The 57,671-nt window shown below is 45.5% G+C and carries 46 protein-coding genes and 1 pseudogene; 25 read left to right on the forward strand and 22 right to left on the reverse strand.

Translation table 11 applies throughout. The annotated features are described in order from the left end of the window. Nucleotides 1-86: 86 nt before the first annotated feature. A pseudogene (locus QUB44_RS16860) lies at nt 87-953 on the forward strand (CHAT domain-containing protein); the annotation flags it as partial. A 381-nt stretch (nt 954-1,334) separates the two neighbouring features. On the opposite strand, the gene acsF reads toward QUB44_RS16860, so the two are convergent. Beyond that, complete coding sequence (acsF, locus tag QUB44_RS16865; RefSeq protein WP_333369540.1) at nt 1,335-2,411, reverse strand: magnesium-protoporphyrin IX monomethyl ester (oxidative) cyclase; 1,077 nt, start codon at nt 2,409-2,411, stop codon at nt 1,335-1,337. A 417-nt stretch (nt 2,412-2,828) separates the two neighbouring features. On the opposite strand from acsF, the gene QUB44_RS16870 reads away from it, so the two are divergent. Then, complete coding sequence (locus QUB44_RS16870) at nt 2,829-3,305, forward strand: TM2 domain-containing protein (RefSeq protein WP_333218866.1); 477 nt, start codon at nt 2,829-2,831, stop codon at nt 3,303-3,305. A gap of 180 nt (nt 3,306-3,485) precedes the next feature. Next, complete coding sequence (rpmF, locus tag QUB44_RS16875) at nt 3,486-3,659, forward strand: 50S ribosomal protein L32 (protein WP_006632406.1); 174 nt, start codon at nt 3,486-3,488, stop codon at nt 3,657-3,659. A 42-nt stretch (nt 3,660-3,701) separates the two neighbouring features. Here rpmF and queA read toward each other — a convergent pair whose 3' ends face one another. Further along, nucleotides 3,702-4,841, reverse strand: coding sequence for a tRNA preQ1(34) S-adenosylmethionine ribosyltransferase-isomerase QueA (gene queA / locus QUB44_RS16880; protein ID WP_333369466.1), 1,140 nt, complete (start codon nt 4,839-4,841; stop codon nt 3,702-3,704). Nucleotides 4,842-4,989: 148 nt separating this feature from the next. Between queA and QUB44_RS16885 the strand changes: the two genes are divergently transcribed. After that, nucleotides 4,990-5,379, forward strand: a complete 390-nt coding sequence (locus QUB44_RS16885; RefSeq protein ID WP_006632408.1) for a hypothetical protein — start codon at nt 4,990-4,992, stop codon at nt 5,377-5,379. Nucleotides 5,380-5,577: 198 nt separating this feature from the next. Here QUB44_RS16885 and QUB44_RS16890 read toward each other — a convergent pair whose 3' ends face one another. Continuing rightward, nucleotides 5,578-6,186 carry a YraN family protein gene (locus QUB44_RS16890; protein ID WP_333369469.1) on the reverse strand — a complete coding sequence of 203 codons (609 nt, stop codon included), beginning with the start codon at nt 6,184-6,186 and terminating at the stop codon, nt 5,578-5,580. Between the two features lie 14 nt (nt 6,187-6,200). Between QUB44_RS16890 and QUB44_RS16895 the strand changes: the two genes are divergently transcribed. From QUB44_RS16895 to QUB44_RS16905, 3 genes are all read left to right on the forward strand, one after another. After that, nucleotides 6,201-6,716 (forward strand): pentapeptide repeat-containing protein, encoded by a 516-nt coding sequence (locus QUB44_RS16895; protein WP_333042425.1) that lies wholly within the window; start codon nt 6,201-6,203, stop codon nt 6,714-6,716. Between the two features lie 323 nt (nt 6,717-7,039). Beyond that, a complete protein-coding gene (locus QUB44_RS16900; RefSeq protein ID WP_333369471.1) occupies nt 7,040-7,489 on the forward strand; it encodes an SET domain-containing protein-lysine N-methyltransferase in 450 nt (149 codons plus the stop codon). Nucleotides 7,490-7,776: 287 nt separating this feature from the next. Continuing rightward, nucleotides 7,777-8,103, forward strand: coding sequence for a YnfA family protein (locus QUB44_RS16905; RefSeq protein ID WP_333369473.1), 327 nt, complete (start codon nt 7,777-7,779; stop codon nt 8,101-8,103). Nucleotides 8,104-8,190: 87 nt separating this feature from the next. Here QUB44_RS16905 and dnaG read toward each other — a convergent pair whose 3' ends face one another. Continuing rightward, nucleotides 8,191-10,218, reverse strand: coding sequence for a DNA primase (dnaG, locus tag QUB44_RS16910; protein WP_333369475.1), 2,028 nt, complete (start codon nt 10,216-10,218; stop codon nt 8,191-8,193). Between the two features lie 224 nt (nt 10,219-10,442). Here dnaG and QUB44_RS16915 point away from each other — a divergent pair, with 224 nt between their 5' ends. The 3 genes from QUB44_RS16915 to QUB44_RS16925 all read left to right on the forward strand — a co-directional run bounded on the left by QUB44_RS16915 (nt 10,443) and on the right by QUB44_RS16925 (nt 14,581). Further along, nucleotides 10,443-11,378 (forward strand): NAD-dependent epimerase/dehydratase family protein, encoded by a 936-nt coding sequence (locus tag QUB44_RS16915; protein ID WP_333369477.1) that lies wholly within the window; start codon nt 10,443-10,445, stop codon nt 11,376-11,378. Nucleotides 11,379-11,533: 155 nt separating this feature from the next. Then, nucleotides 11,534-12,466, forward strand: a complete 933-nt coding sequence (locus tag QUB44_RS16920; protein WP_333369479.1) for an Rpn family recombination-promoting nuclease/putative transposase — start codon at nt 11,534-11,536, stop codon at nt 12,464-12,466. A gap of 18 nt (nt 12,467-12,484) precedes the next feature. Beyond that, the gene (locus QUB44_RS16925) at nt 12,485-14,581 is read left to right on the forward strand and encodes a tetratricopeptide repeat protein (RefSeq protein WP_333369481.1); all 2,097 of its coding nucleotides are present in this window, start codon (nt 12,485-12,487) and stop codon (nt 14,579-14,581) included. A 64-nt stretch (nt 14,582-14,645) separates the two neighbouring features. Here the strand turns inward: QUB44_RS16925 and QUB44_RS16930 are convergent, their stop codons facing one another. Next, nucleotides 14,646-15,383, reverse strand: a complete 738-nt coding sequence (locus QUB44_RS16930; RefSeq protein WP_333369483.1) for a hypothetical protein — start codon at nt 15,381-15,383, stop codon at nt 14,646-14,648. Further along, nucleotides 15,380-15,706 (reverse strand): MgPME-cyclase complex family protein, encoded by a 327-nt coding sequence (locus QUB44_RS16935; RefSeq protein WP_333369485.1) that lies wholly within the window; start codon nt 15,704-15,706, stop codon nt 15,380-15,382. The genes QUB44_RS16930 and QUB44_RS16935 overlap by 4 nt, the downstream gene beginning before the upstream one ends. Nucleotides 15,707-15,820: 114 nt before the next feature. On the opposite strand from QUB44_RS16935, the gene QUB44_RS16940 reads away from it, so the two are divergent. Together QUB44_RS16940 and QUB44_RS16945 are read left to right on the forward strand one after the other, a co-directional pair. Continuing rightward, on the forward strand, nt 15,821-16,027 hold the full coding sequence (locus QUB44_RS16940; RefSeq protein ID WP_333369487.1) for a hypothetical protein: 207 nt from the start codon (nt 15,821-15,823) through the stop codon (nt 16,025-16,027). 390 nt (nt 16,028-16,417) lie between these two features. Further along, complete coding sequence (locus tag QUB44_RS16945; protein WP_333369489.1) at nt 16,418-17,617, forward strand: glycosyltransferase; 1,200 nt, start codon at nt 16,418-16,420, stop codon at nt 17,615-17,617. Nucleotides 17,618-17,782: 165 nt separating this feature from the next. On the opposite strand, the gene QUB44_RS16950 is transcribed toward QUB44_RS16945, so the two are convergent. The 3 genes from QUB44_RS16950 to QUB44_RS16960 all read right to left on the reverse strand — a co-directional run bounded on the left by QUB44_RS16950 (nt 17,783) and on the right by QUB44_RS16960 (nt 21,378). Then, nucleotides 17,783-18,691: a MoxR family ATPase gene (locus QUB44_RS16950; protein ID WP_333209248.1), complete on the reverse strand. Its 909-nt coding sequence runs from the start codon at nt 18,689-18,691 to the stop codon at nt 17,783-17,785. 178 nt (nt 18,692-18,869) lie between these two features. Further along, nucleotides 18,870-20,084: a bifunctional riboflavin kinase/FAD synthetase gene (locus tag QUB44_RS16955; protein ID WP_333369491.1), complete on the reverse strand. Its 1,215-nt coding sequence runs from the start codon at nt 20,082-20,084 to the stop codon at nt 18,870-18,872. 391 nt (nt 20,085-20,475) lie between these two features. Continuing rightward, a complete protein-coding gene (locus tag QUB44_RS16960; RefSeq protein WP_333168443.1) occupies nt 20,476-21,378 on the reverse strand; it encodes an MBL fold metallo-hydrolase in 903 nt (300 codons plus the stop codon). A gap of 1,115 nt (nt 21,379-22,493) precedes the next feature. On the opposite strand from QUB44_RS16960, the gene QUB44_RS16965 reads away from it, so the two are divergent. Continuing rightward, the gene (locus tag QUB44_RS16965) at nt 22,494-23,447 is read left to right on the forward strand and encodes a hypothetical protein (protein ID WP_333369493.1); all 954 of its coding nucleotides are present in this window, start codon (nt 22,494-22,496) and stop codon (nt 23,445-23,447) included. Here the strand turns inward: QUB44_RS16965 and QUB44_RS16970 are convergent. Next, nucleotides 23,415-24,029 carry a hypothetical protein gene (locus QUB44_RS16970; RefSeq protein ID WP_333369495.1) on the reverse strand — a complete coding sequence of 205 codons (615 nt, stop codon included), beginning with the start codon at nt 24,027-24,029 and terminating at the stop codon, nt 23,415-23,417. The two genes, QUB44_RS16965 and QUB44_RS16970, sit on opposite strands and share 33 nt — an antisense overlap. Nucleotides 24,030-24,558: 529 nt before the next feature. On the opposite strand from QUB44_RS16970, the gene QUB44_RS16975 reads away from it, so the two are divergent. Beyond that, nucleotides 24,559-25,464, forward strand: coding sequence for an alpha/beta hydrolase (locus QUB44_RS16975; RefSeq protein WP_333165400.1), 906 nt, complete (start codon nt 24,559-24,561; stop codon nt 25,462-25,464). A gap of 160 nt (nt 25,465-25,624) precedes the next feature. On the opposite strand, the gene QUB44_RS16980 is transcribed toward QUB44_RS16975, so the two are convergent. Beyond that, on the reverse strand, nt 25,625-26,149 hold the full coding sequence (locus QUB44_RS16980; RefSeq protein WP_333369497.1) for a DUF4330 domain-containing protein: 525 nt from the start codon (nt 26,147-26,149) through the stop codon (nt 25,625-25,627). Between the two features lie 382 nt (nt 26,150-26,531). Between QUB44_RS16980 and QUB44_RS16985 the strand changes: the two genes are divergently transcribed. Beyond that, nucleotides 26,532-27,383, forward strand: a complete 852-nt coding sequence (locus QUB44_RS16985; protein WP_333369499.1) for a M48 family metallopeptidase — start codon at nt 26,532-26,534, stop codon at nt 27,381-27,383. Between the two features lie 200 nt (nt 27,384-27,583). On the opposite strand, the gene QUB44_RS16990 is transcribed toward QUB44_RS16985, so the two are convergent. The 5 genes from QUB44_RS16990 to rfbF form a co-directional block, all read right to left on the reverse strand. Then, nucleotides 27,584-28,354 carry a metallophosphoesterase family protein gene (locus QUB44_RS16990; protein WP_333369501.1) on the reverse strand — a complete coding sequence of 257 codons (771 nt, stop codon included), beginning with the start codon at nt 28,352-28,354 and terminating at the stop codon, nt 27,584-27,586. Between the two features lie 326 nt (nt 28,355-28,680). Continuing rightward, entirely contained in the window at nt 28,681-29,427 is a 747-nt protein-coding gene (locus tag QUB44_RS16995) for a DUF1995 family protein (protein WP_333369503.1), read from the reverse strand. A gap of 109 nt (nt 29,428-29,536) precedes the next feature. Then, nucleotides 29,537-30,268 carry a cyclase family protein gene (locus QUB44_RS17000; RefSeq protein WP_333369505.1) on the reverse strand — a complete coding sequence of 244 codons (732 nt, stop codon included), beginning with the start codon at nt 30,266-30,268 and terminating at the stop codon, nt 29,537-29,539. A gap of 84 nt (nt 30,269-30,352) precedes the next feature. After that, entirely contained in the window at nt 30,353-31,417 is a 1,065-nt protein-coding gene (locus QUB44_RS17005) for an acyl-CoA dehydrogenase family protein (protein ID WP_333369507.1), read from the reverse strand. Nucleotides 31,418-31,620: 203 nt separating this feature from the next. After that, nucleotides 31,621-32,397 (reverse strand): glucose-1-phosphate cytidylyltransferase, encoded by a 777-nt coding sequence (gene rfbF, locus QUB44_RS17010; RefSeq protein WP_333165384.1) that lies wholly within the window; start codon nt 32,395-32,397, stop codon nt 31,621-31,623. A gap of 356 nt (nt 32,398-32,753) precedes the next feature. On the opposite strand from rfbF, the gene QUB44_RS17015 reads away from it, so the two are divergent. After that, nucleotides 32,754-33,293 (forward strand): RNase A-like domain-containing protein, encoded by a 540-nt coding sequence (locus tag QUB44_RS17015; protein ID WP_333369509.1) that lies wholly within the window; start codon nt 32,754-32,756, stop codon nt 33,291-33,293. Then, on the forward strand, nt 33,290-33,589 hold the full coding sequence (locus QUB44_RS17020; protein ID WP_333244663.1) for a contact-dependent growth inhibition system immunity protein: 300 nt from the start codon (nt 33,290-33,292) through the stop codon (nt 33,587-33,589). The genes QUB44_RS17015 and QUB44_RS17020 overlap by 4 nt, the downstream gene beginning before the upstream one ends. Nucleotides 33,590-33,659: 70 nt before the next feature. Here QUB44_RS17020 and QUB44_RS17025 read toward each other — a convergent pair whose 3' ends face one another. The 3 genes from QUB44_RS17025 to QUB44_RS17035 all read right to left on the reverse strand — a co-directional run bounded on the left by QUB44_RS17025 (nt 33,660) and on the right by QUB44_RS17035 (nt 41,241). After that, nucleotides 33,660-34,988, reverse strand: coding sequence for a GH39 family glycosyl hydrolase (locus QUB44_RS17025; RefSeq protein WP_333369511.1), 1,329 nt, complete (start codon nt 34,986-34,988; stop codon nt 33,660-33,662). Between the two features lie 72 nt (nt 34,989-35,060). Next, the gene (locus QUB44_RS17030) at nt 35,061-38,567 is read right to left on the reverse strand and encodes a glycosyltransferase (RefSeq protein ID WP_333369513.1); all 3,507 of its coding nucleotides are present in this window, start codon (nt 38,565-38,567) and stop codon (nt 35,061-35,063) included. Between the two features lie 127 nt (nt 38,568-38,694). After that, nucleotides 38,695-41,241 carry a glycosyltransferase gene (locus QUB44_RS17035; RefSeq protein WP_333369515.1) on the reverse strand — a complete coding sequence of 849 codons (2,547 nt, stop codon included), beginning with the start codon at nt 41,239-41,241 and terminating at the stop codon, nt 38,695-38,697. Between the two features lie 160 nt (nt 41,242-41,401). On the opposite strand from QUB44_RS17035, the gene QUB44_RS17040 reads away from it, so the two are divergent. The 3 genes from QUB44_RS17040 to QUB44_RS17050 all read left to right on the forward strand — a co-directional run bounded on the left by QUB44_RS17040 (nt 41,402) and on the right by QUB44_RS17050 (nt 50,794). Further along, nucleotides 41,402-43,720, forward strand: a complete 2,319-nt coding sequence (locus QUB44_RS17040) for a tetratricopeptide repeat protein (RefSeq protein WP_333369517.1) — start codon at nt 41,402-41,404, stop codon at nt 43,718-43,720. Between the two features lie 183 nt (nt 43,721-43,903). Next, complete coding sequence (locus tag QUB44_RS17045; protein ID WP_333369518.1) at nt 43,904-45,196, forward strand: ATP-binding protein; 1,293 nt, start codon at nt 43,904-43,906, stop codon at nt 45,194-45,196. Between the two features lie 402 nt (nt 45,197-45,598). Further along, nucleotides 45,599-50,794 carry a PAS domain S-box protein gene (locus QUB44_RS17050; protein WP_333369520.1) on the forward strand — a complete coding sequence of 1,732 codons (5,196 nt, stop codon included), beginning with the start codon at nt 45,599-45,601 and terminating at the stop codon, nt 50,792-50,794. Nucleotides 50,795-50,843: 49 nt separating this feature from the next. Here QUB44_RS17050 and QUB44_RS17055 read toward each other — a convergent pair whose 3' ends face one another. Continuing rightward, complete coding sequence (locus QUB44_RS17055; protein WP_333369522.1) at nt 50,844-51,407, reverse strand: Uma2 family endonuclease; 564 nt, start codon at nt 51,405-51,407, stop codon at nt 50,844-50,846. Between the two features lie 263 nt (nt 51,408-51,670). On the opposite strand from QUB44_RS17055, the gene QUB44_RS17060 reads away from it, so the two are divergent. Continuing rightward, on the forward strand, nt 51,671-53,056 hold the full coding sequence (locus QUB44_RS17060; protein WP_333369524.1) for a lipid-A-disaccharide synthase-related protein: 1,386 nt from the start codon (nt 51,671-51,673) through the stop codon (nt 53,054-53,056). Nucleotides 53,057-53,192: 136 nt separating this feature from the next. On the opposite strand, the gene QUB44_RS17065 is transcribed toward QUB44_RS17060, so the two are convergent. After that, on the reverse strand, nt 53,193-53,984 hold the full coding sequence (locus tag QUB44_RS17065; RefSeq protein WP_333369527.1) for a 2-phosphosulfolactate phosphatase family protein: 792 nt from the start codon (nt 53,982-53,984) through the stop codon (nt 53,193-53,195). Nucleotides 53,985-54,073: 89 nt separating this feature from the next. Here QUB44_RS17065 and QUB44_RS17070 point away from each other — a divergent pair, with 89 nt between their 5' ends. After that, entirely contained in the window at nt 54,074-54,967 is an 894-nt protein-coding gene (locus QUB44_RS17070; protein ID WP_333369529.1) for an EI24 domain-containing protein, read from the forward strand. Nucleotides 54,968-54,970: 3 nt separating this feature from the next. Here the strand turns inward: QUB44_RS17070 and QUB44_RS17075 are convergent, their stop codons facing one another. Further along, nucleotides 54,971-55,222 (reverse strand): hypothetical protein, encoded by a 252-nt coding sequence (locus QUB44_RS17075; RefSeq protein ID WP_333369531.1) that lies wholly within the window; start codon nt 55,220-55,222, stop codon nt 54,971-54,973. A 345-nt stretch (nt 55,223-55,567) separates the two neighbouring features. Here QUB44_RS17075 and QUB44_RS17080 point away from each other — a divergent pair, with 345 nt between their 5' ends. The 3 genes from QUB44_RS17080 (at nt 55,568) to QUB44_RS17090 (ending at nt 57,441) form a co-directional block, all read left to right on the forward strand. Further along, nucleotides 55,568-55,849: a hypothetical protein gene (locus QUB44_RS17080; protein ID WP_333369533.1), complete on the forward strand. Its 282-nt coding sequence runs from the start codon at nt 55,568-55,570 to the stop codon at nt 55,847-55,849. 72 nt (nt 55,850-55,921) lie between these two features. Continuing rightward, on the forward strand, nt 55,922-57,196 hold the full coding sequence (locus QUB44_RS17085; RefSeq protein ID WP_333369535.1) for a glycosyltransferase family 4 protein: 1,275 nt from the start codon (nt 55,922-55,924) through the stop codon (nt 57,194-57,196). 47 nt (nt 57,197-57,243) lie between these two features. After that, nucleotides 57,244-57,441 carry a hypothetical protein gene (locus QUB44_RS17090; protein WP_333369537.1) on the forward strand — a complete coding sequence of 66 codons (198 nt, stop codon included), beginning with the start codon at nt 57,244-57,246 and terminating at the stop codon, nt 57,439-57,441. Nucleotides 57,442-57,671: the final 230 nt, after the last annotated feature.

Consider the following 57,671-nt stretch of genomic DNA (forward strand, 5'->3'; position numbering starts at 1 on the left):
TATGGCACAGGCACAACGGCTCGCGGGCTATGGTCTAGACGTTTTGAAGAAGCTGTTTAGAATGAAATAGCCCTGTTCTCAATTACCTCCCCTTTGCCGCCCTATCGCTCCCAGAAACACCCGGTAAAAATCGGAATTCGCCTTTAATAGTAGACCATGAAATTGTGCTGCTGCCTTCCGCTTCCACCTTGGGAATCTTAAGACAAAACTACAATGACAGACAACCCCCAACTCGGACTTTAGCAATGCTCGCCGATCCAGTTTTTAGCGCTGACGATGAACGAGTCAGAACCCAGTCTAATAGCGCCAATCCCCAAGCAATAGAATCAGTAAATCTCGGTTTAAGTCGCTCCCAAGGGGACAATAACGTACAGTTTGACCGTTTAAAATTCACTCGCCAAGAAGCTCAAATCATTCAAGCGTTAGTACCAGCTAATTCTCGCACTCAATCCTTGGATTTTGCAGCCAGCCGCGCCGCAGCAACCAGTCAGAACTTAAGCCAATATAAAATCATTCATTTTGCCACTCACGGTTTAGCGAATAGCACTAACCCGGAACTATCGGGAATCATCTTGTCACTGGTAGATGAAAAGGGCAATCCCTTAAACGGATTTCTGCGACTTACTGATATTTTCAATCTGAAGTTAGCAGCAAATTTAGTAGTGTTAAGTGCGTGTCAAACCGGATTAGGGCAGAACATTCAAGGCGAGGGTATGGTAGGATTAACGCGGGGATTTATGTATGCTGGCGCTCAGCGAGTTGTGGTGAGTTTATGGAATGTGGATGATGAAGGAACGGCTACATTAATGTCGAGTTTCTATCAGGGAATGCTGCAAAAAGGGTTAACCCCAGCGGCAGCATTGAGGGCGGCACAACTGGAAATGTGGAAGCAGGAAGAGTGGCGTTCTCCTTATTATTGGGCGGCTTTTACGCTTCAGGGGGAATGGCGATAAATTTTAGGGAAAAAACCAGCATTAATTCCCATTCCGGGCGAGTGTAAGTCTGGCGAGAACCATTGGTAACAAGTTAAGCTAAGAAAGCATTTGTCAATCAGCAATTCTGCTCAACATTTACTCGGATTTTGGGCATAAAACTGAGATTTGGGCGATCGAGGAATCATGCCGAGGGTGATATTTATACCTACTCCCTCTCAAATCGTAAATTTTCCACTCCTAAAAAAGCAGTTTTTTTGAGTAATATTACTGATTGACAAATGCAATTAAGTCTTAACTTGTCACCAATGGGTGAGAACTTTTTGCGGTGAATCTGGATACCAAAAAAAAGCGGCTCCGCTTGTCGCAGAACCGCCCTCACAGAGGATGAAAAATCAAAACTTAACGCACAGCGCCCTGTACTGAAGGTGATTCAATTGTTTTCATGAAGTACAGCTTCACTAATTGCCAGCCGTTCGACAGATACAAAGGCAATTTTTGGAAGAACTGCAAGAATTTCGGAGTATTAGAAGCAACAATTGCTGTCAACTGCTGATTGTTCTTGAGGCAAATATCCAGCCGTTCGTAAAACTCTGGGTTGTTCACGTCCAGCATCACGGGGAATACGCGGCCTGCAGTTTCGTTGGTCTTTTTAATCACTTCAATGTCGTATTCGCGAGCATCAAGACCGAGCGATCGATAAAAACCACCGCGCTGGATATCATTGAGATACATTGTCGCGAACACCGACAGCAAGAAGAAACGGCACCAAAGCTTAGCGCGCCAATCATTCAACATCTGAGGCTGAGATCTCATCACCGCATCGAAGAAATCTCCGTGGCGGTTTTCATCCTGGCACCAATTTTCAAAGAATCGGAAAATCGGATAAATCTGGTCTTCAGGATGGGCTTTTAAGTGCTGATAAATCGTGATGTAGCGCCAATAACCGATCTTTTCCGACAAGTAAGTCGCGTAGAAAATAAACTTCGGCTTAAAGAATGTGTAACTGCGGCTCTTTGTCAAGAAACCCAAATCCAGGGACAAATTAAAGTCCGAGAGAGCTTTGTTGAGGAAACCGGCGTGCCGCGCTTCGTCGCGGGACATCAGGTTGAAACCCTCGGCCAGCACGGGATTTTTTCCTTTGAGCCTGCGTCCCAATTCTTTGTAAAGCAAGAACCCAGAAAACTCAGCGGTGCAGGAACGTTCCAGGAATTCAATGAACAACTGGCGCTTTTCGCCGTCGATGTGTTCCCAAGATTGATCGAACTCGGCATCCCGCACGAAGTGGTTTTTGTTGTAGTCAACGCGGAACTCTTGGATAATTGCTTCTAGTTCGGCTTCATTTACCGAGATGTCCATTTTGGCCATCTCGTCAAAATCTGTTGTGTAAAATCTCGGCGTGAGAATAGTTTCTTTGGCTGGGGCTTTCACTCCCGGCCGCAGTTCTTCAAAAGTGGGTTTTTTGAGGGAATCTACCATATTTTTATTGGATTTCTGCTTATAACTACTCGCTTGTTTCAATTGTCGGGTACTGCGGGCGATCGCGCTCGTGTATGTCCGGCCAGCGCTGGCGGCGCGCTTGGTTTGGCGCTCCGTGTGGAATCCAGGTCTAAGCTGCTGTAATTTCCACGCCCTCCAGTTTACCAAGCTCTCGCCCGCCGAAATATGTTGCTGGCGTTAAGAATTGCTACGCAAAATTACTCACTGGGCATGGGCATGGGGCATGGGGCATTGGGCATTGGGCATGGGGCATTGGGGAATTGGTAGTAAATAACCAATAACTTCGGACAATTCACAAATATCTGCTGGTGTCAAGCTGTTTAAACACCCGATAGAAAGTACAAAATGTATAGAGGGACTCCAATTCTTAGAATAATCAGGCAGGACGGTCAGAAAATGAGCAATTTAGGTGTTAGTTACCTTTTATGGGCAGCTTGTTTTTTCGGCCCCTTCGGACTCCACCGCCTCTACAACGGCAAGATTGGTACGGGTTTGCTGTGGCTGTTTACCTTTGGTTTGTTTGGGTTTGGGCAATTGTTTGACTTGCTGCTGCTGCCGAACATGGTGGACGAACACAATGCCAGTCTCAGGGGCAAACTCGGCGTATCTCGCGAAGGTATACCACTATATCCCAGCAGCGGGGCGATCGCCGCGACATATCCCAAGCCAACTCCAGACCAGTTAGGGGTTAAACTCCTGAAGGCAGCTTATACCAAGAACGGAAGATTATCTGTCACCCAAGGGGTGATGGCAACCGGCGCTACTTTTGCCGAAGTGGAAGAGGCTTTCACGGCAATGCTCAAAACGGGTTATGTGAGTATCGAGAACGATGCCGTAACTGGCGTCGTGATCTACCACTTTCACGAACTTTAGCTGCTGCGGGTGCGTTACCTAGGGGATTTTGTCTATTTTTCCAGAAGCTAATCGCTGACGCACCCTACTACTTGATATTGCTGACCGAGCAGTTGTTGCGGTTTTTCGAGTAAGCATTGCCGGCAAAATCGGCTAGAATGTTTGTTTGTCTATATAAGCAAGCAGAAAGTATTTAGCGTCATGGCAGTCCCTAAGAAGAAAACCTCCAAATCCAAGAAGAATATGCGTAAGGCCACATGGAAGCGCAAAGCTGTAGTGGCAGCTCAGAAAGCTCTGTCTCTGGGCAAATCTGTTCTGACTGGGCGTTCCAACAGCTTCGTGTATCCCGGCAATGAAGAAGAGGAGGAAGAATAGAAACGGAATACCGGGCATGGGGCGAACCCGATGCCCGATCGATCAATCCTTTTTTGCTGTTGGTAAAATCAGCATGGCATCGCCAAAGGAATAAAAGCGGTACTGATGCTCGATCGCTTCTCGGTACAAATCCAACAGCCGAGGCCTTCCAATCATCGCACTTACCATCATCATCAAAGTAGAGCGGGGCAAGTGAAAATTGGTAATCATCCCCTCTACAACCCGCCACTTGTAACCAGGGTAGATAAACAAATTGGTCGGGCCGCAAAAAGGTTGCAAGGAAAAATCGCCACTCGCGGCGGCGGCTCCCTCTAAAGCTCGCACTGCTGTTGTACCCACGGCAATAATCCGCCCGCCTCGGGCTTGAGTTTCCCGGATTTTCTCAACGGTGGCGGGAGGTACTTCCACCCATTCGCCGTGCATTTTGTGAGCCGTCACGTCTGCCACCTCCACCGGGCGAAACGTCCCTACTCCGACGTGTAAGGTGACAAAAGTTTTTTCGATTCCCCGCTGTTCCAAGCGGCTGAACAATTCTTCGGTGAAGTGCAGTCCTGCTGTGGGGGCAGCCACGGCCCCAAGCCGATCGGCATAAATAGTCTGGTACTGTTCCGCTGAAGCTTGGGAATTTTCGATGTAGGGCGGCAGAGGTACGTGACCGTATTCGTCCAAAAACTTCGCCAGATTCTCATCTGTGGGGATGTCAAACTCCAACAGCCGTCCCCCTGTTGCGTCGTCCCTCTCTATAACTGTTGCAGTCAATCGACGACGATCGGGCATCGTGGCATCGGGAAGGCAACAGCAAGGGGCTGTGGTCGAGTCCTCACAGGCAGGGGCGATGGGATCAAACTCAATTTTTGCTCCCAACTTTAAGCGTTTCCCCGGTTTAACCAAAGCCAGCCAACAGTTGTGCTGCCGTTCTTCCATCAACAATATCTCCACAGCCGGGCCGTTGGGTTTGTGCCCGTAGAGCCTCGCTGGCAGCACGCGGGTGTTGTTGAGTACCAGCAAGTCGCCCGGTTGCAGCAAATCTGGCAAATCCCGGAAAATCCGGTGTTGCTGGCTGCTGGGAGAATCTACAGCCAGCAAGCGAGAACTGTCCCTCGGCACTACGGGATTTTGGGCAATGCGCGAGGGCGGAAGTTCGTAGTCGTAGCCGTCCAAAGACCAGTCAAGCTCTGTCATCAAGTGAATTCCTGTGCGATCGATCTGTCAACTGGGTAACAAATTGGGTAAAAACCCCCATCCAAAGTCGGGTGCTTTTCCCCTTGTGGTGGCGGGTATAGCCCGCGAGGATAGAGGTATAGCATCAGCTTTGCTCATAAGGATCGTTATGGAATACCTCTACTACATCGCCAATACTAGCCTTACTCTGAGAGTCGTGGATTACCTACGCACGGCTCATCATCTTCCCTTGCAATTTATCACTGTTATTCACCAAATAGACGGCTGGGTGGTAAAGGTGAAAATGAGCCAATATTTAACACCCGAAATGCACGGGGATTTTCGGGCTTTTATGAACGAACTCGGGATTCCTTACGATCCTGAAATTCGCTTGCAAATGGCGCTTTGGAGTTTGGAAACCGGACAGTCGCCGCTGAGCGTGATGCGCCGCTACCAGGTGGCAGTGGTTTGTCACGGCAGCCCTGACCGCAAAGAAATTGAAGCGTTTCGCCAGCAGTTTGTCAAGGGTCTGGGATATTGCCCGGAAACTCTGGCCTAGATTGCTACGCATATAAATTAACTGGGATGATAGAACAGGAGAGGGAGAGAAGGGAAAAGCGGGAGAAGATTTAACGCTTTTTTCGGCTCCGTTAAAGCTCAAGAGAGAAATGCGCGACTGCCTAGGCAAGTTAACAATTAAAAATTACCTAGTGGCATTGCTTTGAGATTTTACCCTCTAACTTTTAATTATATATTTTTAATTGCTAAAAGCCGAGCGAATGTATTCTTGCAGGGTGAGTCGGTAGTTTCCTGCAACGGCGGATTGAGAGTGCGCTGCTGTTAATGGTGGTAATATTTGCTTAGTGTTTTGTTGTGAAGGTTCGCACCTGACTAAAGCGACATCAAAGCGACAATAATTATTGGCTAAATCTGGATGAGTGCTTAAAAATATTTCTGCTGTTTGCCAAAGTTTGGCTTGTTTTGTGGTAGTAACAGCCAACATTCCACCAGCATCCCAATTTCCCCGGCGGCGAGTTTTTACCTCTACAAATGCTAATGTTTGGGAATGGGGAATGGGGAATGGGGAATTTTCGTTACCTCTGTTGATTTCGCTTTCTTCATCTCTTCCGAGGGCGATGATGTCAATCTCTCCCCAGCGACAGTGCCACTGCCGGTGCAGGATTTCCCAACCTTGCTGCTGCAACCACTCGGCGACTAAGTTTTCTCCCAATGTGCCGATATCCCTAGAGTTTGGGGATTGGGGGGAATTGGAGTCAGCCGTCGCTAACGGGCGATTCCCTACGGGATAGCTACGCTTGACGCTCTTTCTGGTAGAATTCAATTCTGAACTGTCACGACTGCCCATTAGCTTGAACTTGTATGATGATTTCTCGAATTCGCCAACATATTTATACTTTCTTGCTGAGTTTTGTTATTTTAGCAGTAATTGCCGCTGGGGCGATCGGCATTAATCCCGCACCTGCTTTCGCTTTGGATCACGACAAAGAAATCCTAGTCGGCGCTGATTTTACTGGCCAAGTTCTGACTGACGACAGCTTTAATAAAGCCAATCTTCGCAACAGCAATTTTACTAATGCAGATTTGCGAGGTGTCAGCTTTTTTGCTGCCAATATGGAAGAGGCAAATTTAGAAGGTGCTAATTTCACGGGTGCGACTTTAGATTTAGCTCGCATGATGAAAGCAAATTTAACTAATGCTATCCTTGAGGGTGCTTTCGCTTACAATACCAGGCTGGAAGGAGCTATTATTGACGGTGCTGATTTTACAGAGACACTGCTGCGAGACGATATGATAGAAAAACTTTGTAAAGTGGCAAAAGGTACTAATCCCGTGACGGGTAGAGATACTCGCGAAACTCTTTTTTGCGACTATTAAAAGGCTAATTAAACCAAACTTACCCCGCGTGCGGGGTAAGTTCCATGTAAACCCTCTGGCAGTAGGGCGATCGGGTTTGCTCCACGGCCCGATACATGACTACAATATCAGCGAAACCCCCAGCCAATAGAAGGCTTTATATGGTTTTTGGTCAAAGCAAATCTCAGGACGCTGAGCACAATGGCGAAATCCAGGTTAACGAGTCGATAGTCCCAGCACTGCCAGATTCGGATACTGAGCCCATTAACGCTCCAGTGTCGCTTTCGAGCGCTAACCTCGTGAAATTAGAATTAGATTTGTAATTTGTATTAAGAGTGAGGAAAATGGGTTTCGATATTTTAATCCAGCAAACAGAGAAAGGTAGAGGCGTTTTTGCCAGCCGAGGCTTCCGTAAAGGTGAGACCGTGGTGGTTGGACGGCGAGTCGAGATCCTGCCACAAAGAACTACTCACTCCCTTCAGATGGACTTTGACCTGCATATAGAATTAGATGAACCGGGACAATTGATCAATCATTCTTGTAGCCCAAACACAGGGGTGAGGAATAATCAATTCGGAGCCTACGATTTCGTGGCATTGGTTGATATTCCTTCTGGAAGTGAGATTACATTCGACTACGAGACAACAGAGTATATTTCCATTGCCATTCCAGAATGTTGTTGTGGCTCCCCTGAATGTCGATCGAAGCTCCTTGGATATAAATTTCTCCCTGACGAAATCAGGAAAAAGTATGGTGAGTTTATCGCCGATTACCTCAGAGTAACCGCACCTTAAACGGAACTTCCCCCGCGTGCTCTTAAAGTTCCTAGTATTGCCCCCATCAGTCGGGCGATCGCTTGTGCCCGTTACGTAAGCTCTATAGCAATCCTCGCATCAGTTTCAATAACTGGTTAACTTCCAAGCTCTGCCTGGGAACCGATGTCCAGAGGCTCTGCCTCGGCCCAGACTATGGAGGCAGAGCCTCCGGATATGCGTTACCAGGCAGAGCCTGGTAACGAGTATAATCATTTAGGATTGCTATATATAGTATTAAGCTCTGGTGTTTAAAGGTCAAGCTGAATATGCAGACGTTTATCTTCTTCTTACTTGCTGCCCTGGGAGAAATCTCTGGCTGCTATGCCTTTTGGGCGTGGTTGAGACTTGGCAAAAGCATATTTTGGATTATCCCAGGTATCTTAGCCCTGATGAGCTACGCTTTTTCTCTAGCCAAGGTAGATACCTCAAATGCTGGTAGGGCATACGCTGCCTACGGCGGGTTTTACATCCTCTTATCCCTGTTCTTGTTGTGGCTAGTTGAAGGTGTTAAGCCGGATAAGTGGGACTTGCTTGGCGTTACATTCTCTCTAGTGGGAACAATCGTGATCTTGTTCAGCCCACATCGCCAATAACAGACTGACAAACTAATTAAAGACTTAGGGATAAAAAACCTAAATATACGACTTTAATATTAGACTCACGGCTTTAGTCCTTAACTCCTAAAAATTCCCACTCCAAGGTACAGATGTTAAATCGTAAAAATTAACTTGACGCAGCCGCTCTAATTCCTTGAGCCATTCTTGTTCGGCACAGAATAGTTGGTGATATTCTATAGCCTCTTCGCCACTGCTAGCGGCCTTGGCTTTTTCCCACATATTGAGTGCAATCCGGCGGCGCTTCATGCTGATAATTTGCTCGATACAGGCGAGGGCAGATCTAATTACTAGAGGTGCGCGATAAACGTTTCTTTCTGAAAACTCATTTAAGTGAAATAAATGCGAGATTTGATTGAGTTGATTCGGATACTCAATGAAGCTATCTTGCAATTTCAATATTAACTCAGAAGGCGCTACTTGTAAAGACATTTTGTGCAATATTTCTGCATTCACAATCTGGTGCCACAAAAATCTGTGGTGAGAAAGGCTAAACTGTACGTCTCTAGCTTCTATTGCTTCTCTGACATCTTGGCGATATTCGGGACAGTGCAAATAAATCTGCAATAATTGCGCTTCTGCTTCTTCTAAAAGACTGCGGGCTACGGCAGATAAGCTGGATTTTGAGTTTTTGTTTTCGCCACTTGCACGCTGCTTTTTATAGTGTTTGTTCGGCTTCAGTTTGTTTCTAATTAACAGGGGCATTGTCAAAGATTCGTCTTGACTCTGCCGCTTTGCCCAATCGCTGACTACTTGGCTTAGCAAGTTTTCAGCAATCATTTTTGTGAGTCTAAAATCTCCTTTACTGAGAATTTCGGCGCATTTTTGCAGGTAATGTGCTAGCTGATTGTCGTCAGTAATATTGGTTAATAAATTAATGATTTTTTTTGTAACTTGCTGGGAAGTATCGGCTTGCTTCAAATCTTGATTGACGAGCATTTGTTGCAATTGCCAGTCGAGCCACAACGGAGCATTTTCAAGCAATTCTCGATATTGTTCTGGGGAGTAGGTTTTGAGATATTCGTCGGCATCTTTGCCGTCGGGAATGTTGAGCACCCGCAGTTGCACTTCTCCTTGATAAGCGAGTTTTTCTATTTCTCCAATCGCGCGTTCTGCTGCTTGAGTTCCTGCTTTGTCGGCGTCGAAGTTGAGGATAATTTGTTTGGAGTCCGTGTAGCGCAATAACTGCCGCACTTGGTTTAAACTTAAGGCTGTACCAAGGGAAGCGACGGCGTTGGAGATGCCGGCGGCCTGAAGTGCGATCGCGTCAAAATACCCCTCTACAACCACTGCGCGATCGGCTTTGCTAATGGCTATTTTGGCTGTATCTAAGGCAAATAAAGTTTTGCCTTTATCGAAGAGTTCTGTTTCGGGAGAATTGAGGTATTTCGGCTGTTCGTCGCCGAGAGCTCTGCCGCCGAAACCGATGACTCTGCCTTGGGTATCGCGAATGGGAATCATAATGCGATTGCGGAAGCGATCGTAATAACCGCTGCCGCCATTTTTTCGGGGTACAATTAATCCAGCTTGTTCTACTAATTGCGCCGGATAGTTTTTCTGTTCTACTAAATAACTGTAAAGTGCTTCCCAACCTTGGGGTGCATAACCTAATTGAAATTGTTGGATAGTTTCTTCGCTTAGCTGGCGCTCTGATTTGAGATATGCTAAGGGTTCTTCTCCTTGGGGTTGTCGCAAAGCGTGTTCGTAAAAGTTAGCTGTTAGTGCTGAGATTTCATAGAGTTGTTCCCGCAGAGAAATTTGCCGCTGCAATTCTTGTCGGTGTTCTGGTTCGACAGTTTTGACGGGGACTTGATAATTTTTAGCTAATTCTAATACTACTTCGCTGAAAGGGCGTTTCTCCAATTCCATGAGGAACTTAAAAGCATTGCCGCCTGCACCGCAGCCGAAACAATAATACATTTGTTTGCCGGGACTGACAGTAAAGCTGGGAGATTTTTCGTCGTGAAAGGGACACAAGCCTACGAATTCTTTACCGCGTTTACGCAAGACGACGCGACCGGAAATAACGTCTACTATGTCGGCTCTTTGTTTGACTTCTTCGATTGTTTCTGGATGCAGCCGGGGAACTTGCATAGGGCTATTTTAGGCAAATTGAAATTATGTTTATTTTGAGCGATCGCACTTTAGTAAAGTACAGAACTGACTTTCAGGAATTGCACAGAAAAAATCAAGCGTTCCGGTTTTTTGTACCAGGGCTGATCGCTGCTAATATGTGTTTTCTTAAAAAGCCAGGTTTCTCCGTAAGGCATAACTTTATTGTAAGATATTTACACTAACTGTAAGGAGCATCGAAAATAATGCGAATTTTAATGATGGGCGGTACTCGGTTTATCGGGGTTTATCTTACTAAGATTTTAGCAGCACAAGGGCATGAAGTGGTGTTGTTTAACCGGGGCAACAAGCCTGTACCGGTTGCGGGCGTAAAACAGATTCAGGGCGATCGCACAAATGTCGAACAACTAAAAGAAAAGTTATCGACGGTCGAGTTTGACGCGGTTTTTGACAACAACGGCCGCGAACTCAGCGATACAAAGCCTTTAGCTGAAATATTTAAAGGGCGGGTGCAGCACTTTGTTTACATGAGCTCTGCGGGGGTTTATTTGAAGTCGGATCAAATGCCTCATATTGAAGGGGACGCTACTGATCCTAAAAGCCGGCATTTGGGTAAATGCGAAACCGAAAATTACTTGGCCGAGTCCGGTTTGCCTTGGACTTCGATTCGCCCAACTTACATTTACGGCCCCCAAAATTATAACGATTTAGAGGCTTGGTTTTTCGATCGAATTGCGCGCGATCGACCGATTCCGATTCCCGGTAACGGAATGCACTTCACGCAGTTGGGGCACTGTCAGGATTTGGCTAAAGCAATGGCGGCGGTTTTGGGGAACGAAAGGGCTCGAGGGCAAATTTACAACGTTTCCGGCGATCGATTTGTCACCTTTGACGGTTTAGCCCGCGCCTGCATTCAAGCGGCAGGCAAATCCCCTGATGCTATTAAGATTGTACACTACGATCCGAAACAATTTGACTTCGGCAAAAAGAAAGCTTTTCCGATGAGATTACAGCACTTTTTCGCTTCAGTTAATAAAGCTGTCACCGATCTTAACTGGCAGCCGGAATTTGACTTAGTTTCTGGATTAAAAGATTCTTTTCAGAATGATTATGTAGTTTCGGGGCGGGACAAAGCTGAGATAGATTTTTCAGTCGATGACGAGATTTTGAAAGCCGTTTGAAGTTAAGTTATAGTGGGAGCATCTCAATAGCAAAAATCTAGCACCCGCCCTAACCCTCCCCTTAGTAAGGGGAGGGAACAAGAAACATACCAAACAGACTGTCACAGTAAGGTTTGCAGCCGTGTTAATTCCAAATCTCTAAGGAGAAAAATAACATGAGATTTATCAATCCCAAAATAGATTTTGCATTCAAGAAAATATTTGGCTCCAGCCAAAGTACAGAGATTTTGATTAGTTTCTTAAATGCCATACTCTATGAAGAAGAATCGATCATTAAAAGCTTAGAAATCCTCGATCCTTATCTTGGCCCTCAAGTAGCCGGAGCTAAAAATAGTTACTTAGATGTCAAAGCGCTACTTAATGACGGCACATTTGTGATTATTGAAATGCAAGTTTTGAAGGTACAGGCATTTGGCAAGCGAGTTTTGTACAATGCAGCAAAAACCTATGCACTCCAATTAACAAGGGGAGAACTATACAAGCAATTGCGACCTGTGATTGCTTTGACTATCACTGATTTTGAAATGTTTCGCGGCGAGCAAGATGTGATTTCGCATTTTGTCTTCAAAGAAAGAAATCGCTTGTCTGATTATCTACAAAATGACATTGAGTTAGTATTTGTAGAGTTGCCAAAATTTAAGAAAGAATTGGATCGACTGGAAACTCTTACGGACAAGTGGATTTACTTTATCAAAACTACTGGCACTTTGGATGAAGTACCTCAAACAATGGTCACAGTCCCGGAAATTCAGAAAGCCTTTGAAATTGCCAATCAAGTTAGTTTGACACAGGAGGAATTTAACATATTACAACAGCAAGAGTTTTTTGCTCAAGATCAAGAGGGTTCAGTGGCTTTAGGTCGGGAAGAAGGCAGGGAAGAAGGCAGACAAGAAGGCAGACAAGAAGGACAAGTAGGGTTAATTATGCGTTTGCTAAGTCGCCGTTTAGGTCAAATAAACCCCGATATTGAAAACCGCATTCAGCAGTTGTCGATTGACAAATTAGAGAATATTGCAGAAGCCATGTTAGATTTTTCTAATGCCGAAGATTTAACAGCTTGGTTGGAAGCTAATTCTCCAAAAGACTAGGAATATTAGGTAAATCTCATGCTTGGAATCACACTCGGCAATCGCTACAGTATTATCCGTCACTTGGGAGGCGGCGGATTTGCTCAAACTTATTTAGCTGAAGATAAGCAGCTACCAGGCAATCACCTCTGCGTCGTCAAGCAGCTTAAACCTCAAGCAACTGATCCGCAAACTCTACAGGTAGCCAGACGTTTATTCGATACCGAAGCACAAGTTTTGTACAAATTGGGAAATCACGATCGCATTCCCCGACTTTTTGCTTTTTTTGAAGAGAACCAAGAGTTTTACCTAGTTCAAGAATTTATAGAAGGTCACGATTTAAGTCAAGAAATTACGCCCGCTTCTCATGGGAATGCGGGAGTCATGCAGGAAGATCAAGTTATTTGTATATTGCAAGAACTTCTGGAAATTTTAGATTTTGTACACCAGCAAAATGTGATTCACCGCGATGTCAATCCCCGCAATATCCTCCGCAGAGATAGAGACGGAAAATTAGTTTTAATTGACTTCGGCGCCGTCAAAGAAATTACTACTCAAATCACCACGTCTCAGCCCAAAAATAGCTTGAGTGTCAGCATTGGTACTCCCGGTTATATGCCCAGCGAACAAGCTCACGGCAACCCGAAACTCAGCAGCGATATTTATGCCGCAGGTGCGATCGCAATTCAGTTTCTCACCGGCATAAATCCTCACCAAATGCCCAAAAATCCCGATACAGAGGAAATTATTTGGCAGGACAAAACATCCGTCAGTCCTGAATTTGCAAACATTTTAGATAAGATGGTAAAGTACGATTTTCGGCAACGTTATTCTAGTGCAGGCGAAACGCTGCAAGCTATTAAAGAATTGAAAAATTCTTTCAGCGGTACAGTTCCTGTATTGCCTCCGGTTGCTGCTGCGAATAAGACTGTAAAATCCCGAAAAAAACTGTATTTAAAAATATTGTCGATCGCGAGTTTGATTGGCATCAGTATTATAGCATCTATTTATGGTGTAAACACTTTTAATTCTGCCAATGCAACTGACCTTTACAACCGAGGCAATACTCTTTACAATTTAAGCCGATTTGAAGAAGCTCTTGCCGCTTACGATCGAGCAATAAATCTCAGGCCAGAGTACGCGGAAGTTTGGCAGGAAAAAGCCAAAACTTTGTACGAATTGAAAAAATATCAAGAATCGCAGTCAGCTTATGATAAAGCCATAGAATTAAAGCCGGAATACTTGGAAGCTTGGACGGGACGCGGTTATGCTTTGGAGAAGTTGCAACAGTCTCAAGAGGCGATCGCATCTTTTGATAACGCTTTGAAAATCCAGCCCGACTATGCCGCCGCCTGGGAAGGCAGAGGCGATAGTCTGTTAGATTCGCAGCGGTACGAAGAAGCGATCGCATCCTACGAAAAAGCGGTACAGTTTCAGCCCAATTTGTACGGTGCTTGGTACAATCGGGGACAAGCTTATCAAAAATTAAAACAGTACGATCGAGCCGTAGAATCCTATGAAAAAGCAGTTGAAATTAAATTCGATAATTCTGAAGCTTGGTATAATTTAGGCAATGTTTTCCTCGAATTAAACAAAAACCAAGAAGCTTTTGAAGCCTACGAAAAAGCCGTGCGGTTTCAGCCCAATTTTTATCAAGGCTGGTACAGCAAAGGCATCGCTTTGCTGAAAATGCGCCGACATGAAGAAGCGGTAGAAGCTTACGAAAAAGCTGTCAAATTAAAACCTGATTATTATCAAGCATGGTACAATTTAGGTTGGTCATATCACGAATTACGCAGGTACGAACAAGCAATTGAGTGTTACAGCAGAGCCTTAGATTTAAACCCGAAAGAATCTCAAGCGTGGTACAATAGAGGCAATGCTCAGTACAATTTGCAGCGGTACGAAGATGCGCTAGTCTCTTACAATGAAGCCGTCTATGTCAAGCCTGACTACTCGGAAGCCTGGTACAGTCGTGGCAATGCACTTGTGGCGGTAAAAAGATACGAAGACGCGATCGCCTCCTATGACAAAGCAATTCGCTACAAACCGGATTACCGAGCGGCGATAGAAGCAAAAAAGCGGGCAGAAAGTCAGCTAGGAAGAAGCCCGCTAGAATCCGAACAACAACAATAATTGTTATTAGTTCCCTTAAGCGGACTTTGTTTGACAAGAAGCAATTTTAGCCAACTTTTATCTTTTAGCGAACAGCGGGAGCAATTACGGTAACTCGGCGGCTGTCTACTAACATCGGCCAAAAACCTCGATCGCTCAATGTTTTTACTGCTGCAGTAGCGGCGTTTTGATCCGTTGTATAAGCGACGAATAAAAAGGGACGCTGGCCGTAGGAAGCTAAGCCTACTTGCGTGCCTAATGCTTCCCTGACTTGGGCGGCTAATTCCGGTTGGTTGAAGTAATCGACTAACACTGCATAACCGGGGCCCAGGGGTTGGGGATTGAAGGCAAGATTGCCCGTTGCAGGATTGGTGATTGGTTCAGAACCTGGTGCTGGCTGAGGGTTGTAGACTGGCAAATTCTGGGGTAGTGCCGCTGCGGGCGATCGTACTACGTAAGCTTGCAATCCGACAACATCTTCGATGTATTTAACCCAATCGCTGGCGATTTGCGAGTCGCGAAAGCCACCAACTCGCGTCACCGTGTCATTGATGTACCGACAAACTGTGTTGTTAGTATTTCCAGGGAAAGAGCGTTTTGCTCTTTCTTGCTGTTCGGGTGTTCGGGTGACAATTAACAGTAGATATTCATCGGACTGGGGCGGTTGGCAGCTCGATTGAGCTTTAACAGAACTCGATAAAATTGTCAAGGCAAAAATGGCTATCGAAGTAGCAGAAAATAGGGGTAAAGACAAAATAAATTTGTACAGTTTACCCCTAATTGTTGTTAGTTCTTTTGTCTGGTATTTTGCTATTTTGTTCATGCTGTCTGTAGGGATGCAAGGGCATCGGGAATAGTTGGTGATGGTGCTTGAAATTCACCTGTCAGTACATATTCTAATCGCAGTTTTAACCAAGTGATGAAGACAGGATCGGTAGAAATAATAGCGGCGGCTGGCTGAGGGCATTTTGCTTTAACTTCTGCCATTGTCGGTGATTCTAGAAAAGCGGGCTGTTTGACCAACCAGAAGTCTATTTGTTTTTCTTGTTCGTTGTAGTTGCGAGTTCTTTCTTTAAACACTTCATCTAGGGCTTCTTCTTCTAGCAAAAAGCGTTGGCTGGCTAAAACGTAGTAGTAGGTTTGCATTTTTCTCGGTTGTTAGGGGTTGACGGTTAGCGGTTAATGCCGCCTGTATCTGCCAGTTTTGCTGGTCAGGGGCGGGTTTGCTCAGTTGCGGTTGTTGGAGAGTTCTAGACTCTTGTGCCGTTTACTTTACCTTATTTGTTGTCATCTTGGGTAGATGCAGAGCAAGTCGCCTCAGAAAAATCTTTTGTGGTGAGAGTTGAGGGAGTTGTGAGAGTTGCGAGAGTGGCTGGTTTTTTGGGGATTTGGGCGATTATTTTTCCGGCTGGTGATTTGCGGGAAAATTTAGGTGACAATAGGAAATTAGATGGAATTGCAGGTTGAACAATTACCAATTATTGAGACAATCTGGGGGCTGTTAAACCTGATTGGGAGTGGTTTGCATATGAAAATACTTCAGACAGTTTTTGATTGCCAACCGTAAAAAAGGCTTTCATGACGATTCGGCGATCGAGCTGCCTGCGTTACAATCAAGGGTTTGTGGCTACTACCTAAAAACTGTCCTGACTATTGTATTGAAATGTAAAATGTGTGGATTGATTTGCTCTGACCGAAATAGCGATCGCCCCGCTGTCACTTCCCCCATCCCACCAAAAGCGATCGCCCTCCGCCCCTGCTCAAATAAGCTCAACAAATCAGCTAAATTTGTTGCCCAGGGAATGCAGCCAAAGGCTAAACTAATCTAAGTTTTACCATAAAATTTTCTCCCCGTTCATGAACATCGCTTATTTAGTCAACCAATATCCCAAAGTCAGCCACAGCTTTGTCCGCAGAGAAGTCCTAGCGGTTGAAAATTGCGGCATGAAAGTCGCACGATTTTCGATCCGATCCTGCGAATCAGAACTCGTTGATGAGGCCGACAAACTAGAGCAACAATTGACTAAAGTAATCTTAGGAGTTGGTGTACAGGGGTTAGCGTGGGGTTTGCTGCGCGTTGCCGCAACTAGACCAATTCGATTCATCGAAGCTGTGCGGTTAATGTTCAAAGTTGGCTGGCACTCGGAACGGGGGATTTTGCTGCATCTAGCTTATTTAGCAGAAGCTTGCATTCTTTTAAATTGGTTTGCAGAATCGGGTATCGCACACGTTCACGCTCACTTCGGGACAAATTCCACAACAGTCGCAATGCTGTGCCGCGTGCTGGGCGGCCCGACTTACAGTTTCACGGTTCACGGCCCTGAAGAATTTGATAAAGCGACTCTTCTTTCCTTAGACGAAAAAATTAAACGATCGACCTTTGTAGCAGCAGTTAGTTCCTTCGGTAAAAGTCAGCTTTTTCGGTGGTGCGATCGCACTTTTTGGTCAAAAATTCACGTCATACACTGCGGCGTAGATGCTGCATTTTTAGCTGCACCCTACGTCCCCATACCCGCAGCACCACGCTTAGCTTGCATTGGCCGCCTCAGCGAACAAAAAGGTCATTTGTTATTGCTAGAAGCTGCTAGCAAGTTAGCAGTTCAAGGCTTAGAGTTTAAGTTGGTACTCGTAGGAGACGGGCCGCTGCGATCGGATATTGAGAAGCAGATTCAGCAACTCGGCCTGCAAAACCATATAGAAATTACCGGCTGGGCCAGTGGCGATCGAGTTCAGCAAGAGATTTTAGCTTCACGGGCAATGGTATTGCCTAGTTTTGCTGAAGGTTTGCCCGTCGTAATTATGGAAGCCCTCGCTCTCAATCGGCCCGTAATTAGCACTTATGTTGCTGGCATCCCGGAACTCGTAGAACCCGGTGTTTGCGGTTGGTTAGTTCCTCCCGGTTCCGCAGAAGCATTAGCCGTAGCGATGCGCGCGGTATTGGAAGCACCTGTAGAAAAGCTAGAACAAATGGGGAAAATAGGAGCCGAGAGAGTAGCTCAACAACACAATGTTGATTTAGAAGCAAAAAAATTAGTGGCGCTGTTTGAGAGTGCTTGAGAATGGTGCAAAACCTATTGATTAACTGACATCTTGCATCATTATTAATAAGTCTTTCAAGGGCAGGCAGAATGCCCAACCCCTACTCCCCACAGGAAAATTAATTGTTTGTGGAACAGGCATCTTGCCTGTTCCTTTAAATAAAACAACCTAGTTACAAACTTTTTAAGGAATAGGAACAGACCGCAACAACTTGTCAACAATCGTCTTAGCCCTTCTTCCCCCCGCCGGAATCAACCGGTGAGAAAGTACGTGCGGCGCCAAATACTTCACATCATCCGGGGTAGCAAAATCCCGGCCCTCCATAAATGCCAAAGCCTGCGACGCCCGGTGCAAAGCCACCGCACCCCGGGGACTCACCCCCAGGGTAATCTCCTCATCCTCCCGCGTCGATCGCACCAAATCTACAATATACTGTTTCAAAGAGGCTTCCACCTTCACACCAGCGCACAAACGACGCAATTCCTGCACTTCTTCCAAAGAAATACAAGGCTGCAAATCTTCAACAGCAAAACTATCAGAAAGCCGTTCCAACATTTGCAACTCTTCCAACGCAGCGGGATAGCCCAAAGTCAAAGACAAAGTAAACCGATCCATCTGCGCTTCCGGCAGCGGAAAAGTGCCTTGATATTCGATCGGGTTCTGAGTCGCAATCACAAAAAACGGCGTCGGAACATTTCGAGAAACTCCATCTACTGTCACCTGCTTTTCTTCCATCACTTCCAGCAAAGCTGACTGAGTTCGCGGCGTCGCCCGATTGATTTCATCGGCAAGCAAAACATTAGCAAAAACTGGTCCGGGCAAAAACTCAAACTCTCCGCTGCGCGGATTCCAAATATTAGTACCAGTGATATCCGTCGGCAACAAATCGGGAGTGCACTGAATCCGCTGAAACTTCCCATCGATCGATCGCGCCAAAGACTTCGCCAGCAGCGTTTTTCCCACACCAGGCACGTCTTCCAGCAGCGCGTGTCCGCCCGAAAGCACCGCTACCAACACCAAGCGAATAGCATCGGCTTTGCCAACAATAGTTTTGCCTAGATTTTGTTTGAGCCGCTCAATATGTTGTCTCATATCCCTGATTTCTAATTGTTAATTGCGAATTGCTAATTGCTAATTGTTGAAAAGATATCAAGATTGCCAAAATCTTGAGTCTTTGCCTTGCGGACTTCGTATTTGTACAACTAGAATTTAGTCTGACTCATCTTGCACCATTTTTAAAAGCGATCGCCTGTTCTAGATCACATAATTATTAGACTTTAGCAGTTAAGAGGCTTCTAGCAATATCGCAATCTGCCTGAATTTGAGTTTTGAGAGATTCCAGAGAAGCGAATTTTTGTTCGGGTCGCAAAAACTCTACTAAACTCGCGCTCAAGGTTTTACCGTACAAATCCCCAGACCAATCTAACAGGTGAACTTCCACAGTGGGTTGTAGGCCGTCTACTGTCGGGCGGCAGCCAACATTCATCACCCCATTGACAAAAGATAAATTTGATGCTGTGCCGGGAATTAGAGATTTGGGATTTTCCTGCTGATAGGAAGAACTTTCCTCATTCATCTTTTCCCATCCATGCTTCACCGAGACTCGCACCGCGTACACGCCAAAACGTGGCAAAAATTTTTCCGGCGGCAGTTCGATATTAGCAGTAGGAAATCCGATCGTCCTGCCCAGCCGCTGTCCGCCCACCACAGTCCCGACTAAACTGTAAGGTCGCCCCAGCAACTGATTCGCTCTTGTGAGGTCGCCGGATGCCAGACCTTCGCGGATTGCAGAACTGCTGATCCGATCGCCCTCACCGCAATTATGCAGCGGTACAAGAGCAACATCAATACCGTAACCAGAGGCGATCGACTGCAAATCCACAGCCGTCCCAGCGCGTCCCCGTCCAAACCGAAAATCAACCCCCACACTAATTCGACTCGCTTTTAGTTGTCGCACCAGAATTTCCTCGACAAACTCAGAAGCAGTCAAAGCCGCCAATTCTCGATCGAACGGCAGCAGCACAAGTTGCTCGACGCCCATTGCTGCGAGCAATTCTACCTTTTCTGCCAGAGGCGTCAGCAGTTTTTTCGGTTGACCAGTAAAAAATTCTTGCGGGTGCGGATCGAATGTCACCACAGTGCCGTAAACCCGATTGACCCCATCAGAATCGATCCCAGAGAGGCTATTGCCCTCTGCCTTGGGGGCTATCAAACCCTCGAAATCCTGGCGGCTCTCGGCTCGATCTGGCGGTGCTGCTGAGTCATTTTTACAGGTCGCCGGATGTTCTGTTTCCCAATTTTGATCTTTACCAGCGTTGGATCGCAAGTTTGGCCCCGACGAAATAACCGTCGCAGAATTTTGCCCAGGCGATCGATTTAAAATTGGCTGCACGACTTGTCGATGCCCTAGGTGCAAACCATCAAAGTTTCCCAAGGCAACAGAAGTTGGAGTCAGAGCAGCGGTACAAGAAGAAGTTACCCACACGCTTAAAATTTTGACATACTTAGCCAGATTGCGATCGCCAGTCGATTTTAGATTTTAGATTTTAGATTTTACTCCACAGATAAATCTGGAAGGTTGAACTTGGGTCTAAAGTTTTTGGTTTTCCACGACAGGAGTACGTGGCACGGTATCCGTCTTTGAGTGAGGTCAATCGATTTTCGATTTTCGATTTTCGATTTTCGATTGAAGCATTGACCCCACGGATAAATTCGGGGGGCAAGTTTCATCGGATACAGCTTTTTTATTTCTGGGTCCTGAGTCTGCGAAGGAATGAATCCGGGGGCTTGTATCCTGGATGCTTTCGGTCAGGCCTCGCTTAAATTTCCGATTTCACAGATCAAGACTTCAGAACCATCTGGCAATCTCACATCCCTCAGACATGAACTTGAGGCGCTTGCACCGACGCTTCAGACAAATCGTTATCAGGAGGCAGCAATTGTAACGACAAACCTTCCCGCGCCATCAAACTGTTCGGGAACCTTTGAGCCACTTGTTCTCCCACCCTGTCTAAAAACTCGTCATTGTGCAGCGGATCGTGGTGAAAAATCACCAACTTTTTGACATTAGCAGCCTTTGCCACCTTCACCGCTTCCTGCCAAGTCGAATGTCCCCAGCCGACCTTGCTGCTCTTCTCCGCATAATACTCCTCATCGGTATAAGTAGCGTCGTAGATCAGCACATCAGCATTTTGAGCTAAATACAGCACATTTTCGTCTAAACGATCGGGAAAATGTTCGGTATCAGTCACGTAAGCAGCCGAATACCCCCGCCAGTTTACGCGGTAGCCTATAGCTTCGCCTGGATGGTTCAACAAAGCAGTTTCCACCTTAATATCTCCGATTTCCAGCGGTTGGCCCACTTCTATATCGTTAAATTTCAGGTCTGCCCCCATAATTTGCAGGGGTACCGGAAAATTCGGGTGCAGCATCTGGTCGTGGAGGCGCTGCTGGATAGTAGCCTTATTAGGAGCAATAGCCCCATAGATGTGAAAGCAGTTCCCAGGAATAAAAGCTGGGACAAAAAATGGGAATCCTTGAATGTGATCCCAGTGAGAGTGAGTAAAAAACATATGAGCTTTTACGGGCATCTGGGACAGGAGAGTTTGTCCCAAAACCCGCAATCCAGTACCGCCATCGAAAATTAGGCGATTGTCACCCACTCGCATTTCTACACAGGGCGTGTTGCCCCCGTAACGTACTGTTTCTGCCCCGGGAGACGCTATGCTACCTCTAACGCCCCAGAAGTGAACCGTGAATTGGTTTTGCATACTAGACATGGGTTTTCTTGCAAGATTGTTCCAGCGAGTTATCGATAAGGTGTTTACATATTACTAAGGGCTTTACCATCAAACCCAAGCTCTTTGACGGTCGAGTTCCCCACTTGTTGGAAGTGCCAAGAGTCTCGCTCATCGCGAGAATGCAAAACTGTTGGGCTTGACAACTGAGCAATAAATTACAAGGTAGACTAATCAAGTCTCGATCGTAACTATTCTTTTCTTCTCTTCACTAGCCTAACCTCCGCAGACACACTTTGGGGCCGCCGTTGTGTATGAGTTTGGTCAAAAGCCGCTGTTTTTCCAGCCTCCGCACTTGCCGAACCGGATGGCGCGGTCGGTTGTTTGCCTTGCTGGTTTACCGGTTTGAACCCGGATGATGGCTTTCCTGCTATCTAGTCCGGTCGATCGACCATAATATGCAGGTGTCGGGACTTTTTTGCGCCGATATCTGGCTGATATTGCCGATCGGGCGTAAAGGCGCCTCTACAATAATGACGGTTAATTTACCCGACTTGAGATGCTCCCGCCATCGAACCCCTGCCCATGAGCATCAGGGACTCCTTTTTACGAGAACCCAGTTTAATTAACTCAACTGCCATTAATTCAAAAATCTTAGCAGTTTAAGAATGCTTCTGCTATTAATTATCAACCAATACTGTCTGGATTCTGGGTCCGCCCAGAGGCTGCGGTTCGTCCCGCTAGCGGTCAAGCTGAACCCACCCTCATCTGACATCGGGGTAGCAGCGAGAGCCCGGACCTGGGGGCAAAAGGCTAAATTTTCGTCGTGCATTTCTTGGCGGACGAATTGACTCACTCAAAATTCCCCTATTTTCTGAAGTTAAAAAAATTCGATTTTTTGCCATCCTGCCAACTCTGATCCCCCTTGGGCCTCAACAGTGATTCAGAAATATTCCCTGTTAACCTGTGGTGCTTTTCTCAACCATCTTCAATCGATCTATTTTTGGTAAGGATTTCTCGGAATTCAGCGCAGTTGCGGTACTCGCCACGGGTTTGAATTTCGGGTATCATAGAGTCTTAGACTCTTGTTTACCGAGAATCTAAATCAGTGCTAAACAAGCCTGGATAACTTTAAGTTATTTTTCAAAAAAGTCAGTATGAATCAAGTTGAAAAAACTACAACTAAGCTGAATAGATCGCCTGTGAAAGTGTCCGATCGCACTTTGGAACTCGGTAATCTTCCCTTGAGCGACCTGTCTTTAGAAATAACTGATGGTCAAGCTTTGAGGGATTTGAGTTCGGACGATCGCCCGCCGGGAACCCCAACAGCCACAGGCCGGACTGCCGCAACAAGACGCCGGAGGGTAGATGGCAACAGCGATCGGGCCCAATCGCCTGTGGTTTCTACTGCGTTTCTCAAATGGCTGCTAGAGAGTTTGACTCGCTCAAAAGGTTGGCTGGGAATTGTCACCCTGGCAGCAGTTTGGGGGTGGTGGAACAGTCAGTTACTGTTTTCCACAGGCCTGGGGATAGCAGCAATGATGCTGGTTTACCGAGGGCAGTCGTGGGACTGGCAATTGCTGCGGGCAAAAGGCGAGCAATTTTGGGAGGGCCCGAACCGTCGGTTCGTTTTAGCCGTCGGTACGGGCGGGATTGCTACCTTGGGCGCTTACATGAGTTTGGCGATTTGGGCTGACTCAAGCAGCCACTGGATGGCTTTGAGCGTGATTTTGCAGAATTTGGGGACGATCGCGATTGCAGGGCTGTTGCTGCGGCAAGGGTTGAGTCGGAGGGCCGCAAAAGATGAAGTGGCGCTCGATCGCATCTTGGCGGATTTGACTGATGCTGACCCCGTGAAGCGTTTAATTGCAGTGCGGCAAATGACCGATTTGGTGAATCAGGGTGGGTTTGGCCCTGTGAGCTCTGTCAAAAGTTCGTTAGCGAAGCCCTCGCAGAGGATCGCCCGTTCCCGCGCTGCCGAGTGCTTTCGCCTGATGCTGAGTCGGGAACCAGAAGCTTTAGTCCGCAATGCCCTTCTCGAAGGCTTGCAGACTTGGGACGCTACTTATGGCTTTGCTCTAAAATCCAAAAATCAAGTCATCGACTATTAGCTGACCGTCAAAAGCGTAAAAAGTAATTTTATGAATATTCGGAGCTTTTACGCGCAGGGGAGCCCTAGGGGCGATCGGAGAATTAGACCCCACCAGATTGGGCGCCGGCATTTCATCCTGAACAATTGGGTTGCCGTCAATGTCACAAGCAGATAAAACAGTTCGTCGCGAACTGGTGACAAGTCCTGACACCCAGCGAACTGGATACTTAAAAGTTACTTCTATCAGTCCGCTTTTGGGGGCCCCCATTAACACTGTTGCCGCAGAGCCCGTGAAAAATGCTGGGTTTGAAGGTTGGATGGCGACGGCATTGCTAAAAGTCACCCCCCAATGTGCAAACTGGTGTTCTACTACTTCAAAGCATTTCAAGTCTTCTAAGGCTACGCGGACGATCGCAGGTACCGTGGCGCGCGATCGCACCTCTGACCCGACGCCTGAGCGTTCTGGAGTGGCGACCAAAGACTTTTTGCTGTTTAAATCCATGCTTCGATAGGCTGTGTCAAATTCTGCAAACCCGTCTGATTGAAGACTTTTCGCATCAACCATAAAACCCTCGCGATCCCTTTTTCTGAGCAGTTGCATTTTAGTAGACCTCCCTGAGATTAGTTGTTTCTTGTGTTTTGGAATTGATAACGGCGAGGCCCGTGATTGCCAAACCTGCAATTAGGAATCGAAACCCCATCGCCCGCCCTCCAACAAAGACTTTCGACCTCAAAAGCCACTGCTCCGCAAAATATCGTGATTAATGATTTGTGATTGGCGAGCGTCGGCAAACCTGCCACCTGCCTGAAAGCGAGTTCTAATAGTCCTCCTTTCCGAGCGCCTGCTTTCGGGGTTGGCGAACAGACTCTATTTTGTTGAGGGGTCTTACCCATCATTTTGCTATTATCTCCGATCGGCGCTAGTTTGCAAGGGTGAGGATAACTACACAGCCGAATTGCCCAAATCGCAAAACTTACTTGCTGTCTGTAGTTTCACGCTTCACCTGTACTAAAATAGATTTAAATCATTACTCAATCTTTACAAAAACGCCACCAGCTTTGCAATTTTTTTAAACAGAGACGGGGCGACGGAAAAAAATCTAAAATATAACAGCGATTGAGGTTAGTTTATGCTTGTACCCCTCGGCTTCGGTCAGCGATCAATAGTTACTTCTCTCGGCAGAATGGTCTACTACACTGCTGAAAAAATGCCTTGGATGGGGTTGCCGACCTCAACTTCGGAAAATAAGCCGAACTTAGTATTTTTTCACGGTTTTGGAGGCGGGTCGAGTGCCTACGAATGGTCGAAAGTTTATCCGGCTTTTGCTGCAGAATATCGAATTTTAGCACCGGATTTAATCGGTTGGGGGCGATCGGAACATCCGGCAAGAAATTATCAGGTGGAAGATTATATCACAACTTTGATCGAATTTATCGAAAAAACTTGCGGCAGTCCGACAGAGGTGATTGCTTCTTCGCTAACAGGGGCGATCGCGATTCGAGCTGCGATCGCACGGCCGGATCTCTTCAAATCCCTGATTTTGACCATACCCAGCGGTTTGTCAGATTTCGGACAAGATTATGGCAGCAGTTTCTTCGCTAAGCTAGTCAACACGCCGATTTTAGATCGCTTGCTCTACAGTACCGGAATCGCCACAGACGGCGGCATCCGTAGCTTCCTAGAACAACGCCAATTTGCCGATTCGCGTCGCGTTTACCAAGAAATTGTTGATGCTTACCTCGAATCTGCTTTGGAACCAAATGCAGAATATGCCGCCCTGTCTTTTGTGCGGGGAGATTTGTGCTTTGATTTGTCGCTGTACATCACTCAGCTAACAACGCCGACAGCGATTATTTGGGGAGAAAAATCGCAGTTTACCGGGCCCGATATCGGCCAGCGGTTGGCAAATCTCAACCCCGAAGCAATCAAAGTTTTTCAACCTCTGGAAAACGTAGGTTTGACTCCGCAGTTAGAAATTCCCGCTGTCACGATTGGCTTAATTAGGCAATACTTAAAATTGCTTTCGGAAGGGTGAAGAAGTTCGGCAACGGGTTCTGTAACGAATGTAACGGATGTAACGGATTTAACGGATTTAACGGATGTAAGGAAGAAGGAAGAAGGAATATGAATTCCCTCTTCCCCCTTCCCCATTAGCAATGACTAATGACTACTGACTACTGACTAATGACTACTAATTATTCTTTCACTCGCACGTCGATAACGCTGGCGTTGAAAATGTACTTGTTGCCTTCAAGCTCTAGCGTAGTGCCAATTTTGACTTTCGTATTACCTAAAACCGGGCCATTTTCAGTAAGTTGACCTTTTCCCTCTAAGGTAAACATCATATTTTTGCTGAAGGCTTCTTCTTCTCGGGGATCGGGGAGAGCTTTCAGAGTGCCGTTGGGCTGAGGAACTGCTAGGGTTCTGGTGAGAGTTTTGACAGATTTGATGGTAATCTGACCGGAGGGTTGATTGCGGATCACCACATTGATTTTATCACCTGGTTTGAACAAATCTTGAACGTTTGTTCCTTTGAGACCGATCGCAATTGCATCAATCTCTACAGGTTTGATACTGGTGCCGACTTGGGCTACGGAACCGCCAGAAGTGCCGGGAAAGAAAAAGATTCCGACTGCAACTAGCAGTACGATCAGAGCCGCACCTACGTCGAGAATGCTGAGTTTGCCGAACAGTCGGCCTTGAGAATCCAAAATTTTCATAATCGCCTATTATATCGCCTATTATACTGATAGCGACAGGAGTATGTTTACAAGCTCAGGACTTACACAGACATCGATGAAAAACAGATGGTGCTATTGCTGAGCTACCGCTGGCAATGACATACTTTATTGATGCGTAAGTCATGAAGCTAAAAGATATTACCACAACGATCGCCCAAAATCCGCATGACTGGGGCACTTAACTCAGAAGGCAGTTGACGGCGGTTGGTTAGCCTTGACTGGATCGCCCAAAAGCTGGTGGCGCCGTTAAAATTGACAAAAAGCTAGAATAGCAACTAAGCAGCCTTAAATTACGTCTGCCTATTGAGTGACTTTTCGAGTTTTTCCTCAAATTGTATCTAACTTCTCCCACGTATCAATCATGTTAAAAAGTTTTTGGTTGACTTGCCGGCGTACTTGTGGCCGGGGGATTTATCTGTTTCTGTCCCTGATTGTGGCTGCGAGTATCGGGGTGGTTTCCCCGGAACCGACTCAAGCATTTTCTTTGCCTGAACTGATTTTTCGGGGCATCCAAGTTATTCAATTGTCGAATATGTCCGATCGCCAAGAGGTGACTATTGGCAGACAAATTAATCAGCAGTTAACGAACAGCCAGTTTAAGATTGACCGAGATCGGGACACTACAGAATATATCAACCGTATCGGTCAACGACTCGCTCAAGAAAGCACTCGCCCCAATATTCCTTATACTTTTCAAGTGATTGACGACGACGCGATTAATGCTTTTGCAACTATGGGCGGTTTTGTTTATGTGAATAAAGGCTTAATGGCAGCGGCGGACAATGAGGCAGAATTGGCCAGTGTGATAGCCCACGAAATCGCTCACATTAATGCTCGCCACGCGATTCAACAAATGCGTCAAATGGCCATAGCTTCAGGTGTAGCTTCGGCAACTGGGCTCGATCGATCTCAGGCGGTTCAGATTGGGGTGGAATTGGCTTTGCGGCGTCCCCACAGTCGCCAAGCTGAGTATGAAGCCGATCAGTTGGGATTGCAAACTATGGGGCGAGCAGGCTACGCTCAATCTGGGATGGTTGATTTTATGAAAAAGTTGCTCAACAAGCCTTCTCCTCCTAGCATTTTGAGCACTCACCCGGCAACTGGCGATCGTATTGCTGCTATTTCACAGGCTATAGATCCGGATCTTGCTAGCGGTGAAGGTTTGAATAATGAGGATTACAGGCTAGAAATCCGCAGACTTTTAGGTTCGTAGCAATTCTCAATCTGTCAGGGGCTCTATTGTTTTCTCTTCTATTTTCTTACTTCGCGATCTAGCGCTAACGCGCCGCTTCGCTAACGCGTCTTCGGGGTTCGTTAAAAAACCAATCCAGTTACTAGGGTAAGTCAGCAGCAAGTTAATTTCGATTTAAGAGATCGGACTTAAGCGGACATACCCTAAAACTACAAATTGATTTAACACTGCTGTTGAACAATAGAATCGAGCGCAGCTTGCGGGGGTGGAATCGGCTGCGGCTTCAATTGCCGAACAACTTCGTCAAACGGCAAAATTCGGACTTGATGGTTAAATACATTTACTTGATAAACTCTGCGGTAGCTGAGGTCAAATCCTGTCAGCCAGCCGCTTTTGGGATGATAAGCACCCGTGTCAATATCCAACCACCCTTCGCCCCTGACTAATTCGCCCGGTCTGACCCCATGAAAGGTAAAGGTGATCGTGTGACCGGTGATAATTAATTTATTGGGAAAATAGGGTTTCGACATGGTGTGAAATTCCCTGCGAATCCAACACAGTTGTTCGATCGACTGTTCATCGATCGACAGATGGGGGTCAACGCCGGCGTGAACCAGCCAGATGTCCCCTAAGTCCAGATGAGTGGGGAGCGAGCGCAGCCACTCTAAGTGTTTGTACGGCATCATCCCTGTATCTCTGTAGCTCGCTACTGTCGCATCGCCACCACTGTAGAGCCAAGATTGCCATGCTCGCATATCCATCGGCGTTCCCGACAAAGCCTCCAGCATCAGTTGTTCGTGGTTGCCCAACAGAGTTTGGTAGGGGCTTTGCTGCACAAAATCTAATACCTGAGCGCTTTTGGGGCCACGATCAATTAAGTCTCCCAAAAAATAGACGCGATCGTCCAAGCCGGGGGCAAGTGCCTCTAGCAGGGTCATTAAGCCGTCGTAATGCCCGTGTACGTCCCCGATAACAATGCGCCGGTGCTCCATTGTGTTTATCCGTTTCCCTGACTCAAAAGCCCCATCTCTAGCTTATAGCATCTGATTTTGCTGCTATTTGCCTCCCCTCTTTTACGGTGGAGGGGTGTCACCCATTATACTGCTTTGTATAAATGTCGTGTAAAGCTCGCCAGTGTCTGTTTGCGTAGCTACTGATAGAAACACAGGCAAGCTGTTAATTGTGGTTTTGCAACTGCTGTTACTGAGGCAAAGCTGTGAGTTATTTCACGCTTTAGGGTGCATCAGCGATTAGACGATGGATTAAGTCGAAAATAATCCTTGACACACCCTAAAATACGATCTAGCCTTAACGATTGTCACTGAGTCAAAGCTTTGAGGAATGTCTGGAGTTCTGCCAAAAAACCTTTCTTTTTTACAGGTTTGGCAGGTGTGGTGGAGTCAGGATCGGCGCTTGGTAAAGAAGCGGCTAAAATCCGCTCTAAATCGTCTCCGACTGGTTTTTGGGCGGTTTCCGAAATTAGTTCGTATTCGTCGTTTGTTTCCAGCCAAACTTGCCACGATTGAGGGTAGCAGCGGAATAAAGCCGCACTGTCTAGGGGTCTGATGTAGTAGCAAGATTCGATTTTGCTGAGGAATCGATCGCGCAATTGGCGGCCCGCATAGCCTATACCTATGGTGGCAACATCTTCCAGGCGCGGGTTGAGTAGAATTACGGGGCGACCTGCCGCAGCTATATAAATTTTTTCGACTTGGGCAACTTCTACGGCTGCTGGATTGATCAAAAGGAAAAGTTGATCTTCCGGTGATATTTTATCTTCAACAGGGGTGCGACTGCTACCCAAATCAGTGACTTTAAACGGTGTTTCTCCCCAGTCGCGACGCGCGAGGGCTGCCGCACCGGTGTCGGGAAAAAAGACTTTGACTCCGGGGTAGATTTCCTCAAATTCTGGGAGGAATTGTAGGGTGATAGACTGTGCTTGCAGGGCGATTTCTGGAAATACTAATTCGACTTGCAGTAGAGTTTTACCGTCCGAGAGGGCGGCGGCGGTGGCAATGCGGGATTGGGCGATCGCCTCGTTGAGATCCTTGGGCAGTTCTGTCATTAATCTAATTATTTTTACTCGACTTCTCTCAATCTAATTTTACCTGAGATATTGCACCATTCTCAATTACCTATTCTTGAGCATGGTACAAGATGTAAGTTTTACCGTCTCAAGCAACAAAAGCTAACACCGACACGGGCGAACCGGAACCTCCCAAAAGGCGTAATATTCCGATAACTAAAGTGATTTCAGCCGTAGGTAACAAGTCGAGATTTGCTAGATTTTCCAGCACTATTAGCTGCTTTTCCAATACCAATTTGTTAACCGCAAAACTTTCATCTCGCCCGGTATCGACTCCGTGAGTGTCGGTTCCAATTCCCGCGATAGAGCGTTCTTCTAGCAAAAATTGAGTTGCTGCTTTGCCAAATCCGGGAAAGTGGCAAATCCCGCGATCATCTTCGTTGAAAAATGCTTTCTCGTCATCCCATTTTTCTTGCCACCCAGTATACAATAAAACTAGATTTCCCGGTTCTATAAGTTTGTGCTGCCGTTCCCAAGTCAATATATCATCAATTGTTAAAGTGTAGTCGGGATTGGCAAGACTTTGCTCTCGGATGTTGATCGCAATTGCCGGCACAACGAGCGACTGCGGGGAATAACTATCAATGCTGGCGCCTCCTGCACAAAAGCTGTTGGGTGCGTTTATATGAGTTCCGCTGTGTTCTCCCATTGAGAATTTTCGCAGGAAATACCCGTCTGTTTCTATTTGAGCTACTGGGGCAATTTCTGTCGCTGGATCTCCGGGCCAAATGGGAATATTGGGATGAATTGCATGGGTTAAGTCTACAATGTTGCTGTAGGCGATCGTTTTTAAGTTATTGGACTTAAAGTTGTTTGTCATCAGGTTAAATATATCTATTATTTATTAAACACAGTTGAGTTTTTGACCTTCTGCGATGTAAATCTAAAATCTAAAATCTAAAATCTAAAATTCGATTAGTTGATCGAGGGTTGCTTCCATCACATCCTTGGTTTGCCCGGAAACAGTATACACCAAAGCTTCTCGATAAACTCTCCCGGCCGGGTGTAGCGTACCGTTAGCAGCACCGCTAGAAACTGCAACCGCAGCGTGCCCGCAACGCATCGCTAAATCAATGGCTTGAGCTCGCAGCGCTAATTGTTCTGCTTTCGAGCTATGTTGAGATTGTGGGAAATTCTGTTTTAGCCGATCGAGCTTTTGCTCTAGTTTTTGGCAAGCCGCCGTTATAAAAGGTGAATTCTTAGCAGCCGCCGCTGCTGCAATTACATCCAATCCGGCTCGAATACAGCCAAAAGTAGCCGGAACAAAATTCAGTATATTTTTGGTGTCGTTTTCCGCAATCCAGCCGACAGGTTTAATTGAAATTATTTCCGATTCATGCAGCAACCAATTATCGAGAGTTACTGTCACAGTATTAGTCGAGTTCATGGCGATTAACTGCATGATTTCGCTACAAGCTATTTTACCCTTTTCGTATTCAATATTGACAAAAGGCACTAAACCGAAAACAGCGCGTTCGTCAGGAAGTACCGCCGCTACAATAAACTTTTGAAACAAGCCAAAACCTGTTACCCAAGGAACTTTTCCTGACAGTAAATAACCTGCTTTTGTGGGAGTTGCGGTGACGGCCGGATTGCCCGATCGCCTCAAATGCGAAAACCCAATACCCAAGCGTAACTCTTTTTGGGCGATCGCGGGCAAGTATCTGCTTTTTAGCATTTCATTGTCGCTGTTGGCAAGCATCGCAGTTGCGCTGTGGTGCTGAGTTTGCAGGAAAGACAAAGCGCCGGAATATCGAGCCGTCAATTCCTGATATTTGTAAAAAATCTCCGGTGCAACTTCGACACCGCCCCATTTTTTGGGAACTCGCAACGCTAAGAGCGATCGATCTTCCAATCCCGCAACTGCTGTTTTCAGCGCTTCCGAGTCGCTGTCGATAATTTCCGCGTAGGGTGAAACGCACTTTTGCAGGTAAGTTTCTGTGTAGTAAAGAATATCTAGAAATTCCATTTTTTATGATAATTTTCTAGTTGTTTTTACCATTTCTTTGGAAAGTTTCATTACCCACGCATAGGTAGCGAGAAACCCAGTTATTACGATTTTTGCGGCGAATCACGAGACATCTACGAAAATACCGGGTTTCTGAGGTCATTTTATAGTTATTTTTATTCAAAGTTCTATGGGGGGGCAGAAAATTCCGCCCCTAAACTAACTCATTCCCAAACTTTCCAAGGAGCCTTCCCTTCATCCCAAAGCTCGTTTAAATACTTGTATTCTCGAAAAGTATCCATCGCAAAGAAGAAGCCCTCATGACGGTAAGCCATCAACTGTCCGTCTGCCGCCAAACGCTGCATCGGCTCCTGTTCTAAAATACAATCATCTCCCCCCAAATACTCAAATACCCGGCGGTTAAATATCATATATCCAACACTGATCCAGCCATCTATTTGAGGTTTCTCCGAAAATTGTACTACGCGGCTATCGCTGTCTACATCCAAAATCCCAAAGCGAGAAATCGGGCGAAATGTAGTGACAGTTGCCAGCTTACCGTGAGACTTGTGAAAATCCATCAAGGCGTCAATATCGACATCAGCAACTCCATCGCCGTATGTCACCATGAAATTATCGTGATCGATATATTTTTCTATCCGTTTTACCCGCCCTCCCGTCATGCTTGCCGCGCCAGTTTCAGCCAGGGTAACATTAAAATCTTGTTCGAGATGTTCCTCATGATAAGTGATGGTATTTTGGCGTCCCAGACAGATAGTAAAGTCATTGTTCATGGCTTCATAATTGAGGAAATATTCTTTAATCATGTTGCCGCGATAGCCCAAGCACACAATAAATTTTTGGAAACCGTAGTGTGCATAGATTTTCATGATGTGCCAAATAATCGGATGCCCCCCCACCTCAACTAAGGGTTTGGGACGAAATTCTGTTTCTTCTCTGAGACGAGTACCGAGACCACCTGCGAGGATAACTACTTGCATTTTTTCACATTTTTAAAGATGATAAATTAATTTATCATCAATCATCAGGGATTTTTTCAAAGAATTATTAACATTTTCTCATAGTCAGTGAAGCTTTGTAAACCACAAAAATCACGAATTATTATAAATAATCGTAGGGTGATCCGTGGACACCGTGTATTTATGAATAATCCTAGGGTGTTCCGTACACACCATGTATTTAAATGCTGCGCGCAATTTCTAACTAAGAGTAGGGTGGGTACTGCGGACAGTATATTTGAATACAGCGCAATTTCTAACTTATTAATAGTCGATTAAGAAATAGACAAAAAAGCAGCAAAGACCTATACTAAATATAATAAAGACATTCAACAGCAATGAAAAATCAACTCGATCGCCTAAAAAAGTTTTTAGGTATCCTATGCGCGATCGCCTCAATAATTATATTATTCCAATCGGCTATACCTGGTGTTTACGCCACGGTTGTTGCACCGAAAATCTCAACCATACCACAAACCAGCGTAGCTTTTGTACCCAACATACCGGGTGGCGGATTAGACTTTCACGAATCAGCAGGAGGACACACTTTAGAGAGACACGTTGCTAAAACAGAAGCACAACTAGCACAGCGACTCGCAAGCGAAACGAGAATTTCTGCAGCATCTTCTTTTACTGACCGTTCCGTCGCCGAAACGGCTATTGCAGAAGCAATGAACAGAAATCAAAGTGCGATCGACTCTTGGGTGAAAAGTCAAGGTAATCGTTATACGATCGACTACAATGCCAACAGAATAATTGGCATTACTCTGCGTCGCCGCGCATCCAAAGCAACTTCAACATCTCGCCTGAGAATCATCCTTCAGCGCAGCGCCAAATTACCTCCCGGATACTTTATTCTCACAGCCTATCCCCAATGATCAATCAATTTCCTCATTTAACCCAATTTTTCAGTTCCTACTTTCACCAAGACTGGCCGTTAGAAGCTGACACTCCCAGCGATGTAGTGAACAACTACCGCAGCAGCGAACCGCCCGCAAGTGTTGAAGCTGCATCGCAAGAACTCAGCAAACTGCTCGAAATGCCGATCGCCCCAGCCGATTTAGAAGCATTCATCCTTGATGAATTAGGGTGTTACTACGACCCACAATCCGAAAATCAAACAGTGCGAGAATGGTTGGAATCTGTGCAAAAATCTTTGAATAATCCTAGCTAAAATCTATATATTTGTAGGGACACGGCACTGCCGTGTCCTCTATATAATTCCGATGCAACCGAGAACGATATCACTTGCTAACCGTCAATAAGTAGCCTTCGTGGACGTTGAAATTAGGGATAACATAAGCCAAGCTGCCACTACCCACCGAAAAGTTTTCTTCTTTAACTGTAACAAGCTGTGGCACGGCTCCTTCTTGATTGTTGGGAATTTTTTCTAATTTTAGAGTTATTTTCTGACCCCTTTGAATACCTAGCTGCTCCAAATTGCCGAGGGTTAATGTTACCGTTGTTGCTGAGGAAAAATTGGGGTCGAAATAACCTAAAAGTACCTGTGCTTTACCTTCAGGATTTGACTTGCTGGCTAAAGCGACAAGGCGATTGTTATTTGACCAACTCCGCACCCGCGAATTAACTCCGTCAGCATAAGCTTTGTAAGTCCACCAAGCTGCTCTCGGTTCAAAAGTATTAGGCGTGACCATCCCACTCAGCGTATTGTTGAAGCAATTGCTAACTTTATTTGGCCCTTTACTCTCCCAACAAGCTCTGCAAGCACCGTCAGCTTTTGCATACTCTAAGTTATACAAATAACCTAAGATTTCCCCCGGCTGGTACTGCGCTAAGTTCCCGACAATTTCGTTGACGTAAATTTTTTGCAATTTCAGTTCCTTGTAAGAGGGACTTTGCTGAAAATTGCGTTTAGCCTCAATTACGTGATCGTCAACAAATAAAATCATCGTGTCGTTAAGTTCGTGCCATGAGAGGAAGTTTACTTCAAGTTTGTTGGCTTTGCAGTAATCCAAAAAAGCAGCGAGATATTCTTTGCTGTAGCGGCCGAGGCTTGGCCCGCCAATCATGGCTGACGGCCCCAATTCTTCCCGCAATATTCTGTAGGCTCTTTTGTAGGTTTCAAAGAATTGTTCTCTGCTTCCATTCCAAAACGGATTTTTTAAATCTGGCTCATTCCATACATCCCAAATAATTTTTTTGCCTTTATTTTGCTGAGCTAACTGTCGGATGAATGCTTCCCATGCGGGGTAGTTTTGATAGGGCCAGCCATTGGGATTGCTACCGTAGCCCCACAAGTCGCTGACTACTAACTGAAACTCGGCTCCGCTGGCGATTATGCGATCGTAAATATCGAGTCTCCCCGCCCGCCAAAGTTTGGGCTGCAAGGGTTTGATCGAGCTATCCGGCGGTTTTGCTGTGTCGATTCCGTGCAGGATGCCGCTCATGGAAATTGTACCGGTGGCTGGCTGTCCAAAATCTACTGTAACGTTGGATCGCAGTTGGGCGATCGCTCTTGGCTGTCCCCAATAGGCTATTAACAGAACAGTGACAATAGCTAAACAAATTGTCAGCAGTTTATTAATACGTGGGAATTTGAATGTAAATTGCATATCTTTTCTTTGGTTGATGTTTTGTGGAAGGGGGATCTTGCCCGTTCCTAAGAATGCTGTAAGAACTCAGTTTTAACGAACCGATGAAAACACTTCAAAACCCTGTATTGATTCTATCACTTGTTGCCACGATCGGGAGTTAATCAGCTCGTTAGTATCGAAATTAACTCCTTTTTCCACAGCAAAAATACCAAAATTTTTCACCCAATCAAAGATAGTTTCTGTGGTAAAATAAGGCGTGCAGACCCAAGCCGATTGCAAATTACTCGCCATCTCGGACATATCTCCCCGATCGTAAGCCTCCCAAGCTTTCCACACTAAATAATAGTATTTCACCAGGCTATCCACTTGCTGTAGCTGCTTTTTGAGTTTCGGACTAATAGAGAAACTGTCGCTCTCATCGTTACTTACAAATGCCTGTTCAATTATTGCTTCATATTCCCGAAGCATCCGTTCTTCTTTGAATAGTTCTTGGGCTCGCGCTTTGCACGCTTGTCCTGCAAGTCTGCGCGATTCGGGATTTTCTGCCCATATTTCCACCGTTTGTACCAACTCTTTTACTGTTCCTTCTGGGTCGATTGTAGGATCGGGGAGCAACTTTCCCGTGTCTCCCAATTCTTCAGGAATCCCGCTAACTGCTGTGGCAATTACGGGCAATCCTTTCGCCATTGCTTCCATAATTGCTAACGGCATTCCTTCTGCTTGGGAAGATAAAATAAAGATGTCGCTGGCGTCGAGCCAATCGCCAATATCCCAGCGCTGTCCTAAGAATTTCACCTGTTCTTCTACTCCCAATTTGCTCACAGTTGCTCTTAATTCAGGTTCCATATTGTCGTGAGTAGTAGACCCAGGCCCGGCCCAAACAAAGTAAATTTGGGGCCAAATTGGACGATTTTTCAATTGGGCGATCGCCTGCAATTGATACTGATATCCTTTAATAGGAGTCAATCTCGCCGCCGTAAAACAAACGACAGCATTTTCGGGGATTCCTTGTTCTTGACGCAGGCGTTGGCGAGTGGAAAAATTCTGCGGCTCAAAATAACTATTTGGTCTGCCATAATAGATTACTTTTCCTCGTTCTAGACGCGCTTTAAATAGACTTCGGAACAAGTTTAAATTTTCGTGGGAAACTGCTACTGCTGCTTTGGCTACAATGTACTGGTAGGCAACTGCATCGAAATAGGGGATTTGATCGCCGCGATCGAAGGTTTCATAATTGCGATTGATATAACCCAGACTGATTATGTACGGTATATTTTGCTCGATCGCAACTTGTTTCGCTGCAAAGTTAGCCATCGGCCAGCCGTCACTAAATATAATTAAATCCGGTTGAGCCTGGGCGTAAATCTTTTGAGCATCATCCAAATTGTAAGCTATTCGCAAAAACTCTTTCATCGTGTCGAACTCTAGCCAAATATGTTCGATACCTAGCTGTTTTTGTTCGGTAATTAAAGGGTTAGAAGCTTGACTTTGAACGCTGGTTACTCGGTAGCCATCGGCAGCTAATTTACACATCAGCGAGTGGTTAAACTGAGCCAATCCGCCGACTCCTGAGTCTTCTGTGTACAGGAGTACGTGCTGTCTTAGCTGCCGAGAAGTCGAACGGGGAGCCGATTGAAACTGATAAGGATTGTTCGCTGCGATCGCCACTATGTCTTGCCATTCCTGTAAATTGGTTAAGGCATAGGCATCAAAGTTGTCGCCGTACTGTTCCGAAACCCCCTTAAAAGTTTCCAGCCAATTAAAAACAGTTTCAGTACCTGTCAAATGAGTGTAATACAAAGATTTTTCCAGACATTCGACCATTTCTGCCAAATATCCATCGCGGTACATCCGCCATGCTATCCATACGAAACACTTGTAACGTTCCGCGCGTTTCAAGTCGCGGATGTGCTGAGGCAAATCTGGTCGCGCGAAAAATTGCTCCATCAAAATTTCGGTATTTTTCATTAATTTGCAGCCGTTAGACATGATATTGCTGTCGTGCTGACGATAGCAGGTTAATATCTCTTTTAACCAAACTGACTTGCAGCCTTTTAAACCTAAACGTAGCACAAAATCTAAATCTTCGGTTGGCGGCAACCTATGATCGAAACCCCCCAAGCGTTCCCACCATTCTCGCCGCAGCATCATGGCGCTGGGACGCACGGATTTGTACAAAACAAAACTTTCTAAATCTAATTTGGGTTCTTCTTCCCAAGGCTTGACTCCATAGATGCCTTGCTCGTTTTTGTCAACGATTACCCAACCTGTTTGCACCATATCTAATGTGGGGTCAGCGTCAAAGCAAGCTACTTGTTTTTCTAGTTTTTCTGGTAAGAAGAAGTCGTCAGCATCTAGAAAAGCTAAAAATTCCCCTTTGGCTAACTTACAAGCATGATTTCGAGCAATTGCCGCTCCTTGGTTATCTTGATAGATGTATTGAATTAAATCGAGGTAAGGTGCTAAAACTTGGCGAGTGTTGTCAGTAGAACCGTCGTCTACGACGATAATTTCCCAGTTTTGATAAGTCTGGCCCAAAACACTCTCTACGGCTCTGACAATGTAGCGATCGCAGTTGTAAGCCGGGATGATGACACTGACGCGCACTTTTTTGGAAGTAATAATACTAGCCATTAACTGTTTCCATTCTGGTAATTTTCGGAGAGAAATTGCATCGATATTGCGGCCGTAGGTCTTAGCAATTTCAGTGATGCGCTTTACCCAATCTGCTATAGTTGCTGTCAGGGAGTACGGGGTATAATCCAAAGATTTTTGCAAATAGTCAGTCATTTCTGCCGGATAGCCGCTGTAGTAAAGTTGCCACGCCATCCATGTCAGAGCTTCATACAACGCCTGCTTTTCTAATTGGCGGATGTCCTCTGGTAAGTCGGCTCTACTGAAGAAATTTTGCTTTAATTTAATACAAAGGTTTGCCTGTTTTATCGCTCTCTGGATGGACACATTTTGCCCGTGCTGGCGGTAGCATACTGTCACTTGAGGCAACCAAACAGCTTCGCACCCAGATAGTGATAAACGCACAATTAAGTCGGCATCGTCTACTGAATCATACTGAGAATCAAAGCCACCGACTCGTTCTAGCCACTGCCGCGAAAACATCATGGCGCTGGGAAGTAGGGGCATATAAACAATCCAGGTTTTTAAGTCTAGCTGAGGCAAGTATTCCCAGGGTGTGACATCGAAAATACTTTCGCCTTGCTCTTTAACCATTCGCCAGCCACTATTAACAATTCCTAGTGATGGCTGAGCGTCAAATAACGCAACTTGTCCAGCTAACTTATCGGACAAGAAAAAGTCATCTTGATCTAAAAAAGCAATTAATTCACCTCGGGATTCCTGAATTCCTCGGTTGCGAGCAGCAGCTACTCCTTGGTTTTCCTGATAAACATAGCGAATTTTGTCAAAATAAGGCTGCAATGCTTGGCGGGTGTCGTCGGTTGAGCCGTCGTCTATGACGATAATTTCCCAGTTTTTATAGGTTTGGCTGATGACGCTTTCTACCGCTTGCGCTATGTAGCGAGATCCATTATATGCTGGAATAATTACACTTACTCGCGGTGTCGGATTTGCTATTGACATGAATTTTATCGGTGATAAGGAAGGGTTCGGCAACGGATTCTGAAACGGATGTAACGGAGGTCAGGAAGAAGGAAGATCCAATTATACTGCTGACACAAATTATAGTTTGAAAGGTAAATCTGGTATTTTAGCGTGCATAAAAGACAGATTCAACACCCTGTACTTCCTCGACTAATTGTTGCCATTCAGCAGAATTAATTAGAGAATATGTATCTAAATGATGCCCTTTTGCTGAGGAAAAATTGCCAAAATATTCCACCCAGTTTAACAGTGTTTCTGTAGTCAAAAAAGGTGTGTACTTCAAAGATTTTTGAAGCCACTTCTGCATTCCGCTTAGATCTTCTTGACAGTAAGCCTGCCAAGCATTCCACACTAAAGAGCTGTAGTTCACCCGGCTTTCTATTTTCGCCATTGACCTCTGCACCTCTTTTTGAGTAACAAATGGATCTGTTTGGCGATCGCAAAGTAAAGCTTTTTCGATCGCCTCAATAGACTCTGCCAACATCCGTTCCTCTTTAAACACTTTCTCGGCCCGCTGCTTGCAAGCTTGACCGATTTGATGCCGTAATTCTGGATTCATCGCCCAAGATTCTACAGTTTTCGCCAATTCCCTCGCGGTTCCCTCTGGATCGGTATTCGGATCGGGCAACAATTTCCCAGTATCGCCAAGCCCTTCAGGAATGCCGCCCACAGCCGTTGCAACTACCGGTAATCCCTTAGCCATCGCTTCCATAACTGCAAGGGAAGGCGCTGCATCTGCCACAGAAGTCAAAATGAATATGTCGCTAGCATCGAGCCAATCTAGGATATCCCAGCGCTGTCCGATCGCCTTCACGCGATCGCTCACGCCTAACTCTTTAATAGTTTCCCTCAATTCTATTTCTACATTATCAGCGCTTCCCTCACCCGTTCCTGCCCACACAAAATACAGTTTAGACCACACAGGAGACTGCTGCAACTGCTTGATTGCTTCGATCTGATATCGATGCCCTTTAATCGATGCCAATCGAGCCGATGTGAAACAAACAATCGCATCTTCAGGAATGTCTATTTCTTGTCGCAGGCGTTGACGAGCCGCAGCATTAGGAGGTGCAAAATATTCAGGAGAACGCCCCAAGTAAATCACTTGTCCTCGCTCTTTCGGCAACTTGAAATGTTGGCACAATAAATTCAAATGTTCGTAAGCCCCAACAATCAATGCTCTAGCTTGCAGGCAGTGGTAGAGCACTCCTTCCGCATAAGGCACTACATCCCCGCAGGCAAAAGTTGCGTGTTCTGGCATAACTAACCCAATCACCATCATGTATGGTATTCCCATTTCAATAACTACCTGTTTAGCAGCAAAATTGGAAAATGGCCAACCATCGCTAAAAATAATCATATCCGGTTGATTGCTAGCAAAAAGCTCTCGTGCATCCTGAGTATTTCTTAACACCCGCTGTAAATTTTTATGTCCGCTAAAATCCAGCCACAAATGCTCTATACCTAACTCTCGTTCTCGCTCCAGCAAGGGGCTAGAATGTTTGGTTTGCACGCAAGTGACTCGATATCCTAATAGGGCTAACTGACAAAGAATGGCATGATTGTATTGCGCTAATCCTCCCACGCCCGGATCGTCCGTGTTGTAGAGTAAAATGTGGGCTTGCGCTTTTGAATGTGTGGGAAGAATAGAACTCTGTTGAGATGGGAGTGGATTAGTCATCACCATCAAAATTATCTCTTGCCATTGGGCTAACTTACTCAGCGAATAAGCGTCAAAATTTTCACCATATTCTTCAGAAGCCATCTGAAAACTTTCCAGCCAATTCAAGACTGTTTTTGTGGGCGAAAAAGGTGTATATTGCAATGACTCTTCTAAACACTGAGCCATCTCTGCTAAATGACCGTCGCGATACATCCGCCATGCCAGCCATTTTAAGCATTGATAGCGTTCCGGGTTTTTTAACTGCCGGATTGACTGAGGCAAATCGGGTCGAGCGAAGAATTTTTTCATCACAATTTCTATATTCTTCATTACGCGAAAACCGCTTGACATGAGATTAGAATTGTGCTGGCGGTAACAGGTAAGTGTTTCTTCTAACCAAACTGCTTTGCACCCCTTTAAAGCCAAACGCAAGGCAAAGTCTAAATCTTCTGCTAGTGGCAACTGAGAATCGAAACCGCCCAATTTTTCCCACCACTTTCGGCGCAGCATCATCGCACTCGGTCGCACGCATTTATATAGAATAAAGCTTTCTAAATCTAATTTAGACGCTTGCTGCCAAGGCTTGACAGCAGAAATCTCTCGCTCGGTTTCATCGACGATCAGCCAACCTGTTTGCACCATATCTAAGGTGGGGTCAGCGTCAAAGCAAGCTAGTTGTTTCTCTAGCTTGGATGATAGGAAATAGTCATCGGCATCTAGAAATGCCAAAAACTCGCCTTGCGCTAGTTGGCAAGCAATATTTCGGGCGGCTGCTACTCCTTGGTTTTCCTGATATATGTAGCGAATTCTGTCAAGATAAGGCTGCAATACTTGCTGCGTGCTATCTGTCGAACCGTCATCTACAACAATAATCTCCAAATTAGTAAAAGTTTGACCTAGGGCGCTTTCAACCGCTTGCACGATGTAGCGAGATCCATTATATGCTGGTATAATTACGCTGATTAGCGGTGTTTGATTGACTGTTGACATTATTTAGCTCGCTGTTAACCTATGATTATCTAGTTTAGATTAATGTGGCGGACATTCAGCATTATTTTGTGTTCAGTAGATCTACTTACAAAAACTTGAACTTTGGCAAAGTGTAGCATATAATTTTACATGGAATGATTACTCAAAAGGAAAATAAAAAATGAATTCGGAAACAGCACAGGTGAATTTTCAGCAACAGGCAGAACTTTATTTAGCTACAGGCAACTTCGATCGAGCGATCGCACTTTGCCAACAAGTTTTGGAATCTGAACCCAACTCTGCAGAGACTTGCAAGACCTTGGGGAAAGCGCTGCAAGCTCAGGGTAAACTAGAAGACGCAAGGTATTGGTATAAAGTTGCGATCGCCCTGCAACCAGATTTTGCCGAAGCTTTTGCTAACCTCGGCACTCTCTGCGCTACTTTGGAACAGTGGCAAGAGGCGATCGCCTGTTACCAAAAAGCCATCTCCCTGCAACCAAACTTTGCAGGATTTTACCGTAATTTGAGCCGGATATTTACCCAAGTCGGTCAAGCTGAAGAAGCAGCAGACTGTTGGTATCAAGCACTCATCGTGGAACCAATAGAAATAGCAGAAGAATATCTAGATTTGGGTAATACTTTACTTGCCCAAAAAAAGGCAGAAAAAGCGCTAGTTTGTTACCACCGCACGATTTATTTAAACCCGAGCTTTTGCGAAGCTTATTGCAAAATAGCCGAAGCTGCTAGCGAGATCAAGCAGTGGGACGAAGCTATTGTTAACTACCGCAAAGCTATTCAACTCCAGCCGGACATTTCGGAGCTTTATTACAAATTAGGCAATGTTTTGCAAGCTAATGAACTCTGGCGCGAAGCGGAGGCTGCCTACCGAAAAAGTATTGATTTAAATCCCAATTCTTTTTTGTCATACTACAACTTAGGCAGCGTGCTGCTCAATTTAGAAAAATGGCAAGAAGCTGCGATAGCCTACCGCACGGCTGTTGAAATTAACCCGGATTATTCTTGGTCTTACTACAGCATCGGTACAGCTTGCGATCGATTAAAAGAATGGTCTGAATCCGCTGCAGCTTACCAGCGCGCTACTGAAGTAGACCCGAATTTTTTCGCAGCTTTTCACAAGTTAGGAGATGCTCTTTTTCAACTAGAAAAGTGGTCAGAAGCTGAGGCTGCATACGAACGGGCGATCGCCCTAAATGCAGATTTATTTTGGTCGTATTATAACTTAGCTTTGACTTTAGTTAAACTTCAAAAGTTTGCACCAGCAACACTCGCTTATCGGCGGGCGATCGCACTCAATCCAGAATTCTCTTGGACTTACCACAATTTAGGAGAAGTGCTCTTAAAAACACAACAGTGGAAAGCCGCAGCTACCGCTTACCAACGTGCTATTGAACTTAATCCCAGTATTTCTTGGTCTTATTACAATTTAGGCGATGCTTTGAGTGGAAGTCACGCATGGAACGATGCTGTTTCCGCCTACCTTTGTGCGCTTCAAATCGACCCGTCTCTACCAAAAATTTACATAAAGTTAGGTGAGGCTCTAATTAAAAGAACTCCGGTAGATTCAGATGTAGCAACTAGCTACTATCACCACGAAATGCACCCGCTGCACCCTCCTGAATTTTACTGCGAAATAGCCCAAAATTTTGCTGAGAGCGATCGGCGTAACGAAGCCATAATGTTGTACTTGATGGCATTAGAAATTAGACCAAAAGATCCAGAAATATCCCAAAAATTAGAGGATATTTTAGAAAAACAGCGTCAAACAGGGGAATCTACTCTATTATTAGAGTTAGAAGCTAAGGATATTCGCGATCGTTACATTGCCCGAGTCGCCAAAGGCAAGACTTTTGCAGAAGTCGGTGGCTTGTGGGGAACTGTCAGCGAAAAAGTATCTGTAGCTAGCAAATACGGTGCAGTTTCTCTGACAATGATTGATGCCATGCCGGCATCCATCCACTGGTGGCAAGATTTTCGCGATCGCATGACAAGTTTAAATATTGCTAATTATCACTGTATCAATCAAGATATCACTCAGATTCAGCTTGCAGACATTGGCGAGCCTTACGATGTAGTTCACTGTGCAGGAGTTTTGTACCATCACCCCCATCCGTTGCAGATTTTAGTTGCCTTGCGTCAGATAACTCGCGAGCATTTAGTTTTCACTTCAGCTATCACCCAAGAAGTTATAGAAAATGAGGTGGGACGCTATGAAATTCCCACTTCTGGAGTAATGTTTATTCCAGCTTTGGACGACGCAGAACGAGCTATTTTAACAGCTTATTGGCGGACATACATCAACAACAACCAACTTATAGGGATAACTGAAAAAGCCGTTTTTGACATGGACAATTTTGCGGCGTGCTGGTGGCTACCTACAGCTACTGCTTTAGAAGCTATGTGCAAAGTCGCGGGATTTAACGTTTTAGACAAAGGATTGACTTGGGACAATAATGCTCTGACTCTGCTGCTAGGGATTTGAGGATTGGTAAACAAACAATAACAGGACTTGCTTGTGCACAAACGGCTAAACACCCGGTTTATGAGCGGATTCCTCGTTTTCTTTCCCCCATATTCCTACTAGAAACCGGGTGTTTTCCGTAAGTCCTAAATAAAATAGCTACAAACATTTTTTGTGAAGAAAAGAGGAACTGGGAAATAATTAATGAACACTCACCAACCAGGGACGCCGTTAGGAAACATTTTAGTAGTAGACGATACACCAGAAAACCTGCGTCTGTTGTCTACGATGTTGACTCAGAGGGGGTACACTCCCCGCTGCGTGATTAACGGAAAAATGGCTTTGAGAGCCTGCAATTCTAATCCACCAGATTTGATTTTGCTCGACATAATGATGCCAGAAATGAATGGCTACGAAGTCTGTCAGCACTTGAAAATAGAAGCAAAAACTCGCGAAATCCCGGTAATTTTTATCAGCGCTAAAGATGAAATCTTTGACAAAGTAAACGCATTTGCTGTGGGAGCTGTTGACTATATCAGCAAGCCATTTCAGTTTGAAGAAGTGCTCGCCCGCATCGAAAGTCACCTCAGCCTGCGGAATTTACAAAAGCAGCTAAAAGAACAAAATATGCTGCTGCAAGAAGAAATCACGAGCCGCTTAGCAGTCGAAAAAAATCTTCAGGAAAAAAACCAAATTTTGCAACAAGAAATCAGCAGCCGTCGCGCTGTTGAAAAAGCTCTGCAAGAGCAAAATTTGGTACTCCAACAAGAGATATCCCACCGCCAGCGCGCCGAATCTGCTCTATTAAAATCTAACCAAGAATTGGCGCGTTCAAATGCAGAACTAGAACAATTTGCTTATGTGGCTTCTCATGACTTGCAAGCGCCTTTAGCAACTATTGCCAGTTACGCTCAACTTTTAGAAAAACGCTACAAAGACCAACTCGACAGCCAAGGTAGTAAGTTTATCGGTAATATCGTTCAGGGCTGCACCAGAATGCAAACTTTAATTGACGATTTACTCGAATATTCGCGCGTTGGCCGGAGTCGGAAACCTTTTGAACTGACAGATTGCAATCATGCAGTCGAGCAAGCACTCGCGAACCTGCAAGGGGCGATCCGCGAGACTAAAGCCGTTGTCACCTACAGCGAATTACCCGCGGTAATGGGGGATATTTCTCAACTCGTACAGCTATTTCAAAATTTAGTCAGCAATGCGATTAAATATCGCCACGATGCACCGCCTGTGGTTCATATTACCGCTTGCAAACAGGAGGAAAACTGGTTAATTTCTGTCTCAGATAATGGAATTGGTATTGCTCCGCAGCATCAAAAACGCATCTTTCAAATTTTCCAGCGCTTGCACACTCAAAGAGAATATTCTGGGACAGGTATTGGTTTAGCAATTTGTCAAAAGATTGTGGAACTTCACGACGGATGTATCTGGGTGGAATCGGAACCGGATCAAGGTTCAACTTTTTACTTTACTCTCGCTTAATCGAGACATACTTCAAAAGGTATAAGTTCTAAAGTAGGTAAAATGTATTATTTTATAACCTTTCACTCCTAACCTAGAAGCTACAATGTAGAAGTTAATACTGTTTAATAGTTTAGATGAAAGCATTGAATAATTGGGAATGACTGTGACTATCGGGTTGGGGAGAGGGGCTACAGTTGGATTCTTTTTTAAATGGTAGAAATGGCAAGTTAGAATAAAAATGTTTTCCCGTTGACAGTATACTTAGTGCGTGATATAATTTTAATTATTAAACATAAATTTTGTAGCGCTTGCTTACCCCCAATCTGACAGTTGATGTAGGTGTACGTGCAATTGAATGACTTCCATAAAAATACCAGGTAAAATTCAAGTTACTTTAACAGTTTATTGATTAAAAATATTATGAAAGCAGTTTTTAACTTAGCTTTGCCTCCTATCTGCTTTAAAGTTTTGTTAGTAGAAGACAACCCTCATGAAGCTGAGCTGATTGAAGATTTGCTGTCAGAAATTGGCGGCGAGCAGCGTATAGTGCTGACGAAAGTAGAGCGCCTCAGCGAAGCGCAGCAGCTATTGAATCAAGAAACTTTTGACATAATTTTATTAGACCTTTCACTGCCAGATAGTCTGGGAATCGAGACGGTGGCTCGGGTACAAGAGTACGGGGTAAATGTGCCGATCGTAGTTCTGACAGCCCAAAACGACGAAGAACTTGCCCTGCGGTTGATTTCGGTAGGCGTACAGGATTATTTGGTAAAAAGAAAAATCGACAGCGAACTGTTAATTCGATCGCTCCGTTACGCCATAGAACGCCAGAACAGTCAAGATGCTTTGCGAAAAAGTGAAGAAAAATATCGCTCGGTGGTGGAAAATTCCCTGATCGGCATTGCCATCATCGCTCCAATTATTGACAGCGAAATTCCTCTAAATTGCCACTGGATAGAAGTTAACGATGCCCTGTGCAATTTACTGGGCTATGAGCGCTACGAACTCGTGCAAAAGAATTGGCTAGAGTTGACTCATCCAGAGGATTTGGAGGCTAATTGTGAAAATTTTTCTCAGATGTTAGCAGGTAGGCTCGACGGTTACATCTCAGACAAAAGGTGGCTCAAACAAGACGGCGAAATAGTTCATACGCGAGTTTCCCTGCGCTGCATCCGTCGCCTGGACGGGTCTATCGACCGGATAATCGAAGTAGTGTTGGACGTGAGCGATCGCTACCGCTACGAAGCCAAACTGAAAGCGTCAGAAGAATTTTTAAACCACACCATAAATGCTACGCCAGACCCAATTTTTGTCAAAGACGAGCAACACCGCTGGATGATATTAAATGATGCTTTTTGTCAGTTGGTCGGCAAATCGCGCCAAGAACTGATCGGCAAATCAGATTATAACTTTTTCCCCCAATCAGAAGCTGCTGTTTTTTGGACAAAAGATGAAGAAGTATTGAGAACGGGTGTCTGCTTGGAAACCGAAGAAAAATTCACAGACTCTGCCGGGAGAGAACACATAATTTCTACAAAAAAAAGCATTTTCAAAATAGCAGACGGCAGTAAAGTAATAGTGGGTACAATTAGAGATTTTACCGAATACAGAAAGCAACAAAAAGCCCTGGAACAAAGCGAAGCTCGCTTTCAAAAATTGGTAGCTAACCTGCCGGGAATAATTTATCAATTACGAATGTCAGCCACTGGAAAAATATCTTTCCCCTACATCTCTTCAGGCAGCCGGCAACTCTACGAATTAGAGGCAGAAGCAATAGAGAAAAATGCGGAACTGATTTCCAATGGAATTCACCCAGACGACCTCTTAGATTTAAAAGCATCGATCGCAATTTCAGCCACTACGCTGGAACCTTGGCAGCAGCAGTGGCGGCAAACTTTGCCATCTGGAAAAGTTAAGTGGCTGCAAGGAGCTGCGAGACCAGAAAGGCTCAATAATGAAAGCAAATCGGGCAGCGAAGGCGATATTCTCTGGGACGGTTTAGTGATGGATATCACTGAATTAAAGCAGGCACAAACAGAGCGCGATCGTTTTTTCACCATCTCCTTAGACTTGCTTTGTATTGTAGGTTTCGACGGTCATTTTAAACGTTTAAACCCAGCTTGGTCAACAGCTTTAGGCTATAGTATTAGTGAAATGTTGGGCAAGCCAATGATCGAATTTGTTCATCCCGACGATCGAAAAGCGACCGCAGCCGAAGGAGCAAAACTAATAGCGGGTACGTCCAGTATCTCATTTGAAAACCGCTACATCTGCAAAGACGGTTCTTATAAATACTTCCTGTGGACGGCATCGCCATTTAGCGAAGAAGGTTTAATCTACTCAGTCGGCCACGACATTACCTCTCGTAAACAAGCAGAGTGTCAACTCCAGCGCCAAGCAGTAGCAATGGCCGCTGCTTATGACGGAATCGCAATTTTTAATAATAATAAAGAATGTATTTATTCCAACGACGCTTATCTCAAAATGTACGGTTTGGCTAGCCCTAGTGAACTGTATGGGAAGAAATGGAAAATGCTCTACAGCAAAGCAGAAAATTTATTTTTTGAACTACAAATAATGCCGATGCTCCTGCAAAAAGGGTACTGCAATATAGAAGCTAGCGGTCAGCGCCGGGACGGTACTAAGTTCCCTCAAGAATTGTCGCTGACAAGGCTTATAGGTGGCGAAATCATTTCTATAGTCCGCGATATAACTAATAGAAAACAGGTAGAATCAGCCCTGCGATCGAGCCAGCGTCGCTACCAAACTTTAGCAGAATCATCGCCAGTTTGCATATTTCACACCGACACCTTGGGAAATTGCCTTTATGTGAATCAGCGGTGGAGCGAAATTACGGGATTAAACGCAGAATTAGCAGCAGAAATTGGCTGGATGAATGCCATACATCCCGATGATGTGGAGCGGGTAAAAAATGAATGGCATCGAGCAATTATTGAGAAAATTCCTTTTAAATCAGAATACCGCTTTCAGCGTCCCGACGGTCGTGTAATTTGGGTGATAGGTCAGGCAATTGCAGAAATCGGAGACAAGCAGGAAATTAAAGGCTATATCGGCACTATTACTGATATTAGCGATCGCAAACAAGCAGAATTAGATTTGCTGCGAGTTACTCAAGCGGTGGAAAGCACCAGCGATGCGATCGGCATTGCTGACTTGACAGGGCGATCGCTCTACCACAATCAAGCCTTTGTTCAACAGTACGGCTACACAGCAGAAGAACTAAACACAGCAGGCGGATTAACAGCAATTTACCCCCAAGCTAAAGTACTGCTAGAAATGTTTAAAACGATCCGTAAAGGCAAATCTTGGCAAGGCGAACTCAAAATCAACACTAAAAACAACGAACTGGTAACAACTTTATTTCGCGCCGACGGCATTAAAGATGAAGCTGGTCATTTAATCGGGTTAGTGGGAGTAATTACCGACATTACCGAACGCAAACAAGCGGAGATGGTTCTGCAGCAGCAATTAAGGCGAGAACGGCTAGTAGTTGCCATACTCGATCGCATTCGCTCCTCCCTAAATTTAGAAGAAGTCCTGACAACTGCTGTCGAACAAGTGCGGCAATTTTTGCAAACAGACCGCACAGTTATTTACCGGTTTAATCCCGACTGGAGCGGCTTTGTCGTTGTGGAATCCGTGGCAAAAGATAGAGTTTCGCTGCTAAATTTTAACAATATTGATAGCTGTTTTAGAGAAAAATTTGTTGAAGTTTATCAGCAAGGCTGTATTAGATCTATGGAAGATATTTACCGGGAAAATTTGACGGAATGCCACATGAAGTTTCTCGAAGAAATTGAAGTAAAAGCTAACTTAATAGTACCGATTTTAAAAGCACGAGAAAGCATTTCTCAGACCGAACAGACTGCAGAAAATCAGCTCTGGGGACTGCTGATCGCCCAGGATTGCAGCGGCCCCCGTCCCTGGGATTCCTCAGAAATAGAATCCCTGCGGCAATTGTGCGTACAATTGGCGATCGCGATCCAGCAATCGACGCTATTTCAACAAGCACAAACGGAAATTGTCGATCGCAAACTTGCAGAATCTGCCCTCCAACAAGCTGCATTAGCCGCAGAAAGCGCCAACCGCGCCAAAAGCGAATTTCTTGCCAACATGAGCCACGAACTACGCACGCCTTTAAACGGCGTTTTAGGTTACGCTCAAATCCTCAAAACCGACAAAGACTTAAACTCAGATCACCAAGAAAGTCTCAGCAATATTCAACAGTGCGGTCAACACCTGCTAATGTTAATCAACGATGTGTTAGATCTTTCCAAAATTGAAGCTAGAAAAATGGAACTCTACCCGGAAGAGTTGAATTTTCTAAATTTTACGAAAAATCTTGCTGATCTGTTTCAGATGCGGGCCTCTCAAAAAGAAATTTTATTCCATTACGAACAAGTCTCTCCCCTGCCTAGCTGCGTTCGTGTCGATCCAAAAAGATTGCGCCAAATTCTCATAAATTTACTCAGCAATGCCGTTAAATTTACTAACAGCGGCGGTGTGACTTTCAAAGTCGGCTATGTCGGCACAGGGGCCTGGAGTCAAGGGCAAGGAGAAAATTATCAGTTCTCGACTTTGAGTTCGGAACTGAAACAAAATTATATGCGCTTCGCCCACAATCCGATCGCAGCCAAACACGCTTTAAAAATCCGCTTTCAAGTCGAGGATACCGGCACAGGAATAGAGCAAAGCAAGTTAGAAGAAATATTTTTGCCTTTCCACCAAGTAGGAGGCAATACGTTTGTTGAAGGTACAGGTCTCGGACTCTCGATTAGCCAGAAATTAGCGAAACTAATGGGAACCGAAATTCGCGTCCACAGCACTTTGGGAAAAGGCAGCACTTTTTGGGTAGATTTAGAATTGCCCGCAGCTAAACGGTACTTGGATGTGTCTCCTTTGCAGGAAAAACGCTGGCTTGTTGGTTTTATAGGCAACAAGCGGAAAGTGCTAATAGTGGATGACAATCAACTGGATCGCGATTTGTTGTGCAGGCTGCTGCGGCGTTTGGGATTTGAGGTTGCAGAGGCCGAAAACGGGCAAGAATGCCTCGGCAAAACAGTTGAATTTCAACCGGATGTGATTTTAATGGACTTGCGGATGCCTGTAATGGATGGCTTAGAAAGTGCAAGGAAACTGCGGCAGTTGCCGGAAGTAAAAGATGTTGTGTTAATCGCTATGTCAGCTAGCGTTTTCGAGGCTACGCAGCAAGACAGCATCCTCGCAGGGTACGATGCTTTTCTTCCCAAACCGATCGAAGCAAATCACTTTTTGGAACAGTTGCGCGTGCGTTTGGGACTAGAATGGATTTATGGGGAATCTTCGGAAAACAACAAGCGCAAAACTCCCAGTTTGTCACCAGCCTCTGATTTTCCTGCTTATTCTTCTCTGTTACCTGCGGCTTCTGAGTCGGTAGCAAAACTTTTGAAACTCGCAGCTATGGGCGATATTGAAGAAATTTTTGAGGAGAGTGCTAAGTTGGAGAGTTTAGAACCTAATTTAGTGCCGTTTGTCTCGAAGCTGCGCCAACTTGCTAAGGGATTTCAGCTCAAACAAATTCGGAATACTTTAAAGCAATATATCGATGGTCAGTAGTCAGGAGTCAGTAGTGATATTATGTCCGGTCGCTCGATCGGACATGATATCACTCTAATAGCCAACCAAATAATTCTCCTACTGTCAGTTGCAATTCCCTGGCAAAAGATGGCATGGGCAATAACTGTTCCGGTTCGTCAAACACCTCCGTTGATTGAGTCGGCCGATATACAAAAACCGATCGCTCCTCTGGATCGATTAACCAACCCATTTGAGTTCCGTGTTTGAGACAATGTAAAATATTTTTAGTAACTTTAGTTTGGCTTTGGTCGGGGGAGAGGATTTCAATTGTCCAATCCGGGGCGATCGCAAACACATTTGCCACACCACCATTTTCTTGACGGGGAATGCGCTCCCAAGTGAATACAGTCACGTCTGGAACGATCGCTCGACCGCCAAAAATGCACCGTAGTTCTGGAAATGCTCGCGCCACCTTTTGAGGTTTGAGAGCAGTATTAGCAGCGCTTGTCAACTCGCCTTGAATGACACTATGTTCTCCTTGAGGCATCGGTTTTTGAATGATTTCACCGTCAATGTACTCGCTGGCTGGTTTGGTTTCTGGCAACTTCAGAAACTCTTGGAGTGTCAAAGATTTTGGCAGGGTTTGTACCATCCGATTTTACCTCTAAAATAGAGTTTCATCTGCTATTTTACCAAAAAGTCCCGGACTCGTGCGATCGGCGATCCACTTACTTATTCCTTCGGCTATACCACCTTGCATCCTGCGGCTAATCTTGCTTCTATCTAGCAATCCTAAATGAGTCGTAAATTTTTGACCCCACCCCAACCCTCCCCTTATCAAGGGGAGGGAGTAAGAAATTCACAAATGATTTAGGATGGCTATATATTCAGAGACAGTTTTTGAGAGAGTTGGGATTGAAATTACTTTGCCTCAGTAACGGCCACGGAGAAGACGCGATCGCCCTTCGCATCTTGCGGGAACTGCAACAGCACCCGCATCCCCCAGAATTAGCCGTGTTTCCGCTAGTGGGCGAAGGGCAAGCTTTCGCTCAACTAGAAAACGCCCGCATCATCGGCCCGGTGCAGCGGATGCCTTCGGGCGGCTTTATTTACATGGACGGAAGGGAATTTTTGCGCGATGTCAAAGGCGGCCTGCTTCAGTTGACAATCGCTCAGTTTAAAGCCATCCGCGCTTGGGTGCGGACTCAACAACAGTCTGGGAATCAAGACGGCGTTATTTTAGCCTGCGGGGATATTGTACCGCTGCTGTTTGCTTGGCTGGGCGGCGCGCCCTATGCCTTTGTCGGTACTGCCAAGTCCGAGTATTATTTGCGGGACGAGAACGGGCCTCTGGCTCGCAAATCTAGGGTCTTTGGTGGGTGGGGTTTGCCACGCTCGGTTTATTTGCCTTGGGAGCGCTGGTTGATGACTCGATCGCGCTGTCGAGCCGTTTTTGCCAGGGACGCGCTCACCGCCGAGACTTTACAAAAGCTGGGAATTCCCGCTTACAATCTCGGAAATCCGATGATGGACGGACTCGAACCGGAAAACCCAGCCGGTTTTTACGGCCCTGACGCAGAGTTTCGGGAAATGGAGCGATCGCTCATCATCACCTTACTCCCCGGTTCTAGAGCGCCGGAAGCCTATGCTAATTGGCTGCTAATAGTAGAGGCTGTAGCCGGAATTTTGTCGCTGTTTGCCGATCGCAAATTGTTATTTTTCGGAGCCATTTCTCCAGAGTTAAACTTAGAAGCTTTGCGACCTAGTTTAGATTTTTTCGGCTGGCGACAAGACGGCGAAATGAGAACACAGCGGCGTGAAGGAAGTATTTTGCGACATCCTGTTTCTAGTGCTCAAGAAATTCGGAAAGAATCTCCTAATTTGCTATTGCCCTTGACGTTTGTGCAGAGAAACGCCACGATGATTTTGACTCAGCAAAGTTTTAACGATTGTTTGTATGAAGCCGATTTAGCAATAGCAATGGCCGGAACGGCTACAGAACAATTTGTAGGTTTAGGAAAACCTGCGATCGCCATTCCCGGCAACGGCCCGCAATTTACTTTCGCTTTTGCAGAAGCTCAAAGTCGCCTGTTAGGCCCGTCATTAATTTTAGTCAAACATCCCGCCGAAGTTGCCGGAGCCGTGCAGTCTTTGCTCCGCGACCCCGACAGGTTACAGCTAATCGCTGAAAATGGCTGGCGACGCATGGGAGAACCCGGTGCAGCAGCCAGAATTGCCGAGTGTTTAATTCAGCGCTTCGGCGGTGAATGCAGCAATTCTCCATTGCCTGCCATAGACTAGGGACAAAAGAATCTTTTGTCCCTACCGACTATTTTTAATCCTACTTGATTTAAAAAAATATTGTTCACTAACTACCTACTAATTTCCGTAGGGTGCGCCTAGGCGCACCTTACTAATACGGCACTCGCAGAAAAATTTAATTCGCCGTTTTTTCCGAAGATTGATCCCAGAAATTAGCTTGAGGAATTTTAAAATCCGACTTAACCAAAACTCCCGGTTCTCGCTGCACTGGCAGCACATCTAAAGTATCCGTTTGCGCGCAATATTTTAAATCTTCAATAACACCTAAACCGAGGAGGCGCTGGCCGTGGCTGGCTCTTTCCAACAATTCGTGCAACCGATCTTGCCAGTGCAAATAAAGAGCAATAGCCGCAAATACTTCATCGTTACCAGCAAAATCGCTCGCAGGAATACCGCTTTCTGCTAGGAGACTTTGGGCGATCGCACCAGCACAAACCGTATCTTCCAACGAATAACTTCCTTCCCAACCAGAACCCACAATCCAAATAGTTTCCGGCTGTTTATTTAACAAAAACTGCACCACAGATTTGCGGTTAATCAAAGCCGCCGTTAACACAGTTGCAGCAGCTTGCACTCGCTGCAGAGCCCGAGTACCGTTAGTTGTGCTGATAAAAATTCGCTTCCCAGTCACCTTTTCTGGCGTGCAGTCCAGCGGAGAATTCCCCATGTCAAATCCGTCAACTTTGCCGCCGCCGCGCTCTCCAGCGCGAATCCGCTTATCAGCAGGCCATTTTTCGCTCTCGGCCATCAGCTTATCTAAGTCGCTGAAAACTTGGACAGCTTCCGCCCCATTATTCAGGGCCGTTGCCATTGTCGTAGTCGCCCGCAGCACATCAACTGCGATCGCGCAAGCCGGCATTTTGTCGGCTGGCGTAAGTTCCGGGGTATGGTAAATAAAAAGCTTCACTTTTGGGCAACCTGCGATAAATCCTCATCATTAATAATAATGGAAAGTGGATAATAGAAAATAGAGTCAAGTCCTCAAAAGCAGAAAATATGTCAAAACAGCTCAATTCAAACCCCGCCCACGCCGCCATTACCGCACCAATTGGACTCCTGGCAGGTTTCACCTATCCTTTGCGAGCTTTCACGCTGATTTTGCAAACTCCCAAGCTGTGGACTTATGTATTAGTTCCCGTGGTGCTAAATTTTATAATTGGTATTGGTCTTTATTTAAGCTTGCTATTTCCCAGTTTGGCAGGGATAGATGTTTTGGTTGCCGATTTGTCCGTCCGATTTAATACTTTAATTGCGAGTTTTCCAGCTTGGCTGAGCTTTCTCGGCGTGTTAACAGTTGCTTTCGGCTGGCTGCTGCGCGTACTCCTAGTGTCAGGACTTTTGCTGATAATTGGATTTTTGTTAGTGCAGTTTGGTGTGATTTTAGGTTCGCCTTGGTACGGCAAACTTTCCGAACAATTGGAACTCCTGCGGAACGGTCAATTACCCGCAGAAGCACCAATGAATTTGGCGAGTAGTTTTAGGGATATTCAAAGGGCGATCGCCTTTGAACTGCGAAAACTACAAATTTTGTTTAGCGTCGGCATACCGCTGCTGCTGCTGCATTTTATCCCTGGTGTCGGCTCTATTCTTAGCAGTTTGGGTGGCGTAGCTTTGGGCGCGACTATTGTCTGTTTGGACTTTTTAGATGCACCTTTGGAGAGGCGGAGGCGACCTTTTCAGGAGAAGTTGGAGATAATTTGGGCGAGTTTGCCGGCCAGCGGGAGTTTTGGTGTGGTTTGTTTGGGTTTGGTGAGTATTCCCCTGTTGAATCTGTTGGCGATTCCGCTGTGCGTAACGGCGGGAACGTTGTTTTTTTGCGATCGCATTTGGCCGGCCCGCTTTGCCTCAGAAGAGAGAAGTATCGCTCAAGAAACTAACATTACAAATTAAAAACTAGGGAGATGCTTCTTCCTTCGGCTGAGTCTGGGAGTTAAGACCCAAAAACGGGCTTAACAACAGCCAGCTAATGAAGAAAAAGGATGCTGTAAATAGCTGGACAATATCGATCGCCGACAAATATCCGTCAGATAATAGTGCAATAGTTCTATCTGTCAGCCCGAATATCCAAGAGAGAATCCCAAACAACCAAATGCCTTTTTGGAGCATGGGCAAAAATGCTAAAACTTCGGAGTTTTGCTGGTTCATTGATTTAGCCCTTGTTTGCTAAGAATCTGATTAACCGGGGCACGCCAAGGGCTTAAGGATTTTTGGTGTCTCCTCGGATTCCCTTTGTTATCTATATGTTAAAAAATGTTTAGTTCTATTGCCATTTGTCGTAAGAGGTATTTTCGCATCTATCTTTAGAGGTAGTATGATCGCTCAAAAACAGTTAAGTTTACTACACTTTGGTTAGAGGATGTTTGAAAATACGGATAGAGACAAAAAGGCTTAGGCAAGTCTGCGTAGCATCCGTCGAATCATGGCAATATGGATCAAGGCTTTTGAGGATGCAGGTAATCGCTCACTATCGACATTTCGGCGGCGAGATCAATGGAACCAACCGTAGGTGCGCTCTACTGTCCAGCCTTTGGGAAGCAGTACAAAACCTTGAGTGCCATCAGGTCTTTTGACGACACGGGCGAATCCATCGGCATATATCCATCACTCAAGGGAGAAACTCCGCCCCAGAAAATCCTCCATCGACCCAGATGCGGACGAGTCGCCGCAGGCGATGTCCTGGTTAACTTGTTTGAGCAATTTCTTTGCTCCTTCGCGCTCAGGCAAGTTGGTAGAATTGGGCGGAGATTGAGTTTGTACAGCAATCCTAACTGATTGGAAAAATCCTCTCTTCTCACTGTGTCCTCCGCGACTCTGCGGTTTGAAAAAAAAAATCACTAATAAAAAATGATTCAGCCGTTGTTAATTAACACTTACGATCCAAAAGGAGGAGGCGGAGCCGCGCGCGCAGCTTATCGGCTGCATCAGGGGTTAATTCAGGTAGGAGTTGACTCCAAGATGCTAGTTCAAGATCGGAGAATTGACGACAGCACTGTAATGAGTGCTCCTAACAAGGTAGCTCAAAGAATGTGGAAAGCGCGTCCTGTTTTGGATGCTTTGCCGCTACAATTTTACAGGAACAGACAAAGACCTCCGGTACTTTTCTCCGTGCAATGGCTCCCCGATATAATTACGTCGCAAATTGCTGCTCTCAATCCAGATGTCGTTAACTTGCACTGGATAGGTGACGGATTTGTTGCGGCCGAAGCGCTGTCTGAGTTTAATAAACCAATTGTTTGGACGCTGCACGATATGTCAGCATTTACGGGTGGATGCTGTTACAGCCAAGAGTGCGATGGCTACACCAAATCCTGCGGCAATTGTCCTCTACTCGGCCATAATAAAAGCTGGGATTTGTCCCGCTGGGTTTTGCAGCGAAAAGCGAAAGCATGGCAAAATCTCAAACTCACAGTTGTCAGTCCTAGCAAATGGCTCGCTGACTCTGCAAAGTCCAGTTCGCTATTTAAAAATAGTGACATTAGAGTGATTCCAAACGCATTGGATACTGGCACATATAAACCGTGCGATCGGCAAACAGCCAGAAATATACTAAATCTCCCGCAAGATCGGCAACTGATTCTTTTCGGTGCGCTGAATTCCAGCGACAAAAGGAAAGGTTTTCCTTTACTTCTGCAGGCTTTAAAGCAGCTAAGTAATTATGAAAACTTACAAAATTGGGAGTTAATTGTATTGGGTGCATCTCAACCACACGAAAAACAGGATATAGACTTAAAAACTCGCTATCTTGGTAGTCTAAACGACGATATCTCTTTAGCACTTATTTATGCAGCAGCAGATGTTTTCGTTGCTCCTTCAGTTCAGGATAATTTACCCAACACAGTCATGGAAGCCTTAGCTTGCGGCACTCCTTGCGTAGCTTTTAAAATTGGTGGAATGCCAGATTTAATAGAACACAAACAAAATGGCTATTTGGCTCATCCCTTTGCTACAGAAGATTTAGCGCAAGGAATTGCTTGGGTGTTAGAATCTCGGCAGCGTTGGCAAGTTTTATCAAGTCGTGCCAGAGAAAAAGTTGAACAGGAATTTACTTTAGAAAAACAAGCAAGTCAATACTTATCTGTATTTGAAGAAGTAAGTACAACAAGCTTTAAACAAAGCTAGTAACTCACAGTTACCGAGCTAATTAAACAGTAAAAACCTCAGAAAATATGAGTCAAATACTAACTTCGGAAACTTCATTTACTCTCTCCCAAATTCAGCAGTCTAATGGGTTTTTCCATCAACGCTCGCCCGAAGGTTTAACTGATAAACTTTCTGGGGCACATGGGATTAAATCAGCGGTCGATATCGGTGCCGTAAAAGCTGCATTTCAAACTTTGATTGACCGCCGGCTAGGAAGGGGGTAAAAAGACCTGCATGACGCAAATGCTTCACGCTCGTCGATACCCTGGGGTTACTGATGGCTGTGCGGGTTGTCGCCGCCGGAATGTTGATTATCAGCGATTACCTGCATCAAAAGAAGCCTTGATCCACATTGCCATGATTCGACTGATGCTACGCACACTTGCCTGGGCCTTTTTGTCTCTCTCCGTATTGTCAAACATCCTCAAAGAGCGAGATCCCTTTAGCCGGAGTC

This window comes from Microcoleus sp. AT3-D2 (assembly GCF_036705715.1).
Taxonomy (GTDB): domain Bacteria; phylum Cyanobacteriota; class Cyanobacteriia; order Cyanobacteriales; family Microcoleaceae; genus Microcoleus.

Bases quoted from the DNA above. Each gene is read 5' to 3' on its own strand.
- QUB44_RS16930 (WP_333369483.1), bottom strand. From the start codon at position 15,383: ATGAACAAAATAGCAAAATACCAGACAAAAGAACTAACAACAATTAGG.
- QUB44_RS17050 (WP_333369520.1), top strand. From the start codon at position 45,599: ATGAAAGCAGTTTTTAACTTAGCTTTGCCTCCTATCTGCTTTAAAGTT.
- QUB44_RS17040 (WP_333369517.1), top strand. From the start codon at position 41,402: ATGAATTCGGAAACAGCACAGGTGAATTTTCAGCAACAGGCAGAACTT.
- QUB44_RS16990 (WP_333369501.1), bottom strand. From the start codon at position 28,354: ATGGAGCACCGGCGCATTGTTATCGGGGACGTACACGGGCATTACGAC.
- QUB44_RS17070 (WP_333369529.1), top strand. From the start codon at position 54,074: ATGTCAAAACAGCTCAATTCAAACCCCGCCCACGCCGCCATTACCGCA.
- QUB44_RS17020 (WP_333244663.1), top strand. From the start codon at position 33,290: ATGATCAATCAATTTCCTCATTTAACCCAATTTTTCAGTTCCTACTTT.
- QUB44_RS17000 (WP_333369505.1), bottom strand. From the start codon at position 30,268: ATGACAAACAACTTTAAGTCCAATAACTTAAAAACGATCGCCTACAGC.
- QUB44_RS16945 (WP_333369489.1), top strand. From the start codon at position 16,418: ATGAACATCGCTTATTTAGTCAACCAATATCCCAAAGTCAGCCACAGC.
- QUB44_RS17005 (WP_333369507.1), bottom strand. From the start codon at position 31,417: ATGGAATTTCTAGATATTCTTTACTACACAGAAACTTACCTGCAAAAG.
- QUB44_RS16975 (WP_333165400.1), top strand. From the start codon at position 24,559: ATGCTTGTACCCCTCGGCTTCGGTCAGCGATCAATAGTTACTTCTCTC.
- QUB44_RS16960 (WP_333168443.1), bottom strand. From the start codon at position 21,378: ATGTCTAGTATGCAAAACCAATTCACGGTTCACTTCTGGGGCGTTAGA.
- QUB44_RS16895 (WP_333042425.1), top strand. From the start codon at position 6,201: ATGATGATTTCTCGAATTCGCCAACATATTTATACTTTCTTGCTGAGT.
- QUB44_RS16995 (WP_333369503.1), bottom strand. From the start codon at position 29,427: ATGACAGAACTGCCCAAGGATCTCAACGAGGCGATCGCCCAATCCCGC.
- QUB44_RS16970 (WP_333369495.1), bottom strand. From the start codon at position 24,029: ATGCAACTGCTCAGAAAAAGGGATCGCGAGGGTTTTATGGTTGATGCG.
- QUB44_RS16885 (WP_006632408.1), top strand. From the start codon at position 4,990: ATGGAATACCTCTACTACATCGCCAATACTAGCCTTACTCTGAGAGTC.
- QUB44_RS16925 (WP_333369481.1), top strand. From the start codon at position 12,485: ATGCTTGGAATCACACTCGGCAATCGCTACAGTATTATCCGTCACTTG.
- rpmF (WP_006632406.1), top strand. From the start codon at position 3,486: ATGGCAGTCCCTAAGAAGAAAACCTCCAAATCCAAGAAGAATATGCGT.
- QUB44_RS16985 (WP_333369499.1), top strand. From the start codon at position 26,532: ATGTTAAAAAGTTTTTGGTTGACTTGCCGGCGTACTTGTGGCCGGGGG.
- rfbF (WP_333165384.1), bottom strand. From the start codon at position 32,397: ATGCAAGTAGTTATCCTCGCAGGTGGTCTCGGTACTCGTCTCAGAGAA.
- QUB44_RS17025 (WP_333369511.1), bottom strand. From the start codon at position 34,988: ATGCAATTTACATTCAAATTCCCACGTATTAATAAACTGCTGACAATT.
- QUB44_RS17090 (WP_333369537.1), top strand. From the start codon at position 57,244: ATGAGTCAAATACTAACTTCGGAAACTTCATTTACTCTCTCCCAAATT.
- QUB44_RS16870 (WP_333218866.1), top strand. From the start codon at position 2,829: ATGAGCAATTTAGGTGTTAGTTACCTTTTATGGGCAGCTTGTTTTTTC.
- dnaG (WP_333369475.1), bottom strand. From the start codon at position 10,218: ATGCAAGTTCCCCGGCTGCATCCAGAAACAATCGAAGAAGTCAAACAA.
- queA (WP_333369466.1), bottom strand. From the start codon at position 4,841: ATGACAGAGCTTGACTGGTCTTTGGACGGCTACGACTACGAACTTCCG.
- QUB44_RS16900 (WP_333369471.1), top strand. From the start codon at position 7,040: ATGGGTTTCGATATTTTAATCCAGCAAACAGAGAAAGGTAGAGGCGTT.
- QUB44_RS16950 (WP_333209248.1), bottom strand. From the start codon at position 18,691: ATGAGACAACATATTGAGCGGCTCAAACAAAATCTAGGCAAAACTATT.
- QUB44_RS17080 (WP_333369533.1), top strand. From the start codon at position 55,568: ATGGAACCAACCGTAGGTGCGCTCTACTGTCCAGCCTTTGGGAAGCAG.
- QUB44_RS16915 (WP_333369477.1), top strand. From the start codon at position 10,443: ATGCGAATTTTAATGATGGGCGGTACTCGGTTTATCGGGGTTTATCTT.
- QUB44_RS16905 (WP_333369473.1), top strand. From the start codon at position 7,777: ATGCAGACGTTTATCTTCTTCTTACTTGCTGCCCTGGGAGAAATCTCT.
- QUB44_RS17035 (WP_333369515.1), bottom strand. From the start codon at position 41,241: ATGTCAACAGTCAATCAAACACCGCTAATCAGCGTAATTATACCAGCA.
- QUB44_RS16965 (WP_333369493.1), top strand. From the start codon at position 22,494: ATGAATCAAGTTGAAAAAACTACAACTAAGCTGAATAGATCGCCTGTG.
- QUB44_RS17045 (WP_333369518.1), top strand. From the start codon at position 43,904: ATGAACACTCACCAACCAGGGACGCCGTTAGGAAACATTTTAGTAGTA.
- QUB44_RS17085 (WP_333369535.1), top strand. From the start codon at position 55,922: ATGATTCAGCCGTTGTTAATTAACACTTACGATCCAAAAGGAGGAGGC.
- QUB44_RS17015 (WP_333369509.1), top strand. From the start codon at position 32,754: ATGAAAAATCAACTCGATCGCCTAAAAAAGTTTTTAGGTATCCTATGC.
- QUB44_RS16935 (WP_333369485.1), bottom strand. From the start codon at position 15,706: ATGCAAACCTACTACTACGTTTTAGCCAGCCAACGCTTTTTGCTAGAA.
- QUB44_RS17055 (WP_333369522.1), bottom strand. From the start codon at position 51,407: ATGGTACAAACCCTGCCAAAATCTTTGACACTCCAAGAGTTTCTGAAG.
- QUB44_RS16980 (WP_333369497.1), bottom strand. From the start codon at position 26,149: ATGAAAATTTTGGATTCTCAAGGCCGACTGTTCGGCAAACTCAGCATT.
- QUB44_RS17030 (WP_333369513.1), bottom strand. From the start codon at position 38,567: ATGTCAATAGCAAATCCGACACCGCGAGTAAGTGTAATTATTCCAGCA.
- acsF (WP_333369540.1), bottom strand. From the start codon at position 2,411: ATGGTAGATTCCCTCAAAAAACCCACTTTTGAAGAACTGCGGCCGGGA.
- QUB44_RS17075 (WP_333369531.1), bottom strand. From the start codon at position 55,222: ATGAACCAGCAAAACTCCGAAGTTTTAGCATTTTTGCCCATGCTCCAA.
- QUB44_RS16920 (WP_333369479.1), top strand. From the start codon at position 11,534: ATGAGATTTATCAATCCCAAAATAGATTTTGCATTCAAGAAAATATTT.
- QUB44_RS16890 (WP_333369469.1), bottom strand. From the start codon at position 6,186: ATGGGCAGTCGTGACAGTTCAGAATTGAATTCTACCAGAAAGAGCGTC.